General features: G+C 70.6%; 48 protein-coding genes and 3 tRNA genes (2 of these 51 cut by a window edge). 33 read left to right on the top strand and 18 right to left on the bottom strand.

Annotation, left to right across the window (positions count from 1 at the left end; all coding sequences use genetic code 11):
- Positions 1-940, bottom strand: the 5' portion of a protein-coding gene (locus tag ACWGKJ_RS05660; RefSeq protein ID WP_385024561.1) for an alpha/beta hydrolase. Its footprint begins 35 nt before the window's first position; the window shows 940 of its 975 coding nt (coding positions 1-940); its start codon is at positions 938-940; its stop codon lies beyond the left edge, outside the window.
- Between the two features lie 260 nt (positions 941-1,200).
- A complete protein-coding gene (locus tag ACWGKJ_RS05655) occupies positions 1,201-2,469 on the bottom strand; it encodes an NADH:flavin oxidoreductase/NADH oxidase family protein (RefSeq protein ID WP_385024563.1) in 1,269 nt (422 codons plus the stop codon).
- 131 nt (positions 2,470-2,600) lie between these two features.
- On the opposite strand from ACWGKJ_RS05655, the gene ACWGKJ_RS05650 reads away from it, so the two are divergent.
- Complete coding sequence (locus tag ACWGKJ_RS05650) at positions 2,601-3,233, top strand: TetR/AcrR family transcriptional regulator (protein ID WP_385024564.1); 633 nt, start codon at positions 2,601-2,603, stop codon at positions 3,231-3,233.
- Between the two features lie 305 nt (positions 3,234-3,538).
- Here ACWGKJ_RS05650 and ACWGKJ_RS05645 read toward each other — a convergent pair whose 3' ends face one another.
- From ACWGKJ_RS05645 to ACWGKJ_RS05635, 3 genes are all read right to left on the bottom strand, one after another.
- Positions 3,539-3,952 carry a hypothetical protein gene (locus ACWGKJ_RS05645; RefSeq protein WP_385024566.1) on the bottom strand — a complete coding sequence of 138 codons (414 nt, stop codon included), beginning with the start codon at positions 3,950-3,952 and terminating at the stop codon, positions 3,539-3,541.
- A gap of 23 nt (positions 3,953-3,975) precedes the next feature.
- Positions 3,976-4,812, bottom strand: coding sequence for a glycoside hydrolase domain-containing protein (locus tag ACWGKJ_RS05640; protein ID WP_385024568.1), 837 nt, complete (start codon positions 4,810-4,812; stop codon positions 3,976-3,978).
- 286 nt (positions 4,813-5,098) lie between these two features.
- Complete coding sequence (locus tag ACWGKJ_RS05635) at positions 5,099-5,518, bottom strand: MarR family winged helix-turn-helix transcriptional regulator (protein WP_385024570.1); 420 nt, start codon at positions 5,516-5,518, stop codon at positions 5,099-5,101.
- A 62-nt stretch (positions 5,519-5,580) separates the two neighbouring features.
- Between ACWGKJ_RS05635 and ACWGKJ_RS05630 the strand changes: the two genes are divergently transcribed.
- The 8 genes from ACWGKJ_RS05630 (at position 5,581) to ACWGKJ_RS05595 (ending at position 14,303) form a co-directional block, all read left to right on the top strand.
- A complete protein-coding gene (locus tag ACWGKJ_RS05630) occupies positions 5,581-6,381 on the top strand; it encodes an alpha/beta fold hydrolase (protein WP_385024572.1) in 801 nt (266 codons plus the stop codon).
- Positions 6,382-6,698: 317 nt separating this feature from the next.
- Positions 6,699-7,208: a MarR family winged helix-turn-helix transcriptional regulator gene (locus ACWGKJ_RS05625; protein WP_385024574.1), complete on the top strand. Its 510-nt coding sequence runs from the start codon at positions 6,699-6,701 to the stop codon at positions 7,206-7,208.
- A gap of 118 nt (positions 7,209-7,326) precedes the next feature.
- Positions 7,327-9,750 carry an MFS transporter gene (locus ACWGKJ_RS05620; protein WP_385024576.1) on the top strand — a complete coding sequence of 808 codons (2,424 nt, stop codon included), beginning with the start codon at positions 7,327-7,329 and terminating at the stop codon, positions 9,748-9,750.
- Between the two features lie 443 nt (positions 9,751-10,193).
- A complete protein-coding gene (locus tag ACWGKJ_RS05615) occupies positions 10,194-10,277 on the top strand; it encodes a putative leader peptide (RefSeq protein ID WP_351816447.1) in 84 nt (27 codons plus the stop codon).
- 189 nt (positions 10,278-10,466) lie between these two features.
- Positions 10,467-11,336: an ABC transporter permease gene (locus tag ACWGKJ_RS05610; protein WP_385024578.1), complete on the top strand. Its 870-nt coding sequence runs from the start codon at positions 10,467-10,469 to the stop codon at positions 11,334-11,336.
- Positions 11,309-12,046 (top strand): ABC transporter ATP-binding protein, encoded by a 738-nt coding sequence (locus ACWGKJ_RS05605; RefSeq protein WP_385024580.1) that lies wholly within the window; start codon positions 11,309-11,311, stop codon positions 12,044-12,046. The genes ACWGKJ_RS05610 and ACWGKJ_RS05605 overlap by 28 nt, the downstream gene beginning before the upstream one ends.
- A gap of 59 nt (positions 12,047-12,105) precedes the next feature.
- The gene (locus tag ACWGKJ_RS05600; protein WP_385024582.1) at positions 12,106-13,149 is read left to right on the top strand and encodes an ABC transporter substrate-binding protein; all 1,044 of its coding nucleotides are present in this window, start codon (positions 12,106-12,108) and stop codon (positions 13,147-13,149) included.
- On the top strand, positions 13,146-14,303 hold the full coding sequence (locus tag ACWGKJ_RS05595) for an LLM class flavin-dependent oxidoreductase (protein ID WP_385024584.1): 1,158 nt from the start codon (positions 13,146-13,148) through the stop codon (positions 14,301-14,303). Before ACWGKJ_RS05600 ends, ACWGKJ_RS05595 begins: the two co-directional genes overlap by 4 nt.
- A gap of 266 nt (positions 14,304-14,569) precedes the next feature.
- Here ACWGKJ_RS05595 and ACWGKJ_RS05590 read toward each other — a convergent pair.
- The 3 genes from ACWGKJ_RS05590 to ACWGKJ_RS05580 all read right to left on the bottom strand — a co-directional run bounded on the left by ACWGKJ_RS05590 (position 14,570) and on the right by ACWGKJ_RS05580 (position 14,976).
- Positions 14,570-14,646: transfer RNA gene (locus ACWGKJ_RS05590), tRNA-Ile, on the bottom strand.
- Between the two features lie 179 nt (positions 14,647-14,825).
- Positions 14,826-14,898: transfer RNA gene (locus ACWGKJ_RS05585), tRNA-Asn, on the bottom strand.
- 5 nt (positions 14,899-14,903) lie between these two features.
- A tRNA-Asn gene (locus ACWGKJ_RS05580) sits at positions 14,904-14,976 on the bottom strand.
- 168 nt (positions 14,977-15,144) lie between these two features.
- On the opposite strand from ACWGKJ_RS05580, the gene ACWGKJ_RS05575 reads away from it, so the two are divergent.
- The 4 genes from ACWGKJ_RS05575 (at position 15,145) to ACWGKJ_RS05560 (ending at position 21,093) form a co-directional block, all read left to right on the top strand.
- Complete coding sequence (locus ACWGKJ_RS05575; RefSeq protein WP_385024586.1) at positions 15,145-15,444, top strand: YtxH domain-containing protein; 300 nt, start codon at positions 15,145-15,147, stop codon at positions 15,442-15,444.
- A 164-nt stretch (positions 15,445-15,608) separates the two neighbouring features.
- A complete protein-coding gene (locus ACWGKJ_RS05570) occupies positions 15,609-17,111 on the top strand; it encodes an FGGY family carbohydrate kinase (protein WP_385024588.1) in 1,503 nt (500 codons plus the stop codon).
- A gap of 269 nt (positions 17,112-17,380) precedes the next feature.
- Complete coding sequence (locus tag ACWGKJ_RS05565) at positions 17,381-19,114, top strand: ABC transporter ATP-binding protein (RefSeq protein WP_385024590.1); 1,734 nt, start codon at positions 17,381-17,383, stop codon at positions 19,112-19,114.
- The gene (locus ACWGKJ_RS05560; protein WP_385024592.1) at positions 19,114-21,093 is read left to right on the top strand and encodes an ABC transporter ATP-binding protein; all 1,980 of its coding nucleotides are present in this window, start codon (positions 19,114-19,116) and stop codon (positions 21,091-21,093) included. Before ACWGKJ_RS05565 ends, ACWGKJ_RS05560 begins: the two co-directional genes overlap by 1 nt.
- A 148-nt stretch (positions 21,094-21,241) precedes the next feature.
- Here ACWGKJ_RS05560 and ACWGKJ_RS05555 read toward each other — a convergent pair whose 3' ends face one another.
- The 4 genes from ACWGKJ_RS05555 to ACWGKJ_RS05540 all read right to left on the bottom strand — a co-directional run bounded on the left by ACWGKJ_RS05555 (position 21,242) and on the right by ACWGKJ_RS05540 (position 27,607).
- Positions 21,242-22,492 (bottom strand): RNA polymerase sigma factor, encoded by a 1,251-nt coding sequence (locus ACWGKJ_RS05555; RefSeq protein WP_385024594.1) that lies wholly within the window; start codon positions 22,490-22,492, stop codon positions 21,242-21,244.
- Positions 22,493-22,685: 193 nt separating this feature from the next.
- On the bottom strand, positions 22,686-24,590 hold the full coding sequence (dnaG, locus tag ACWGKJ_RS05550; protein ID WP_385024596.1) for a DNA primase: 1,905 nt from the start codon (positions 24,588-24,590) through the stop codon (positions 22,686-22,688).
- A gap of 268 nt (positions 24,591-24,858) precedes the next feature.
- Positions 24,859-26,121, bottom strand: coding sequence for an NAD(P)/FAD-dependent oxidoreductase (locus tag ACWGKJ_RS05545; protein ID WP_385024598.1), 1,263 nt, complete (start codon positions 26,119-26,121; stop codon positions 24,859-24,861).
- Positions 26,122-26,296: 175 nt separating this feature from the next.
- Positions 26,297-27,607, bottom strand: a complete 1,311-nt coding sequence (locus ACWGKJ_RS05540; protein ID WP_385024600.1) for a deoxyguanosinetriphosphate triphosphohydrolase — start codon at positions 27,605-27,607, stop codon at positions 26,297-26,299.
- Positions 27,608-27,853: 246 nt separating this feature from the next.
- Here ACWGKJ_RS05540 and ACWGKJ_RS05535 point away from each other — a divergent pair, with 246 nt between their 5' ends.
- Together ACWGKJ_RS05535 and ACWGKJ_RS05530 are read left to right on the top strand one after the other, a co-directional pair.
- Complete coding sequence (locus tag ACWGKJ_RS05535) at positions 27,854-28,441, top strand: dihydrofolate reductase family protein (RefSeq protein ID WP_385024602.1); 588 nt, start codon at positions 27,854-27,856, stop codon at positions 28,439-28,441.
- Between the two features lie 255 nt (positions 28,442-28,696).
- Entirely contained in the window at positions 28,697-29,305 is a 609-nt protein-coding gene (locus tag ACWGKJ_RS05530) for a SanA/YdcF family protein (RefSeq protein ID WP_385024624.1), read from the top strand.
- 48 nt (positions 29,306-29,353) lie between these two features.
- Here the strand turns inward: ACWGKJ_RS05530 and ACWGKJ_RS05525 are convergent, their stop codons facing one another.
- Positions 29,354-29,944: an NADPH-dependent FMN reductase gene (locus tag ACWGKJ_RS05525; RefSeq protein WP_385024604.1), complete on the bottom strand. Its 591-nt coding sequence runs from the start codon at positions 29,942-29,944 to the stop codon at positions 29,354-29,356.
- 117 nt (positions 29,945-30,061) lie between these two features.
- On the opposite strand from ACWGKJ_RS05525, the gene ACWGKJ_RS05520 reads away from it, so the two are divergent.
- From ACWGKJ_RS05520 to ACWGKJ_RS05510, 3 genes are all read left to right on the top strand, one after another.
- Positions 30,062-30,832: an aminotransferase class IV gene (locus tag ACWGKJ_RS05520; RefSeq protein ID WP_385024606.1), complete on the top strand. Its 771-nt coding sequence runs from the start codon at positions 30,062-30,064 to the stop codon at positions 30,830-30,832.
- Between the two features lie 91 nt (positions 30,833-30,923).
- Positions 30,924-31,301 (top strand): transporter substrate-binding domain-containing protein, encoded by a 378-nt coding sequence (locus tag ACWGKJ_RS05515; RefSeq protein ID WP_385024608.1) that lies wholly within the window; start codon positions 30,924-30,926, stop codon positions 31,299-31,301.
- Positions 31,262-32,209, top strand: a complete 948-nt coding sequence (locus ACWGKJ_RS05510; RefSeq protein WP_385024610.1) for an oxidoreductase — start codon at positions 31,262-31,264, stop codon at positions 32,207-32,209. The genes ACWGKJ_RS05515 and ACWGKJ_RS05510 overlap by 40 nt, the downstream gene beginning before the upstream one ends.
- A 185-nt stretch (positions 32,210-32,394) precedes the next feature.
- Here ACWGKJ_RS05510 and ACWGKJ_RS05505 read toward each other — a convergent pair whose 3' ends face one another.
- A complete protein-coding gene (locus tag ACWGKJ_RS05505) occupies positions 32,395-32,799 on the bottom strand; it encodes a VOC family protein (RefSeq protein WP_385024612.1) in 405 nt (134 codons plus the stop codon).
- A gap of 253 nt (positions 32,800-33,052) precedes the next feature.
- Here ACWGKJ_RS05505 and ACWGKJ_RS05500 point away from each other — a divergent pair, with 253 nt between their 5' ends.
- The 4 genes from ACWGKJ_RS05500 to ACWGKJ_RS05485 all read left to right on the top strand — a co-directional run bounded on the left by ACWGKJ_RS05500 (position 33,053) and on the right by ACWGKJ_RS05485 (position 37,351).
- A complete protein-coding gene (locus tag ACWGKJ_RS05500; protein ID WP_385024614.1) occupies positions 33,053-34,324 on the top strand; it encodes an ABC transporter substrate-binding protein in 1,272 nt (423 codons plus the stop codon).
- 45 nt (positions 34,325-34,369) lie between these two features.
- Complete coding sequence (locus ACWGKJ_RS05495; RefSeq protein ID WP_385024616.1) at positions 34,370-35,263, top strand: carbohydrate ABC transporter permease; 894 nt, start codon at positions 34,370-34,372, stop codon at positions 35,261-35,263.
- Between the two features lies 1 nt (position 35,264).
- On the top strand, positions 35,265-36,254 hold the full coding sequence (locus ACWGKJ_RS05490; RefSeq protein WP_385024618.1) for a carbohydrate ABC transporter permease: 990 nt from the start codon (positions 35,265-35,267) through the stop codon (positions 36,252-36,254).
- 179 nt (positions 36,255-36,433) lie between these two features.
- Positions 36,434-37,351, top strand: coding sequence for an alpha/beta fold hydrolase (locus tag ACWGKJ_RS05485; RefSeq protein WP_385024620.1), 918 nt, complete (start codon positions 36,434-36,436; stop codon positions 37,349-37,351).
- 178 nt (positions 37,352-37,529) lie between these two features.
- Here ACWGKJ_RS05485 and ppdK read toward each other — a convergent pair whose 3' ends face one another.
- Both ppdK and dusB read right to left on the bottom strand, forming a co-directional pair.
- Positions 37,530-40,274, bottom strand: coding sequence for a pyruvate, phosphate dikinase (ppdK, locus tag ACWGKJ_RS05480; RefSeq protein ID WP_453315674.1), 2,745 nt, complete (start codon positions 40,272-40,274; stop codon positions 37,530-37,532).
- A gap of 592 nt (positions 40,275-40,866) precedes the next feature.
- Positions 40,867-41,997 (bottom strand): tRNA dihydrouridine synthase DusB, encoded by a 1,131-nt coding sequence (gene dusB / locus ACWGKJ_RS05475; protein ID WP_385022771.1) that lies wholly within the window; start codon positions 41,995-41,997, stop codon positions 40,867-40,869.
- A gap of 65 nt (positions 41,998-42,062) precedes the next feature.
- On the opposite strand from dusB, the gene ACWGKJ_RS05470 reads away from it, so the two are divergent.
- Positions 42,063-43,517 carry an MFS transporter gene (locus tag ACWGKJ_RS05470; RefSeq protein WP_385022774.1) on the top strand — a complete coding sequence of 485 codons (1,455 nt, stop codon included), beginning with the start codon at positions 42,063-42,065 and terminating at the stop codon, positions 43,515-43,517.
- On the opposite strand, the gene ACWGKJ_RS05465 is transcribed toward ACWGKJ_RS05470, so the two are convergent.
- The gene (locus tag ACWGKJ_RS05465; protein WP_385022777.1) at positions 43,490-44,344 is read right to left on the bottom strand and encodes a helix-turn-helix transcriptional regulator; all 855 of its coding nucleotides are present in this window, start codon (positions 44,342-44,344) and stop codon (positions 43,490-43,492) included. The two genes, ACWGKJ_RS05470 and ACWGKJ_RS05465, sit on opposite strands and share 28 nt — an antisense overlap.
- A gap of 191 nt (positions 44,345-44,535) precedes the next feature.
- On the opposite strand from ACWGKJ_RS05465, the gene ACWGKJ_RS05460 reads away from it, so the two are divergent.
- Positions 44,536-45,912: an MFS transporter gene (locus ACWGKJ_RS05460; RefSeq protein ID WP_385022923.1), complete on the top strand. Its 1,377-nt coding sequence runs from the start codon at positions 44,536-44,538 to the stop codon at positions 45,910-45,912.
- A gap of 110 nt (positions 45,913-46,022) precedes the next feature.
- Here the strand turns inward: ACWGKJ_RS05460 and ACWGKJ_RS05455 are convergent, their stop codons facing one another.
- The gene (locus ACWGKJ_RS05455; protein WP_385022780.1) at positions 46,023-46,250 is read right to left on the bottom strand and encodes a DUF6243 family protein; all 228 of its coding nucleotides are present in this window, start codon (positions 46,248-46,250) and stop codon (positions 46,023-46,025) included.
- A gap of 391 nt (positions 46,251-46,641) precedes the next feature.
- On the opposite strand from ACWGKJ_RS05455, the gene ACWGKJ_RS05450 reads away from it, so the two are divergent.
- From ACWGKJ_RS05450 to ACWGKJ_RS05410, 9 genes are all read left to right on the top strand, one after another.
- On the top strand, positions 46,642-48,069 hold the full coding sequence (locus tag ACWGKJ_RS05450; RefSeq protein ID WP_385022925.1) for an amino acid permease: 1,428 nt from the start codon (positions 46,642-46,644) through the stop codon (positions 48,067-48,069).
- Positions 48,070-48,102: 33 nt separating this feature from the next.
- Positions 48,103-48,558: an Lrp/AsnC family transcriptional regulator gene (locus tag ACWGKJ_RS05445; protein WP_385022783.1), complete on the top strand. Its 456-nt coding sequence runs from the start codon at positions 48,103-48,105 to the stop codon at positions 48,556-48,558.
- A gap of 96 nt (positions 48,559-48,654) precedes the next feature.
- Positions 48,655-49,674 (top strand): aldo/keto reductase, encoded by a 1,020-nt coding sequence (locus ACWGKJ_RS05440; protein WP_385022786.1) that lies wholly within the window; start codon positions 48,655-48,657, stop codon positions 49,672-49,674.
- Between the two features lie 119 nt (positions 49,675-49,793).
- Positions 49,794-50,387 (top strand): TetR family transcriptional regulator, encoded by a 594-nt coding sequence (locus ACWGKJ_RS05435; RefSeq protein WP_385022789.1) that lies wholly within the window; start codon positions 49,794-49,796, stop codon positions 50,385-50,387.
- An 83-nt stretch (positions 50,388-50,470) separates the two neighbouring features.
- Positions 50,471-51,052: an ArsR/SmtB family transcription factor gene (locus tag ACWGKJ_RS05430; protein ID WP_385022792.1), complete on the top strand. Its 582-nt coding sequence runs from the start codon at positions 50,471-50,473 to the stop codon at positions 51,050-51,052.
- A 162-nt stretch (positions 51,053-51,214) separates the two neighbouring features.
- Positions 51,215-52,528, top strand: a complete 1,314-nt coding sequence (locus ACWGKJ_RS05425; protein WP_385022795.1) for an MFS transporter — start codon at positions 51,215-51,217, stop codon at positions 52,526-52,528.
- Between the two features lie 115 nt (positions 52,529-52,643).
- Entirely contained in the window at positions 52,644-53,564 is a 921-nt protein-coding gene (locus ACWGKJ_RS05420) for an ABC transporter ATP-binding protein (protein ID WP_385022798.1), read from the top strand.
- Between the two features lie 8 nt (positions 53,565-53,572).
- Positions 53,573-54,634, top strand: a complete 1,062-nt coding sequence (locus tag ACWGKJ_RS05415; protein ID WP_385022801.1) for an iron-siderophore ABC transporter substrate-binding protein — start codon at positions 53,573-53,575, stop codon at positions 54,632-54,634.
- A gap of 2 nt (positions 54,635-54,636) precedes the next feature.
- A protein-coding gene (locus tag ACWGKJ_RS05410; protein ID WP_385022805.1) for an iron ABC transporter permease crosses the window boundary here: on the top strand, positions 54,637-56,233 show its 5' portion. 599 nt of this gene lie beyond the right edge of the window; the window shows 1,597 of its 2,196 coding nt (coding positions 1-1,597); the start codon lies at positions 54,637-54,639; its stop codon lies off the right edge, out of view.

The raw sequence follows: 56,233 nt of genomic DNA, 5'->3' as shown, positions 1-56,233 counted from the left end.
CGGCGAGCGTGCGGGCGACATTGGCGGCGCGGGTGTCGCGCAGGCTATCCAGGAGGAGGAAGTCGTGGACCATCCCGGCCACGCGCAGCGAGGTGACGTCCACGCCGGCTTCCCGCAGCCGGTTGGCGTACTGCTCGCCCTCGTCCCGCAGCACGTCGGCCTCATCCGTGATGACCAGCGTGGGAGGCAGTCCCCGCAGCTGTTCCAAGGGGGCCCTGAGCGGGGAGGCGTACATCTCGGCGCGCTGGGCGGGTTCGGTGATGTAGGCGTCCCAGAACCACTTCATGCCGTCGCGGGTGAGGTAGTACCCCTCGGCGAACTGCAGGTAGGAGGGGGTGTTGAAGTCGGCGTTGGTGACCGGGTAGAGCAGGACCTGGGCCTTGAGGTCGATCCCGCCGCGCTCCTTGTTCATCAGCGCGAACACTGCGGACATGCAGCCGCCCACCGATTCGCCCGTGACGGCTACACGTGAGGCGTCCAGGCCGTGCTCCGCGCCGTGCGCCAGGACCCACTGGCCCACGGCGTAGTTCTGTTCCACCTGGGTGGGGTACCTGGCCTCCGGGGCCCGGTCGTAGACGGGAAAGACGCCCGCGGCGCCCGCACCGACGACGAGTTCACGGAAGAGGCGGTCGTGGGTCCTGTCGTCACCGAAGACCCAGCCGGCGCCATGGATGAAGAAGACCACCGGCAGTGGCCCGCTCGCCCCCTTGGGCCGGATGACGCGGGTACGGACGGTGCCCCACTGCCCGGCATCCACGTCGACCCACTCCTCGTCGACATCCGGGCGGCCCACACTGGTGTCGCTCTGGAGGTCGAGGAGGATCTGGCGTCCCTGCTCCGGGGGGACCTCGTAGATCCGCGGATGCGGGTCGGTCGCCTCGGCCAGTTCCCGTGCGGCGGGTTCGAGGTAGGGGGTGATGGGCGGCGGCATCTCGGTCATGACTGCTCCCTGTCCCGGGTACGTACCCTGTCGCGCTCCACATACCATGCGGCGCCTGCCGGACAGGGTGGCGCATTCCGCCCCATCCAGCACATATCGCCCCATCCATCGTCGCCTTTCGCCCGCGATGCGCAAACTGTCGCGGACTCGCGCCGGTACGCTCCCGGGCCGAAGTGGGGACCGGCCCGGCGCTCCGGAGAGGCGGGTGCCGCTGTGCCCGGCCGAGCACAGCGGTCACACATCCCGGCCGGGCCGAGCAGTCACGCGGTCCGGCCCGCGCTCGCACCCGTGCGCTGCCGCGATGCGGCCAGCCAGGCGCGGTATCGGCGCAGGGCCAGTCGCTGGCGGCCCTGCTCACCGAGCAGGGCGCACGCCGGGTGGGTACCGGGCCTGGGGGGCCGGTTGTGAGCGATGCGCCGCATCTGGTGGCGGACCTGAGCCATGACGGCGGCCGAGGCGAGGGCCTTGTCGGACCAGGACACCGGCCGAAGTTGCCGGTCGGCCTCGCGGCCGTTCCGCCAGCGGTCGGGCAGGTCCGGGGCGACGGAAAGGGCGGTGCCCATGCCGACGAGCGCCACCCCGCTGTCGAGGACCTTCTCCGCGCTCTCCCGGCGGGTGATGCCGCCGGTGAGCATCAGGGGCAGCGGGCTCACCTCGACCAGGTCCTTCGCCAGATCGAGGAAGTAGGCTTCGCGGACCCGCGTACGCGCATCGGCGGGGCGGCCGGTCATCGCCGGGCTCTCATAGCTGCCGCCGGACAGCTCGACCAGATCGACGCCGAGCGGCGCAAGCATCTCGATCACTTGGCGCGCATCGTCGGTGTCGAATCCGCCGCGCTGGAAGTCGGCGGAGTTGAGCTTCACGCCGACCCCGAAGGACGGCCGGACGGCGGCGCGCACGCCCCGGACGATGTCCAGCAGCAGCCGGGCCCGGTTCTCCAGCGACCCGCCCCATGCGTCGGTCCGCTTGTTGACCAGCGGAGAGAGGAACTGCGACAGCAGATAGCCATGCGCGGCATGGATCTCCACGCCGTCGAAGCCCGCCTCCTCGGCGCGGCGGGCCGTCACCGCGAACCGGGTCACCGTGGCATCGATCTGCTCAGGAGTCATGGCGACGGGACGACCGAAGCGGCCGCTGTGCCGGCCCAGATCGACCCCGACCGCGGAAGAACCCCACACCACGCCGGGCATTCCGGCCTGCACCTGGCGGCCAGGGTGGTTGATCTGCATCCACATCGCCCCACCGCCCGACTTGCCCGCCTCGGCCCACTCGGCGAACGGCCGCAACGGCGCGGCCTCGTCGAGCACGACACCCGCGGGACCGGTCAGCGCCTCGGCGTGCACCATGACGTTGCCGGTAATCAGCAGCCCGGTACCGCCCGCGGCCCAGCGCCGGTACAGCGCGAGAAGGTGCCGGCCGGGCAATTGGCCCTCATCGGCCAGGTTCTCCTCCATGGCCGCTTTCACGATCCGGTTGCCCAGCACCTGTCCGGAGCGCAGGGACAACGGCGAGAACAGCTCGCTGGTCATCCGATTCCCTCTCTACTCTGCTCAGCCGATGGGAAGCTCGACCGACAGGAATGAAACGATCGCCTAGAATGTGGTCAGTGCTCACATTAACCAGAGAATGTAAGCACCGCACACACGAGAGGGAGTGACCTGTGCCACAGGCGACCGCTTACCACCACGGCGACCTGCGCGCCGCCTGTCTGCGCGCCGCGCGCGAGCTGCTGGAGGAGGACGGCAGCTCCGCACTGTCGATGCGGGCCGTCGCGCGGCGCGCAGGCGTGTCACCGACCGCCCCCTACCGGCACTTCCCGGAACGCGAAGCGCTCGTCTCCGCGGTCGCGGCCGAGGGCTACCGCGAACTCACCGAGCACCTGGCCGCCGCCCACTCCGCACCCACGACCCCCGAGGAACTCGCGGCGGTCGCAGTCGCGTACGTCCGCTTCGCAGTCGACCATCCGGCGCTGTTCCGTGCGATGTTCGCCGAGCCCTGCGACCCCGGCAACGAGGAGCGGGCCGCCGCGACCGCGACCCTCTCGGAATACGTCCGCGCCATCGTCCGCCGCACCTTCCCCGGCGTCGACCCGGAGGCGCTGTGGACCTCGGTGTGGGCACTCGTCCACGGCCTGGCCTTCCTGCACCTCGACGGCAAGTTCGACACCGCCACCCCCGACACGGTCGCCGAGCAGGTCCGCACCACGGTCCTTGCGCTGTTCACCGCCGCCCCGGCGCTCGCGCGGACAACCTCGCCGGCGAAGTCATCGTCGACCGGGCGGCCGGCCCACTGAACCGGACCGGCGTCACACGGCGGACAAGCCGGTACGCCGCACCGGAAGCACCGGAAGCGGAAGGCGCTTCGCCATATCCGCAGCCCGGAAGGGTCCGGAAGGCGCTTCGCCGTACCGGCGGCTGAAAGCCTCTGCCCGCGTCAGCGCCACCGGACAAGGAGAGGGCGGACGACAGGCGGACGGAGAAGGAAGTCCATGTACTGCCGACTGACAGCCCGAAGCACGCCCCCCACGACGGACTCCGCCCCACCGGGATTTCCGGCGGAGCGAAGCCCGTCACCTTGGGAGCACGCGGCAACAGCCGTTCAGGCGGCGGGCCGGAGCCGTGCGACGAGATCGCGGCCACCGGCCTTGAAAGCGGGCGGGAACACCAACTTCAGCCCCTCGGGCTCGCCTTGGACGGTGAGGACGGTCTTCAGTCCCAGCCCCAGCAGGGCCCCGCTCAACGGCGCTGCCGCAATGAGCTCGCGCTCCAGCGACATCAGCGGCTTCCCCGGCTTACCGCTCGTGGTGGCGCCGTCGAGGAATATCAGGCGCCGGTCCGTCAGAGCCAGATACATGGGCCGCGGCTGGACGGTGGCGATGACAGTGCCCGCACTGAGCACCCCGACCACCGCGCTGGTGAGCACCTGACGCTTCACCGACACGGTCCCGGTCTTCGCCAGCCCCGTGAATTCGATCTGCTCCCCCGCCCCGAGCAATGGCGTCGCGGCGTCCACGACCTGGCGCTTCCGACGGCCGTTCATGACGCCGTGACCGCGACCGGCGCGTCCCAGGCGTCGCGGTCGATGGTGAGCGTGCCCCCGGTGTGCGTCACCTTCTTGTTGACGGCGAACTGGTGGCCGCGGCGGTGCCCGGTGTAGAGCTTCGAGGCGTACGGGAAGCCCTTGGTGGTCGAGTAGACGTCGTCGTAACGGGCGTACCAGAGGATCTCCGGCAGGTCCGTACGGGACTTCGCGTTGGCGACGACCGCGGCGCTGGAGTTGCTGAAGCCGTAGAAGCCGGACCAGTAGCCCTTGGCCTTGACGGTCTTGTCGAAGGACCGGATGTAGGCGAGGACGGTGTTCACGCAGGACGTGTTCTTCGGGTCGAAGTACTCCATGTCGAGGTAGACCGGGCTGCCGGCCTTCATCCCGAGCCCCGCCTCCTTCGCCACCGCGTCGGACGCGTCGGACGCCCCCAGCGATGTGGCGTTCGACGCGGTCATCTTCTCGGGGTTCCTACTGGTCTGGCAGGGCGGCTGCGCACCGACGTACAGCGGGATCAGCTTCCAGCCGGTGGCGCTCACGGACTTGACCCAGGAGGCGGTGAGGTTCGGCTGGGCGCAGCCCCGGTTCTTCCCGCCGACGTACACGGCGGCGCCGCGGTAGACCGACGTGGCGTACCAGCCCCTCATGGCGGTCAGCGACGGAGCGGTGCAGGTGTCGAAGGCATGCCCGGTGAAGATCTTCGGCGCGGGCCGGGAGACCGTACTCGCGGTGGCGGCCTCAGCGGCGAACGCACCACCGGCCAGGACGGCCACACCCGCCAGAGATATCCCGGCATAACGTCTCTTTTTGGACAGGCGGTGACTGGACACGAAGGCTGACCTCAATGATTTCGAAGAGAAGGAAGGGGGCCGAGCCGCGCGGATCGACAGCGGGCTCAGCGGCAGATCACGATCTCACGCCGGACACCCGAAAGTTGTTCCGATGAGCGCATCGCGCGAAGAGATTGAGGAAGTTTGGTGAATCCGTTACCGAACAGCCGTTCGCCCGACGGCGATTGCGAGCGAAGTCGCCAAACCCGTCAGGGCCATCGCACCCGACGTGAACGTTCCGGCCACATCGTCGTACTCAACTGGCCATGGGGGCGCGACGGTCGGTCTATGCGGCTTCTGCCGCGCCGAGGCGCTGGAGCAGGTCGAGCAGGGTCGCGCGGTCCGCTGCGGGCAGGGGGGCGAAGCAGGCGGCGAGGACCTCGTCGGCGATCTTGTGGCCGGCCGTCAGGACCTGCTCGCCGACAGGGGTGAGGTGGTGCTCGATACGCCGGCCATGTCCCGGCCGGCGCTCGACCGTGCCCTGGGCGGTCAGCCGGCGGACCAGCGTCCCGAAGGCCTGCTCGGTCTGGAACGTCGCCACGGCCAGCTCCCGGGCCGATGCCCCGGGTGTGCGGCTGATCGCGCGCAGGGCATCCCACTGGGCCAGCGTGGTGCCGACGGCCGAGAGCGCACTGTCGAGCGCCCGGTGCTGCCGGTACTGGGCCTGCTTGACCGCTCTGCCAAGGTCTTGCAGCTCACCGTTCACAGACCGAAGCCTACGTCATGACCAAGCTAGCTTATATAAAGATGTTTAGTTACTCTGCAGCCATGCCCACGGATTCCACCACAGCCCTCTGCTCCGACCTGCACCTCACCCTGTCCGAGGCCGGAGCCGGCAGGCCGGTCCTCCTCCTGCACGGCGGCGGGGGACCGGCCACGGTCACCGGCCTCGCCCGGCACATCTCCCGTACCGCACACGCCATCACGCCCGTACATCCCGGCTGGGACGGCACTCACCGTCCCGAATGGCTTACCGGCATTGACGACCTCGCCCTCACCTACCTCCACCTCCTGCACGACCGCGGACTGCACGATGTCCTCGTCATCGGCTCCTCGCTCGGCGGCTGGATCGCCGCCGAGATGGCCGTACGCGACACCGCGGGAATCATCACCGGCCTCATCCTGATCGACGCCGTCGGCGTGAACGTCGAATCCGAACCGATCACCGACTTCTTCGCCCTCGACGCGCGCGGCGTGGCCGAACACTCCTGGCACGACCCGGACCGCTACTACGTCGACCCCGCCGGCACCCCATCCGACGAACTCGCCCGCCGCCAGGCCAACCTGGCCACCATGCGCACCCTCGCGGGCGGCCCCTCCATGCACGACCGCAAACTCCTGCGCCGGCTCGGTCGTGTGCAGGCGCCGGCCCTCCTGATCTGGGGAGAGAGCGACCGCGTCGTCACCCCCGCGTACGGTGCGGCATACGCCGGGGCCTTCGCCAACGGCACGCTCCGGGTCGTCCCCGAGGCGGGCCACCTTCCGCACATCGAACAGCCGGAAGCCACCACCGCCTTGATCGACGCCCACCTGCACGAGACGACCACCCGCGCTATCCATACGGAGTGACCGTTGGCGGCCGGTTGCCTTCCCAGCAGCCGGCCGTCCGTGGGAAACCACAACTGGCCACCGTCAGGGGCGCCGGGGGCTGCCGCGTCCTCATCGACGTCGAACCATGCGGTGGCGACGTCTCCGCGGAGCGCGTTCGTGATCAGTCGCGTCACCGCGCTGCCCGGCCCTCGTCCGGGCGCCCCCGGCCGGCCCTGGACAGCGGAGTAAGCCGGCCGCCCCACAGGTCGCAACCACCTTCGAGGAGTCCGAGGCCCGAACCGGGTGCGTGACCCCCGCCGTTACGATGGGGGCCGTTTGCCCGCAGGGAGTTGAAGATGCCGAGCCGCCGCCCGGAGGAGACCGCCTCCAACACGCCGTGGAACCAGACGTTCAACCACTCGATGTGGCGCGCGAACAACGCCGTGTCCCGTGCCCTGAACGAGCGGCTGCGCCCCCTCGACGTCACGATGACGCAACTCGGGATCGTGCTCACGCTCGACCAGAACGGGCCGCTGTCCGGGGCGGATCTGGCCCGGGGACAGAACATCACACCGCAGAGCGTGACCACCGCGCTCGCGCATCTGGAGCGGATCGGGTGGATCGAGCGGCGCCCGCACGCCGTACACAAACGGGTTCTGCTGGTCGAGCCGACCGAGGCAGGACTGCGCGGCATGGCCCAGGGGCGGCAGCTCGTCGAAACAGTCGTGGAACAGCTCTCCGACGTGGTCGGCGGGCCCGAGGAGCTGGCCCGTCTGACACTCGGCATGCGTCGTATCGCCATCGCCTTCGACGGGCCCGACTCCCCCGTGGCCCGTATGTGGCCCGATCCGCCCGGAACCGGCTGAGAGCACCACCGGCTGAGAGCACCGGACCACCTTCACCCACCCCGGTCTCAGCCATTTGGGACTTTGTCAGGCGCCTGATAACTTGGTCATCGCGTTCGATCAGGAGGGCCGTCTCACCATGTCCGCGATATCCACCCCCCATCACCGCGCCGTCGCCCGTCCGGCTCTGACCACGGTGCTGGCATGTCTCGGGATGTTCGCCGCGTATGTACCCATCGGCAGCGTCTCGGTGTCCCTGTCGCGCATCCAGCAGGGGCTCGGCGCCTCCACGTCCGACCTGCAATGGGTCTCCGACGCGTTCATCCTGCCGATGGCGGCGCTGATCCTCACCTTCGGCCTGATCGGTGACCTCTACGGCCGCAAGAAGGCCTACCTCGCGGGCATGCTCCTGTTCGCCGCCGGTTCCGTGACCTCCCTGACCGCCCACAGTGTCGAGCAGGTCTGGGTCGGCCAGGCCGTCGCCGGCGCGGGTGCCGCGGCTCTCGCCTCCTCCACGCTCGCCCTGATCAGCCACGCCTACCCCGACTTCCGGGCCAGGGCCAAGGCCATCGCCGCCTGGGCCGCGTCCCTGAGTATCGGCATGGCTCTCGGCCCGGTGATCAGCGGCGTCATCCTGGAGCACGCCACCTGGCGCTGGATCTTCCTGCCCGCCGCCGTCATCACCGCCGTCACCGGCCTGGTCGCCGTGCGGTTGCTTGAGGACTCGCGCTCCGCGCACGGCCGCGCCATCGACATCCCCGGGCAGATCGCCGCGGTCGTCTTCATCATCGGCCTGATCTACGGCGTGATCGAGGGCGGCGGCGCCGACGGCTGGGGCCGGACCAACGTCGTCGTGGCGTTCGTCGCCGCCGCACTCGGCCTGGTCGCCTTCATCGTCGCCGAGCTGCGGTCCGCCTCGCCGATGCTCTCCCTGAAGCTGTTCGCGGTACGCCCCTTCACCGGCGCCGGCATCGTCAACGCGGTCGTGATGTTCGGGATGATCGGGTCCGTCTTCGTCCTCAGTCTCTTCTTCGGCAGCGTCCAGCAGCTCTCCGTCCTCGATATCGCCTGGCGGATGCTGGTCTTCAACGGCGTCTCCGTCGTCGCCGGCCCACTCGTCGGCCGCCTGATGGGCAAGATCGCCCCGGGCATCCTCCTCTGCGCCGGCCTGCTCGGCGTCGGCGGCGCCATGCTGTGGCTGACCGGCCTGGAGCCCGGCTCGGGATTCGGCGCGATGGCCGGGCCGCTCGCCCTGTTCGGCCTCGGCATGGGCTTTGTGATGACGCCGATCAGCGCGGTCGCCGTCGGCAGCGTCCCGCACCACCTGGCGGGCATGGCGGGCGCGGGCAACAACACCCTGCGCCAGCTCGGCGGCGCCCTCGGCCCCGCGGTTCTCGGCGCCGTGCTCACCAGCCGGCTCACGTCGGCCCTGCCCGGGCACCTCGCGGACTCCGGTTTGCCCGTCGCCGACCAGCAGCGGGTGGGCACGGCGCTCGCTCAGGGCGGCGTGGGTGCCGCGGGCCACCTCGGGCTCTCCCCTGAGGCGACCCGCCCCGCGCTCGGTGCGATCGGGGCGAGTTTCACCGATGCCGTCCATGTCTGCATGACCGTGGGCGCGGCCGGAATCCTGGTGGCCCTGATCTTCACGGCCCTGCTGATCGGCTTCCGCCGCCCGCAGCCGGCCCACCCGGCCCCGGCCCCCACCGGGGAAGAGCTGCCGGCCCCCGCCCGGGACGAGCGACCGGCCCCCGTACCGGCGAAGGAGCAGGGCACGCGGTCGGAGCAGGCCCAGGGAGCCCCCGCCCAGACCGGTCCCGCCCTCTGCGGCCGTGTGCACAGCTCCACCGGCACCTCCCGCCCCACGGTCACCCTGATCTCCATGACGGGCCGTCAACTGGCCCGGACAGTCGTACGTTCCGACGGCGGGTACGAGCTCGCCGCACCCGGCGCCGGTACCTACGTACTGATCGCGGCGGCCGAGGGGCACCAGCCGCAGGCGGCCACCGCCGTCGTCGGCGACGAGCCTCTCGCGTACGACATCGTGCTTTCCGGCGCGCGGGACCTGCGCGGGGTGGTCAGCGGCGCGGACGGGCTGCCGATCGCCGCCACGGTGCTTGTGACCGATGTGCTCGGCGAAGTGCTCGGAGCCGAACAGACCGGCCCCGGCGGGGAGTTCACCTTCACCGGGCTGCCCGCCGGTGAGTTCACCGTCGCCGCCAACGCGGCGGGACACCGGCCCACCGCCGTGCCCGTCGTGGTCGGCGACGGCGCCCCCGGCCGGGTGGAGATCACCCTCACCGCGGGCGTCCGGCTCCGCGGGGCGGTGCGTTCCGGAGCCGGCCGGCGGCCACTGCCGGACGCCCGCGTCACGCTCGTCGACGCGACGGGCACGGTCGCCGCGACGGCCACGACCGACGCGTACGGCGCGTACGCCTTCGCCGACCTGGAGGCGGGCGAGTACTCCGTCATCGCCAGCGGCTACCCGCCCGTCGCCACCCCGCTGCGCGTCACGGGCTCCGGCACCGACGCCCTCGACATCGACCTGGCCCACCCGGGGACCTGAGCCGGTTCTCCGCCTCCGGTCGGCGCTCGGTGCGACGAGCCGCACCGTCCGACGGAGGGTTCCGCTGACGGGGCAACACCGGGCCGCACGGGGCGGCACCGGGCAACACGGGGTGGCATGGGGGCGGCACCGGGCACGGGGCGGCACCGGGCGGCACGGTGAAGCAAGGTTCGGCGCGGCACGGCGCGGCACGGCGAGGCGAGGCACGGTGAGGCGCGGCACGGCGAGGCGCGGCACGGCACGGCACGGCACGGCACGGCACGGCACGGCGAGGCACGGTGAGGCGCCCGCCCGGACCCCCCAGTGCTCTTCACCGTTCTTCCCCAAGGCCCCGGGAACCTCGCCGCCCCCGGATCTTCCCGGAGAGGCCCCCGTTCTCATCCGAGTCCGCGTGGCGAGACGGCCATTGACCGTACGGCCGGTTCGTCGCTACGTTCTGCGCCATGTTGCGTACAGCACTGCTCACCACGCGCGGTCATATCGACCTGCTGCGGGTGGCCTCGGCCGCGTGTCGTCGCGGCTGCTGACGCCCTTCCCACCTCTGCGCGAAACGCTGTAGCCCCTACGGCCCAGCGGACACCGCGCCCCCTCTCCATGCCCGGTGCGGACACGCCGCCCGCCGTGGCCTCCATGGCGTCTGCCTGATTCCCGTACCGGCCCGGCCCTGCGCCGAGGGCCGGGCGATGAGCTGCGCCTCCCCGTCCGAGGAGACCTCCATGACCGTCGACCACGCGCCGCCCGACACAGCGCCCACATCACCATCCGTCCCGTCCTTCGAGCTGGAGACCGTCACTCCCGTCAGCAGCCGCATCGGCGGACTGCGTTCCGTCCCCCGATGGGCGCGCCGCACCATCGGCCCCCTGCTGCTCCTCGTCCTGTGGCAGGTGCTCAGCGCCACAGGTGTCCTGCATCCCGACATCCTGGCCTCGCCCGGGACCATCGCCCGCGCGGGGCGGGATCTGGTCGACGACGGCACTCTGCCCTCCGCGATGGGCATCTCGCTGCAGCGCGTCGCACTGGGGCTGTTGCTCGGCGGGGTGGCGGGCACCGGGCTCGCGCTGATCTCCGGGCTCTCCCGGCTCGGTGAGGACCTGGTCGACGCGAGCGTGCAGATGCTGCGCACCGTTCCGTGGGTCGGGCTGATCCCCCTTTTCATCATCTGGCTGGGGATCGGCGAGGCGCCCAAGGTGGCGCTCATCGCCCTCGGTGTCGCGTTCCACCTCTATCTCAATGTGTACGCCGGGATCCGCGGCGTCGACGAACAGCTCATCGAGGCCGGTGAGTCGCTGGGGCTCGGCCGGTGGGGGCTGATCCGCCATGTGATCCTGCCGGGCGCGCTGCCCGGGGCGATGACCGGACTGCGCTACTCCCTGGCCACCGCCTGGCTGGCCCTGGTCTTCGGGGAGTCCATCAACGCGGACGCAGGCATCGGCTTCCTGATGAACCAGGCGCGCGAGTTCTTCCGTACCGATGTGATCGTCGTCTGCCTCGTCGTCTACGCCTTCCTCGGCCTCGCGGCCGACGCCATCGTCCGCACTCTGGAAAGGCTGCTGCTGCAATGGCGACCGACGTTCAAGGGCCAGTGACCACCGCAGCGGTACGGGTCGAGGGGCTGACCCGTACCTTCGACGGCCGACCGGTCATCGACCGGCTCGATCTCACCCTGCGCCCGGGAGAGTTCACCGCACTGCTCGGGCGCAGCGGATGCGGCAAGTCGACCCTGCTGCGCATCCTGGCCGGGCTCGACCGTGAGATCGAGGGGACCGCCCTGGTCCCGAAGAAACGGGCGGTGGCCTTCCAGGCCCCGCGGCTGATGCCATGGAAACGCGTCTGGCGCAACGTGCTGCTCGGCCTGGACGGGCGCCCCGAACGGGCCGTCGCGGAGCGCGCGTTGGAAGAGGTGGGCCTCGCGCACCGCTCGGGCGCCTGGCCGAAGACGCTCTCCGGCGGCGAGGCCCAGCGCGCCTCGCTCGCCCGAGCCCTGGTGCGTGAGCCCGATCTCCTGCTCCTCGACGAACCGTTCGGCGCTCTCGACGCACTGACCCGGATCAAGGCCCAGCAGCTGGTGGCGGAGTTGTGGCAACGGCGTGGCTGCGCCGTACTGCTGGTCACCCACGACGTGGACGAGGCGCTGCTCCTCGCGGACCGGGCGCTGGTCATGCGTGACGGAGTCATCGCCTACGAGACATCCGTCGCCCTGGACCGTCCTCGCTCCGCCGCAGGCCCCCGGTTCGCCGGGCTGCGTTCCCGCCTGCTCACGGAGCTGGGCGTCGACGAGCCCGCCCCCGCCGTCTGAACCGCCCGGGCCCCTCGTACCGCCGGGCCCGGCCCCATCCGGAAGAGAGACATACGTCCATGCGACGCCATTACCTGTCCGCGCTCCTGCTCCCGCTGTCCCTGTCACTGGCCGCGTGTGGCGGCGCGTCCTCCGCGAACGCCGGGGGCGCACCGGGCGACGGTACCGACGGATCGGGCAGCCTCACCCTCAATGTCGGGGACCAGAAGGGCGGCAGTGAGGCCGTGCTGCGGGCCGCCGGAGAGCTCGACCACCTCACGTACAAGATCAAGTGGTCCACCTTCACTTCCGGTCCCCCGCTGCTGGAAGCCGTCAACGCCAAGGCCGTCGACATCGGTGCCGTCGGCAACACCCCACCGGTCTTCGCCGCGGGTTCGCACTCGAAGATCACCGTCGTGGCCGCCGCCCACGGATCGTCGGAGGGTGAGGCGATCGTCGTGCCCGGGAACTCTCCGCTGAAGTCCGTCGCCGCGCTCAAGGGCAAGTCGGTCGCCGTGGCGCAGGGCAGCTCGGCCCACTTCCAACTGCTCGCCTCCCTCAAGCGGGCAGGGCTGAAGTTCAGTGATGTGAAGGCGAAGTATCTGCAGCCGGCCGACGCGCTGGCGGCGTTCAGCCGCGGCAAGGTCGACGCCTGGGCTGTCTGGGACCCCTACACCTCGCAGGTGCTCAAGAGCGCGCACGCGCGCATCCTCACCACCGGCCAGGGCGTCGTCAACGGCCTCTCCTTCCAAGTGGCCTCGCCGGCGGCGCTCAAGGACAAGCAGAAGGCCGCGGCGGTCTCCGACTACCTCAAGCGCCTCAACCGCGCACAGTCCTGGGTCTTCAAACACCCCGGCGCGTGGGCGAAGGTCTGGGCGAAGGAGACCGGCCTGCCGTACGACGTGGCGCTCGCCGCGGTGAAGCGCAGCAGCGGAACGCGGGTGCCCGTCGCCGTGGACGACGCGGCGATCGCGTCCGAGCAGAAGATCGCGGACAGTTTCGCCGGCCTGAAGCTGATCCCCCGCCGCTTCTCCTTCAAGGACTACACCGACAAGCGCTTCAACGGCACCCTGCCCTCCTCCACCACAGCGCCCCTCTCCTACCCGGAGGCTTCCTCCCGATGAGCATCCACCTGAACTGGTTCCTCCCCACCGGCGGCGACGGCCGCACCCTGGTCGACCGGCACGCCTACACCGACGGCGGCATCACACGTGACCGCATCACCCCGGCCGGCGGTGTGCGCGCACCCGACATCGAGTATCTGGCGCAGATCGCCAAGGCCGCCGAGCAACTGGGTTTCGAGGCCGTGCTCACCCCGACGGGCACCTGGTGCGAGGACGCCTGGCTGACGACCGTGGCACTCGCGCAGCACACCGAGCGGCTCAAGTTCCTGGTGGCTTTCCGCCCCGGCGTCATCTCCCCGGTACTGGCTGCCCAGATGGCGGCGACGTACCAGCGGATCACCCGGGGGCGACTGCTGCTCAACGTGGTGACAGGGGGCGACTCCACCGAGCAGAGGCGCTTCGGCGACCATCTGGACCACGACCGCCGCTACGAGCGGACCGCTGAATTCCTCTCGGTCGTACGCGGCACCTGGAGCGGGAAGCCGTACGACTTCGACGGCCGGCACTACCAGGTCGAGGGCGGCCTGACCGCGTTGCCGCCGGATCCGCTGCCGGAGATCTTCTTCGGCGGCTCGTCGGACGCCGCCGGCCCGGTCGCGGCCGAGCACGCGGACGTGTATCTCACCTGGGGCGAACCTCCGGCCCAGGTGAAGCAGAAGATCGACTGGATCCGCGCGCTGGCCGAGGAACGCGGCCGCACCGTCCGATTCGGCATCCGGCTGCACACCATCTCCCGGGACTCCGCACGCGAGGCATGGGCCACAGCCGACCGGCTGCTCGACGACCTCGGCCCCGAGACGGTCGCCGCTGCCCAGCAGGCCCTGGGCAGAAGCGAGTCGGTGGGTCAGCAGCGGATGCTCGCACTGCACGGCGGCTCACGCGACAACCTGGAGATCTCCCCCAACCTGTGGGCGGGAGTCGGGCTCGTCCGCGGCGGGGCCGGCACCGCACTGGTGGGAAGTCACGCCGATGTGGCGGACCGCATCGAGGAATACCACGCGCTCGGGGTCGAGCACTTCGTGTTCTCCGGCTACCCGCATCTGGAGGAGGCGTACTGGTTCGGAGAAGGCGTACGACCCGAACTGGCGTCCCGCGGCCTGCTCCCGGAACTGCCGTCCACCGGCGCTCCGCTCCGCTTCGCGGGCGGCCGCTGACCGGAAGGCCCGAAACCCCCGGGTGGCACGGCGTCGGCTGTGCCACCCGTTCGCGTCGGTGGCCCGGGGAGGGGGACGGGGTCAACGGGAGCCGGGAAAGCGTTGGATACGGACGAGGCTGGACCGAACGAGGGGCTGAGCGCCGCCACGTGGCTCGCCTCCGCGATTAATCCCTACGATCGTGAAATCGTGATCGCGACGATCCTGCTGAACGCACCCCGAACCGGCCAAGGTGCTGGCCAGAACGTTTTTTCGGCTAACGGTCCTGGTGGGGCGGGTGGGACTCGAACCCACGGCCGACGGATTATGAGTCCGCTGCTCTAACCGGCTGAGCTACCGCCCCATTACGGCGTGGCGCGTACATGTGTGCGCGCCGTCTGCCGCAGCATAGCCGCTCATACGATCTCCTGCCTCGGATGGTCGGCATCGCTCGATCATGAGGACCTCGCTGCGGACGGGACGGTTCCACCTCAGCGGAAAACGGCACGAAAAAGGGCCCCTGAGGGCCCTCTTCCGTCTGTGCTCCCCCGACTGGACTCGAACCAGTAACCCTCCGGTTAACAGCCGAATGCTCTGCCAATTGAGCTACAGGGGACCGCGCTCCCCCGACTGGACTCGAACCAGTAACCTGCCGGTTAACAGCCGGCTGCTCTGCCAATTGAGCTACAGGGGATTGCTGCTGTGCACCGAACGTACCCACCGGATCGCTCCCCGGGGGGCGTGTGCTCGCTGCGACACATACATTAGCGCAAGCAGGGGGGTGCTCCGCCAATCGGTTCCGCCCCGGGTGATCACGCGTTGGCCGGGTAGGCGGGCAGCACCGGCACAAGGGAAGGCAGCCATGCGGTACAAGCTGACGTTCGTCGCGGGACTCGCTCTCGGTTATGTGATCGGCACACGTGCCGGTCGGGAGCGTTACGAGCAGTTGAAGAAGTCCGCCCGCCAGGTCGCGGAGAATCCGGCCGTGCGCAACGCGGCGGAGGCCGCCGCGCAGAACGGGCGGGACGTCGCCGGCAAGGCGCTCCACACCGTGAGCGAGAAGATGGGTGACCGGATGCCCGACGCGATGGCCCACCGGGTCCGGTCGCTGCGGGACCGGAACGGAGCCGTCGAGGACGACTGGGGCACCACCAATACCTGATCCGATACCTGATCCCTGATCCGACAGCGCCACCGGGCCCCGTCCGTACCTGATCCGAACAGGACGGCCGGGGCCCTACCCGTACCTGCCCCCGACAGGACGACTGGGCCGCCATCCGCACCTCACGTCCCGGGTGCGGCGCGCGTGCGGCACAATCGGGCCGTATGGGGATAGTCGCCGGTCTTGACAGCTCAGCCGCCTTCACGCGCATCGTCGTGTGCGACACGGACACAGGTGCCGTGCTGCGCCAGGGGTATGCGCCCCATCCGCAGACGGGCGGGGCAGGCGGCGGAGGCGGGGCGGACCAGGCGGGCGGCCAGGGCGGTGAGGCCGGTAAGAAGTACGAGGTCGATCCGCAGAGCTGGCTGCTCTCGCTCGGTGAGGCGGCGTCCGGCGGGCTGCTGGAGGGTGTGCAGGCGATTGGCGTCTCCGCCCAGCAGCACGGTCTTGTGCCGCTGGACCGGCAGGGCAATCTCGTACGGCCCGCGCTGATCGGCAATGACAAGCGGGCGCAGGTGGCCGCAGCGGATCTGATCGATTCGCTCGGCGGCCGTTCCGCGTGGGCCGAGGCCGTCGGATCCGTACCGCAGGCCGCGCAGCCGGTGTCGAAGCTGCGCTGGCTGGTACGGCAGGAGCCGGAGGCGGCCGCGAAGGTCGCCGCGCTGCTCCAGCCGCACGACTGGCTCGTGTGGCAGCTGCTCGGCCGGCCCGCACGGCGGATCACCGACCGGGGCGCCGCGTCGGGCACCGGTTACTGGTCGGCCGCGACCGGCGCCTACCGTCCCGATCTGGTGGAGCTGGCCCTCGGGCACACGGCGGCGCTTCCGGAGGTGCTCGGCCCGTCCGAGTCGGCGGGGACCACGCCCGAGGGGCTGCTGATCTCGGCCGGTACCGGGGAGACCATGGCCGCCGCCTTCGGGCTCGGGGTCGCGGCCGGCGATGTGGTCGTGTCGCTGGGTGCCTCGGGTTCCGTGATGGCCGTGCACCACGAGGCGCTGTCCGACCCGTCCGGGATGATCACCTCGTTCGCCGACGCCACAGGGATGCATCTGCCGGTGGTGCACACGCTCAACGCCGTACGGGCGCTGCGCGGCACCGCCGAACTGCTGGGCGCCGAGGACCTGGAGGCGCTGTCCGCGCTCGCGCTGACCTCCACGCCCGGCGCGTCCGGGGTGGTGCTCCTGCCGTATCTGGAGGGTGAGCGCACCCCGCAGCTCCCGCACACCGCCGGCACCCTGTCCGGGCTGCGGCGCGAGTCGATGAAGCGCGAGCATGTGGCGCGCGCGGCCTTCGAGGGCATGCTCTGCTCGCTGGCCGACGCGATGGACGTACTGCGGGAACGCGGTGTCGAGGTGCGCCGGGTCTTCCTGCTGGGGGCCGCGGCGGAACTGCCCGCCGTCCAGGCCGCGGCCCCGGGTATCTTCGGGGCGCAGATCGTGGTCCCGCAGCCCGCCGACTACGCGGCGGTCGGTGCGGCCCGGCAGGCCGCCTGGGCGCTCGGGGTGTCCGAGGGCACGCTCGACCCGCAGACCCCGCCGGACTGGCAGGGCGCCACCGCCCAGGTATTCGAGCCGGGGGACGGTCTCGCGGTGGGGCAGGCGGTGCGCCAGCAGTACATGGCGACACGTGACCAGATCCACCCCGGAGCCTTCGGTACGCCGTCCTGATCCCGGAGCGCCACGCCACCCGGGCCGGCCGACGGAGTGGAACCGTACGGTCCGCCGTACGTGGAGGGCCGCTCCGTCGCACGAGGGAGACCGCTGCGTCGTACGGAGCGTGCCGCCCCGCCCTGGGGGCCGCGTTCTTGACCTCTGTTTGAGAAAAACGGTTCCTTTCGGCTTGGGCGGTACCGGAAACTGGGACGGCCGGACACCGTCCCTTGCCCCGCCCTGCCCTGCCGGAAGCCCCGCCGGACCGCCGAACCGAGAGACTGCACGTGCTCATATCACTGCTGCGGACCTATCTGCGTCCGTACAAGAAACCCATGGCCCTGCTGGCGCTGCTTCAGCTGCTCCAGACCTGCGCCTCCCTCTATCTGCCGACGCTCAACGCGGACATCATCGACAACGGTGTCGTGAAGGGTGATTCGGGTTACATCCTGAGCTTCGGCGGTCTCATGATCGCCATCAGCGTGGTCCAGGTGATCTGCAACATGGGCGCCGTCTACTTCGGTGCCCGGACCGCGTCCGCACTCGGCCGGGACATCCGGGCCGGTGTCTTCGACCGGGTGCAGTCCTTCTCCGCCCGCGAGGTCGGGCACTTCGGCGCCCCGTCGCTCATCACCCGTACGACCAATGACGTCCAGCAGATCCAGATGCTGGTCCTGATGTCGTTCACGCTCATGGCATCGGCGCCGATCATGTGCGTGGGCGCCATCGTGCTGGCGCTCGGCCAGGACGTGCCGCTCTCGCTCGTACTGATCGCGGTCGTCCCGGTCATGCTCGTACTGGTCTCCCTGATCGTCCGGCGGATGCGGCCGCTCTTCCGGAAGATGCAGGTCAGGCTCGACACCGTGAACCGGGTGCTGCGTGAGCAGATCACCGGCAACCGTGTCATCCGCGCGTTCGTGAAGGACGCGTACGAGAAGGAGCGCTTCCAGGGCGCCAACGCCGAGCTGACCGAGGTCTCCCTCGGCACCGCGCGGCTGATGGCCCTGATGTTCCCGACCGTGATGACCGTGGTGAACGTGTCGTCGATCGCGGTGGTCTGGTTCGGCGCACACCGGATCGACAGCGGCGCGATGCAGATCGGCGCGCTCACCGCGTTCCTCTCCTATCTGATGCAGATCGTGATGTCCGTGATGATGGCCACCTTCATGTTCATGATGGTGCCGCGTGCGGAGGTCTGCGCCGAGCGCATCCAGGAGGTGCTCGGCACCGACTCCAGCGTGGTGCCGCCACTGAAGCCCGTCACCGAGCTGACCAGCCGCGGCCATCTGCAGATCCTGGGGGCCGGGTTCAAGTACCCGGGCGCCGAGGCTTCGGTGCTGCGGGAGGTCGCCCTGGAGGCGCTGCCCGGTGAGACGACCGCGGTGATCGGGTCGACGGGCAGCGGGAAGTCGACGCTGCTCGGTCTGGTACCCCGGCTGTTCGACGCCACGGGCGGCGCGGTGCTGGTGGACGGTGTCGACGTACAGGAACTGGACCCGGTGCTGCTGGCGAAGACCGTGTCCCTGGTGCCGCAGAAGCCGTATCTGTTCTCCGGGACCGTCGCGACGAATCTGCGGTACGGGAACCCGGACGCCACCGACGAGGAGCTGTGGCACGCGCTGGAGGTGGCGCAGGCCAAGGAGTTCGTCGAGAAGCTCGAAGGCGGGCTCAACGCGCCGGTCGCGCAGGGCGGCACCAATGTGTCGGGTGGGCAGCGGCAGCGGCTGGCGATCGCCAGGACGCTGGTCCAGCGGCCGGAGATCTACCTCTTCGACGACTCGTTCTCGGCGCTGGACTACGCGACCGACGCGGCGCTGCGGACCGCGCTGCGGCGCGAGACCGCGGAGTCGACCGTGGTGATCGTGGCGCAGCGCGTGTCGACCATCCGTGACGCGGACCGGATCGTCGTGATGGACGAGGGCCGGGTCGTGGGGACGGGCAGGCACCACGAACTGATGGACGGCAATGAGACATACCGGGAGATCGTGCTCTCCCAGCTGACCGAGGCGGAGGCAGCCTGATGGCGGGTCCAGGTGGACGCATGATGGCGGGACCGACCCAGAAGTCCATGGACTTCAAGGGTTCGGGCAAGCGGCTGCTGCGGCTGCTCGCGCAGGACCGCCCCGCACTGTTCACGATGGTGCTCGCGGTGATCGGCAGTGTCGCCCTCTCGGTCGTCGGACCGAAGATCCTGGGCCGGGCGACCGACCTGATCTTCGGCGGGATCATCGGCCGGCGGCTGCCCGCGGGCACCACCAAGGCACAGGCGCTGAAGGGCCTGCGCGCCAGGGGCCAGGGCGCGATGGCCGACATGCTCTCCGGCGTCGACTTCACCCCGGGCAAGGGCATCGACTTCTCGCAGGTCGGCCAGATCCTGCTGCTGGCGCTGGCGGCCTTCGCCTGCGCGGGTCTGCTGATGCTCGTGACCACCCGGCTCGCGGCCCGGATCATCAACCAGGCCATGTACGGGGTGCGTGAGGAGATCCAGGCGAAGCTCTCCCGGCTGCCGCTGTCGTACTTCGACAAGGCCAAGCGCGGTGAGGTGCTCAGCCGTACCACCAACGACGTCGACAACATCGGCCAGACCATGCAGCAGACCATGGGCCAGCTCATGAACTCGCTGCTCACCATCATCGGCGTCCTGGCGATGATGTTCTGGATCTCGTGGATCCTGGCGCTGGTGGCGCTGGTGACCGTACCGCTCTCGGTGCTGGTGGCCACGCGCGTCGGCAAGCGGTCGCAGCCGCAGTTCGTGCAGCAGTGGAAGGTCACGGGCAGGCTCAACGCCCATATCGAGGAGATGTACACCGGGCACGCCCTGGTCAAGATCTTCGGACGGCAGGCGGAGTCGGCCGAGGGCTTCCGGGAGCAGAACGAGGCGCTGTACGAGGCGGGGTTCAGGGCCCAGTTCAACAGCGGCATCATGCAGCCGCTGATGATGTTCGTCTCGAACCTCAACTATGTGCTGGTGGCGGTCATCGGCGGGCTGCGAGTGGCTTCCGGCACGCTCTCCATCGGTGATGTGCAGGCGTTCATCCAGTACTCGCGGCAGTTCTCGCAGCCGCTGACCCAGGTCGCCTCGATGGCGAACCTGGTGCAGTCGGGTGTCGCGTCCGCCGAGCGGATCTTCGAGCTGCTCGACGCGGAGGAGCAGACGCCCGACGGGGCGGGCTCCGGTGCGGAGTTGGGGCCGGGTGCCGGGGGCGGTGCCGGTGTCCGCGCCGCTGCTGGTGCGCGGCCGGCCGCGGTGCGCGGGAGCATCTCGCTGGAGAAGGTCTCCTTCCGGTACGAGGCCGACAAGCCGCTCATCGACGATCTGTCGCTCTCGGTCGAGCCGGGGCACACCGTCGCGATCGTCGGACCGACCGGCGCGGGCAAGACGACGCTGGTCAATCTGCTCATGCGGTTCTACGAGGTGACCGGCGGGCGGATCACGCTCGACGGGACCGATATCGCTGCGATGACGCGTGAGGAGCTGCGCTCCGGGATAGGCATGGTGCTCCAGGACACCTGGCTCTTCGGCGGCACGATCGCGGAGAACATCGCGTACGGCTCCTCGCGTGCCGTCAGCCGTGAGGAGGTCGAGGAGGCGGCCCTCGCCGCCCACGCCGACCGGTTCATCCGCACCCTTCCCGAGGGGTACGACACGGTCATCGACGACGAGGGTACGGGGGTGAGTGCGGGCGAGAAGCAGTTGATCACGATCGCGCGGGCCTTCCTCTCCGACCCGGTGATCCTGGTGCTCGACGAGGCGACCAGCTCCGTCGACACCCGTACCGAGGTGCTGATCCAGCAGGCGATGGCCCGTCTGGCGCACGGCCGCACCAGCTTCGTCATCGCGCACCGGCTCTCCACGATCCGGGACGCCGATGTGATCCTGGTGATGGAGAACGGGTCGATCGTGGAGCAGGGGTCGCACGAGGAGTTGCTGGCCGCGGAGGGGGCGTATGCGCGGCTCTACGCGGCGCAGTTCGCGCAGGCGGTGGTGGAGGTGGATTAGGGGGTACGGGGTGGGGGGTGGCGGGGTGCGGGCGGTGCGGGCGGTGCGCGGTGCGCCTGCGGCGGGCCTGCTCCCCTGCCCTCCCCGCACCCGGCCTGCGGCCGGGCCCGGCTTCCCGTAGCCGGGTCGGCCCCCGGCCGGCGCACCCTCAGTCCAGGTAGCCCCTCAGCTGGTCCGCGCACGCGTGGTCCCGCAGCTTGTTCAGGGTCTTGGACTCGATCTGCCGGATCCGCTCCCGTGTCACCCCGAAGATCCGTCCGATCTCCTCCAGCGTGCGGGGTCTGCCGTCCGCGAGACCGTAACGGAGCTGGACGACCTTGCGTTCGCGTTCGCCCAGCGTGGAGAGCACCGCCTCCAGATGCTGCCGCAGCAGCAGGAACGCGGCCGACTCCACCGGGGACGCAGCGTCGCCGTCCTCGATCAGGTCGCCCAGTGCCACCTCGTCCTCCTCCCCCACCGGGGCGTGCAGGGAGACCGGTTCCTGGGCGAGCCGCAGTACCTCTCCCACGCGTTCCGGGGTGAGTTCGAGCTGGGCGGCGACTTCTTCGGGGGTCGGTTCGCAGCCGTGTTCCTGGAGCATCCGGCGCTGGACCCGGACCACCCTGTTGATCAGCTCGACCACATGGACCGGGACCCTTATCGTGCGGGCCTGGTCGGCCAGGGCACGGGACATCGCCTGCCGTATCCACCAGGTCGCGTACGTGGAGAACTTGAAGCCGCGGGCGTAGTCGAACTTCTCCACCGCCCTGATCAGGCCGAGGTTCCCCTCCTGGACCAGGTCCAGCATGGTCAGCCCGCGGCCCACATAGCGCTTGGCGACGGAGACCACGAGACGCAGGTTGGCCTCGATCAGCCGCCGTTTGGCCATCCGGCCGAGCACCACCAGTCGGTCCAGGTCCACGGCGAGACGGGAGTCGAGATCGGACGAACTCCGCAGCCGTTCCTCGGCGAAGAGGCCCGCCTCGACCCGGCGCGCGAGCTCCACCTCGTCGGCCGCCGTGAGCAGCGGGATGCGGCCGATCTCCCGTAAGTACTGGCGCAGGAGGTCCGACGAGGGGCCGCCGCTGTCGGCGGCGCGGGTGGGTGCGGGTGGCGGGGGCCCGTCCTGGGTCTCCCCCACGGTCCGGGCTGCCGCGGCCGGTCCCGGGTGGGGGACGGTCTCGGGGTGGCCGGCGGGCGGGCTCTGCCGGGGGACTGCCGGGGCCACATCGGTTTCGGTCAGGGTCCGGGTCTGCACGGGTGCGGCCTCCAGGATGACTGCCGGATCGGGGGCGTGCGGCAGCGGGACAGCGGTGGCCCGGCCGCCTTCAGTCCCGTACGCGATGAGCCGATACGCGGGCAGGGGCGGCCCGCTGCCGGTGGACCGGTCCGTTCGGACCGGCCGGTCGGTCCGAGGCACCGCAGTCCAGTGTGGGGCATGACACAGCACGGCCACGAGGGGTGTGCGGTGACTTTCTGAGTCCGGTTCGTGACCCGGCGGTTATGGGAATCCGGTGGGCCGGACGACCGTCGGGCGGCATCGACCGGGCGGCCTCGTCCGGTGGGACGGGGCAACCGGCGACGCGGGCGCCGTTCGGCGGGCGCCCCTGTGCTCAGAGCGCGTCGGCGCCGTGGTTGCGCAGGGACTGGCCGTACTGCTGGAGGGTCCACAACTCGTTCTGGACCGCCGCGTACTGCTCCGCGTCGCCCTGGGCGGAGGCTCGGGCCAGGGCGCCCTGGACGTCGGCGATCCGCCGGTCGACCGCGCGCAGCCGGACGTGGACCAGTTGTTCGCCCGCGTACAGCTCGTCGACCGTACGCCGCATGATCGGCTCCACGGCCAGCTCGGTGACCACGGCCCGGACGGTGTCGTCGGGCGCCGCGGAGCGGACCCGGGTGAGGTACTCGAACGAGTCGGTGATGCCCGCTTCGGCGCCGCCCGCCTCCATGATCGTTTCGCGTACGGCGGCGTACGGCGCGGCGGTGAACTCGTCGGCCCCATAGGCGTCGAAGGCCGGGGAGACCAGCTCGGGGCGCTGGAGTGCCAGCTTCAGCAGCTCGCGTTCGGTGCGGTGGGCGGGGCTGCGGAGGTGGAGGGCGGGGCCGCTCGACGGGGGGCGCGGTGCCTCGGCCTGCTGCTGCGGGGGGCGGCCGCCGCGTGAGGGCGCGGGTGCGTTGCCCCGGCCGCGTGCCCACTGGGCGAGCTGGCTGATGCGCTTGACCACGAACTGCGTGTCGAGGATGCCGACCATGCCGGCCAGCTGCACGGCGACCTCGTGCTGCGAGGCGCTGTTCTTGATCCGGGCCACCACGGGCGCCGCCTCGTCGAGCGCGGTCGCCCGGCCCGCCGGGGTCTCCAGGTCGTAGCGCGAGATGATCTGGCGGAGCGCGAACTCGAAGAGCGGGGTGCGGGGTTCGACCAGGGTGCGCACCGACTCGTCGCCCTGGGCGAGCCGCAGGTCGCAGGGGTCCATCCCGTCGGGCGCGATGGCGATATAGGTCTCGGCGGCGAACTTCTGGTCGTCCTCGAAGGCACGCAGGGCGGCTTTCTGGCCGGCCGCGTCGCCGTCGAAGGTGAAGATCACGCGGGCGCTGCCGTTGTCCATGAGCAGCCGGCGGAGGATCTTGATGTGGTCGGTGCCGAAGGCCGTGCCGCAGGTGGCGACGGCGGTGGTCACACCGGCCAGATGGCAGGCCATGACGTCGGTGTACCCCTCGACGACGACGGCTCTGCTGGACTTGGCGATCTCCTTCTTGGCCAGGTCGATTCCGTAGAGGACCTGGGATTTCTTGTAGATCGACGTCTCAGGGGTGTTGAGGTACTTCGGTCCGTTGTCGTCGTCGCGGAGCTTGCGGGCACCGAAGCCGACGACCTCACCGCTGATGTCGCGGATCGGCCACATCAGCCTGCCGCGGAAGCGGTCGATGGGCTTGCCGCCTCGGGACTCCTGGGAGAGCCCGGAGGTGATGAGCTCCTTGTCCGAGAAGCCCTTGCCGCGCAGGTAGCGGGTGAGATGGTCCCAGCCGGCCGGGCTGTAGCCGACACCGAAATGGGTGGCGGCGGCCTGGTCGAATCCGCGCTCGGCGAGGAACTTGCGGCCGATCTCGGCCTCGGCGCCGTCGAGCTGCTCGACGTAGAACCGGGCGGCCTCCTTGTGCGCCTCGACCAGCCGGATGCGCTCGCCGCGCTGGCTGTTGGGGGTGTAGCCGCCCTCCTCGTACCGGAGGGTGATGCCCGCTGTGCCCGCGAGGCGCTCGACCGCCTCGGTGAAGGAGAGGTGGTCGATCTTCATCACGAAGGCGAGGGTGTCCCCGCCCTCCTGGCAGCCGAAGCAGTGGAAGAGGCCCTTGGCCGGGCTCACCTGGAAGGAGGGGGACTTCTCGTCGTGGAAGGGGCAGAGGCCCTTGAGATTGCCGCCGCCCGCGTTCCGCAACTGGAGGTACTCGGAAACGACGGCGTCGATCGGGACCGCGTCCCGGACCGCCTTCACGTCGTCATCGTTGATCCTGCCTGCCACGGGTGAAGTCTACGGTCCGGCTCGGACACTCCGTACGGGCACTGCCCGGCGGGCCGGGGAGGGCGCCCGGGCAGCGAGGGGGACGTCCCCGGCCCGCCGGGACACGGCACGTGCGCCCGGCCGTGGCACTGTCCGAGCCGGACCGGCCGCCTTCCGGCCGGACGGGACACCGCCCCGCCCGGACCCGGCACCGCCCCGCCGGGACACACACCGTCCCGCCCCGCCCCGGTCCCGCCCGCCGGTACCGCCCGCCGGTACCGCCCGCCGCTCAGACGCCCAGCGTGGCCAGGTCGACCGACGGGTCAGCGAGCGCCTCGGGGTCCAGCGTCGCGCCGGAGCGGATCAGCCGCTGGAGCTGTTCGGTGACGTCCCACACATTGACGTTCATCCCGGCCAGCAGCCGGCCGTCCTTCATCCAGAAGGCGATGAACTGCCGCTTGCCCGCATCGCCCCGGATGAGCACCTGGTCGTACGAGCCGGGCGGCGCCCACCCCGAGTACTCCAGGCCCAGGTCGTACTGGTCGGAGAAGAAGTACGGGATCCGGTCGTACGCCACGCCCTGGCCGAGCATCGCGCGGGCCGCCGCCGGGCCGCCGTTGAGGGCGTTCGCCCAGTGCTCGACGCGCAGCCGGGCGGCGAGCAGCGGGTGCCGGGCGGCGGCGACATCGCCCGCCGCGTAGATGTCCGGGTCGGAGGTGCGCAGCGAGGAGTCGACGGCGATACCGCCGCCGTCCGCCCGGTCGACCAGCTCCAGGCCCGCGGCCTCGGCGAGCGAGACGCGGGGGGCGGCGCCGATCGCGGCGAGCACGTCGTGGGCCGGGTGCTCCTCGCCGTCGTCGGTCTGGACGGCCAGGACCATGCCGTCCTGCCCGGTGATCTCGGTGAGGCGGGTGCCGAAGTGGAAGCGGACGCCGTGTTCGGCGTGGAGGTCGGTGAAGATCTGGCCGAGCTCCGGTCCGATGGCCGAGTGCAGCGGGGTCCGGTGTGCTTCCACGACGGTCACCTCCGCCCCGTAACCGCGCGCCGCCGCCGCGACCTCCAGGCCGATCCAGCCCGCTCCCGCGATCACCAGATGGCCGTTGTCCCGGCCGAGTGAGGCCAGGACGTTCCGCAGACGGTCGGCGTGGGCGAGCCTGCGCAGATGGTGCACACCGGCCAGTTCGGTGCCGGGGATCTCCAGGCGGCGCGGCTCCGCACCGGTCGCGAGGAGCAGTTTGTCGTAGTGGATGGCGGTGTCGTCGCCGAGGCGTACGACCTTGACTTCGCGGTCGATGGAGACGACGGTCTGGCCCAGGTGGAGTTCGATGTCGGCCTGCGCGTACCAGGCGGTGTCGTGGACGTAGACGCTGTCGCGTTCGTCCTTGCCCGAGAGGAACCCCTTGGAGAGGGGCGGGCGTTCGTAGGGGTGGTCGCGTTCGTCGCCGATGAGAATCACGCGGCCCGCGAACCCTTCGGTGCGGAGGGTCTCGGCGGCCTTCGCCCCCGCGAGCCCGCCGCCGATGATGACGAACGTCAGATGTGCGTCGACCACTTGATGCCTCCTTGTAGTGCTGGCGCCACTTGCGAGCGTCCCGCACGGAGTGTGATGGGGGGAAGAGGTGTGAGGTGTTGAGGCTCACGCACGGTCAGGAATGGCCGGTCATGATGGCATGCCCCGCGGGAACGACGCCCCCGCGGCGGGCCGTCGTACCGCAAGGCGGTCGTCCTCAGCGGCGGGCGGTCAGCCGCGCGTGCAGCGAGCGGGCCGAGGTGTCCGTGAGCGAGGCGATCTGGTCGACGATCACGCGTTTGCGCTCGCGTTCGCCTGGTGCCGCTTCGAAGAGGGCCCGGAACTGCGGGTCGAGCCCTTCCGGTGCGCGGGCGGTGAGCGCGTCGGCGAGTCCCGCGAGTACGAGGCGCTGGTCGACTCTGAGCCGCTCCTGTTCCTCGCGCTGCATGACATAGCGGTCGGCGACGGCCTTGAGGACGGCGCACTCCAGCCGTGCCCGGCGTGGGACGACCAGTTCCGCCGCGTATCTGGTGAGCGGCCCCGGACCGTACGACGCCCTGGTCGCGCTCTCGGCCGCCAGGCAGAACCGGCCGATGAGCTGGCTGGTGGCGTCCTTCAGCCGGGCCTGCGCGACGGCGGTCCCGTCGTAGCCGTGCGGCCACCACTCCTGGGCGAGCAGCCCGTCGAGCGCGTCGGTCAGCTCGGCGGGATCGGTGTCACCGGGGACGTAACGGCCGACGGCCACCGCCATGACGGCGTCGCGTTCCGGTCCTGAGGTGAGACAGCCGGGGTCGATGTGCCCGGCGTGCAGCCCGTCCTCGACGTCGTGCACGGAGTAGGCCACATCGTCCGACCAGTCCATGACCTGGGCCTCGAAGCACTTGCGGTCGGCCGGTGCGCCGAGCCTGGCCCAGGCGAAGACGGGCAGGTCGTCCTCGTACACGCCGAACTTCACCGAGCCGGGCTCGGTGGGGTGGCCGCCGCGCGGCCAGGGGTACTTGGTGGCCGCGTCCAGGGCGGCCCTGGTGAGGTTGAGGCCGACGCTGACCGGCTCTCCGGTGGCCGACGCCTGGACGAACCGCTTGGGTTCGATACGGGTGAGCAGCCGCAGCGACTGGGCGTTGCCCTCGAAGCCGCCGCAGTCCCGGGCGAAGTCGTTCAGCGCCAGTTCGCCGTTGTGGCCGAACGGCGGGTGGCCGAGGTCGTGGGCGAGGCAGGCGGCCTCGACGAGGTCGGGGTCGCAGCCGAGCGCCGCGCCGAGTTCCCGTCCGACCTGGGCGCACTCCAGGGAGTGCGTGAGGCGGGTGCGCGGGCTGGCGTCCCAGCTCTGGGACTCCGCCGTGCCCGCCCCGCGCGCCTGCGGGAGCGAGCCCGGTGTGACCACCTGGGTCTTGCCCGCGAGCCGGCGCAGCGCGGCGGAGTGCAGCACGCGTGCGCGATCGCGCTGGAAGGCGGTACGCCCCGGCCGCTTGTCCGGCTCGGTGTCCCAGCGTTCGCAGTCGGTCGGGGTGTACGCGGTGCCTTCCATGCTCCGACAGTACTGAGTCCGGGGCCACGGACGCGGCCGGGCCCGCCAGGCGGCGGGTTCGGCCGGTGGCGGGCCCCGCGCTGCCGCACCTCCGGCCGCGGGCGGTGGCCGGGCGGCGGACCGGACTGCCGGGCCGCGCTGCCGGGCCGGGCGGCTGCGGGCGGTGCCTCCGGGTCGCCGGACCGTCCGCGCCGTAGGAATGTGGAACGTGGAACGGGAGACGGCTGAGCAGAGCGGAGAGGGCCGATGGCCAAGGTGACCGCCAACATGTCCATGTCGCTGGACGGATTCGTCTCCCACCCGTCCGACGGGATCGACCAGCTGTTCCAGTGGTACGACGGCGGGGACGTCACGGTGCGGACCGCCGACCCGGACATGACCTTCCATGTGTCGCAGGCCAGCGCCCAGCGGCTGAACCGCGCGCTGGAGGAGATCGGCGTGCTCGTCTACGGACGGCGTACGTTCGAGGACGCGGGCGGCTGGATCGGCGGGCATCCCCTGGGCCGGCCGGTGATCGTCGTCAGCCACAGCATCCCGGACGGCTGGCCCCGCGCCGACACCCCGCTGACCTTCGTCACCGACGGCGTCGAGAGCGCCATCGCGCAGGCCAGGGCGACGGCGGGCGGGAAGAAGGTCACTATCGGCAGCGCCGATCTCACCCAGCAGTGCATCAACGCCGGACTCCTCGACGAGCTGGAGATCGATCTGGTGCCCCTGCTGCTCGGCTCGGGTGTGCGCTTCCTGGACCGGCTGAGGGACACACCGCGCGCACTGGAGGGCCCCACGGTGATCGAGGGGGACGGCGTCACGCACCTGACGTACACACTGCGGTGACCCGGCTTCCGCGCCGGGCGGTGGCGCTACTGTGCGGTGGCTTCCCGGCGAACCGGATTCGCCCCTCCGCGCGTCCGAGCTTCCGACACGTCCGGCGTCGGAAGGGCCCTCATGCACAGACCCACGCTGCTCATGCCGCCCCGCGTACGACGGCTGCGGCAGCACCTGGCGAAGCTGCGGCCACGCGGGCCGCGGCTGCCCCGGCCGGCGCTGCCGAGGACGAGGCGCGGCCGGCGCCGGGCCGTGCAGGCCGTCATGCTCGGCTGTGTGCTGGCGCTCGCCCCGGCTGCCTGGATGTTCACCGCTGCGGGCGACCGGATACGGACGGCGGCCGACGTCCCTACGGCCGATGTCGCCGTGGTGTTCGGTGCGGGTCTCCGGCAGGGCCGGCCGTCCCCGTACCTCGCGCACCGGCTCGACGCAGCCGCCGGACTGTACCGGGCGGGCACCGTGAAGGTGGTGCTCGTCACCGGTGACAACAGCAGGACGGAGTACGACGAGCCGGACGCGATGCGGGCCTATCTCGTACGGCACGGGGTGCCGGGCGGGAAGGTGGTCAGCGATTACGCCGGCTTCGACACCTGGGATTCCTGTGTACGGGCCAGGAAGGTGTTCGGCGTCCACCGGGCCGTCCTGGTCAGCCAGGGTTTCCACATCCGCAGGGCTCTCGCGCTCTGCCGGTCGGCCGGTATCGATGCGTACGGCGTCGGTGTGTCCGACGCGCATGACGTGACCTGGTACTACGGCGGCGCGCGCGAGATCCTGGCGGCCGGGAAGGCAGCCCTGGACGCCGCGTTCAAGCCCGACCCGCACTTCCTCGGCCCCCGGGAGAACGGGGTCGCGCGGGCGCTGGACGGCCACTGACGCCCGCGCTTCCACACCGCCCCGGAGGCCCGCCCGGCCGGCTCCCTCTCAGCTCCCGTACGGGCGGGCCGCCTTCGCCTCCCGCAGCGCCAGGCCCCACCAGACGAGCTGGTCGAGCATGACCTTGGCCGCCGCGTCGGGGGCCTCGGGGTCCTTGTGGGCGCCGTCCTCGTCGAAGTGGCCGTGCGCGTTGTGGAAGCTCACCGTGTCCCGGACGGTGACCGCGTGCAGCTCGGCGAAGACCTGCCGCAGCTGCTCGACCGCGCGCAGCCCGCCGGAGATCCCGCCGTACGAGACGAACCCGACCGGCTTGGCCTGCCACTGGCCGTAGTGCCAGTCGATGAGGTTCTTGAGGGAGGCGGGGAAGGAGTGGTTGTACTCGGGGGTCAGGACCACGAAGGCATCGGCCGCGTCCAGCTGTGGGCTGACCCGGCCCAGCGCCTCGCGCACCACGGGCTGCGGGTCGTGGGAGAGCGAGGTGGGCAGGTCGACATCGGCGAGGTCGGTCACCCCGACCGCGAGATCCTCCCGGAGCCGGGCGCGGGAGAGGAACCAGTCGGCGATGGTGGGGCCGAAACGGCCGTTGCGGTTGCTGGCGACGATGACGTTCAGCTTCAGGGGGCTGGTGTTGATGTCCATGGCGAGAGCGTCATACATCAACCATGGTTGAGGTCAAGCGCCCGTGTATCCGGCCGCTCCGGGTGCCCGTACCCGTACCGCCCGTGCCCGTACCGCCCGTATCCGTACCGTTGGTCCATGCACATCGAGATGGACGGCCGGCCCGTCACCGATACCTCCCTCAGCACACCCGCCTTCCTCAACTACGGTCATTTCACGGCCATGCAGGTCAGCGACTGCCGGGTGCGCGGCCTCGCACTGCATCTCGCCAGGCTGGACTCGGCGACCCGTGAGCTGTTCGGCGCCGGGCTGGACGGCGGGCACGTCTGCCGGCTGCTCCGGCGGGCACTGGACGGCGCGGGCGTACGGGACGCGTCGGCGCGGGTGTACGTGCACTGGCCCGACGGGGACGGGGCCGCCACCGTGACGGTCGTCGTCCGGCCGCCCGCCGACCCGTCGAGTGCGCCGCAGAGCCTGATGTCCGTCCCGTACCAGCGGCCGGTCCCGCACATCAAGCACGTCGGCAGCTTCGCGCAGATCCACTACGGCAGGGCCGCGGCCCGCGCGGGCTTCGACAGTGCCCTGCTGACCGGTCCCGGCGGCGTGGTCTCGGAAGGCGCGGTCACCAACATCGCTTTCTGGGACGGCACTTCGGTGGTCTGGCCGGATGCGCCCGCACTGACCGGGACCACCATGGCGCTGATCGAACCGCGGCTGCCATCGGTGCGCCGCCGGGTGACCCTGGACGGACTGGGCGCCTACCGGGCGGCCTTCGTGACCAACTCGCGGGGCATCGATCCCGTGAACCGGATCGACACCACGGAGTACGCGGTGGACGGAGAGCTGATGCGGCGGGTGGCGGATGCTTACGAGTCCGCCCCCTGGGACGAGATCCCGGCGCGGCCGTAGGGCCCTTCGCCGGATGAGGCCCGGCCCGGCCGCAACCGGGTCCGCCGGGCGGCCGGCCCGGCGCCCCGCGAGGTGTCCTACACTCCGGCGCATGACCATCGCGACCGCTGCCATCGCCCGGGATCTGGCGCCCACCGGCGCGCTGCGTGCCGCCATCAATCTGGGCAATCCGGTCCTGGCCCAGGGCTCACCGAGCGCTCCGTCCGGGATCACGGTCGACATCGCGCGGGAGATCGCGACCCGGCTGGAGGTGCCGGTGGAGCTGCTGTGCTTTGACGCGGCACGCACGTCGTACGAGGCGATGGCGGCGGGCCGGTCCGACCTCTGTTTTCTCGCCGTGGAGCCCGCCCGGGAGGCCGAGGTCGCCTTCACCGCCCCGTACGCGGACGCGCGGCTGCCCGGCCGCCGCCACGGTCGTACGCTGGAGCCATGGCCAAAGGCTGGAACGCGGGCGACATCCCCGACCTGAGCGGGCGCACGGCGGTGGTCACCGGGGCCAACAGCGGCATCGGACTGGTGACCGCACGTGAGCTGGCCCGACAGGGCGCGCGGGTCATTCTGGCCTGCCGCAGCGAGCCGCGCGGCAGAGAGGCAGAGGCCACGATCCGGGCCGAAGTGCCGGACGCTCAGGCCGATTTCGTACAGCTCGATCTCGCGGACCTGACGTCCGTGCGGCAGTTCGCGTCGGCGGTCCAGGGCGAGCGCCTCGATCTGCTCATCAACAACGCGGGCGTCATGGCGCTGCCGTACGGGACGACAGCCGACGGGTTCGAGACACAGTTCGGCGTGAACCACCTCGGGCACTTCGCCCTCACCGGGCTGCTCGTCCCGAAGCTCCTGGCCACTCCGGGCGCCCGGGTGGTGAGCGTGTCCAGCGGGCTCCACATGCTCGCCAATATCGACATCAACGACCTCAACAGCGAGCGGGGTTACCGGCGTTGGATCGCCTATGGCCGCTCCAAGACGGCGAATCTGCTCTTCGTCCATGAGCTGACTCGGCGCCTCGCCACCGCCGGCTCCGGCCTCGTCGCCGCCGCTGCGCACCCTGGTTACGCGAGCACGAACCTCCAGACGGCGGGGGTGCGCATGGAGGGCCGCACCGGGGCCGAGCGGGTGGTGGAGCTGGGCAACCGCGTGTTCGCCCAGTCGGCCGAGGCAGGCGCGCTGCCCACGCTCTACGCGGCCACCGCACCCTGCGTACTGCCCGACTCCTTCACCGGGCCCAGGTTCCTGGGCTGGCGCGGGACCCCCGGGCCGTCCCGCCGGGCGAAGTGGGCGACGAATGATGTGGCGGGCGAGCGGCTCTGGACGGCGTCCGAGCAGCTCACCGGGGTGACGTACGAGGGCCTGGACACCGTGGACGCGCCCGGCCGCTGACCGGACGGGGTGACCGGGGGGGGACAGGCGCTCCCCTGCGGCGCCCGTCCCCCCGCGGCCTGCGTCACCCGCCCGTGTCATCCGCCCGTGTCACCCCGGACGGCGGCGGGCTCACGTCAGCCCCGCGCCCGTCAGCCCGGCATCGTAAACGGCACCGGCCCCACCCCGTATCGCGGCGGCCCCCGTCACCCCTGGACAGCGGCCGGGTCCATCCACATGACCTCCCAGATGTGGCCGTCCGGGTCCTGGAAGGAGCGGCCGTACATAGGCCCCTGATCCTGCGGCTCGTTCGCGGGCGAGCCGCCGGAGGCCAGCGCGGTGTCGGCCAGCCGGTCGACGTCCTCTCTGCTCTCCGCGCTGAGACAGACCAGCACCTCGGTGGTGCTGGTCGCGTCGGCGATCTCCTTCCGGGTGAACTGCTTGAAGAACGGCTCCGTGAGCAGCATCGCGCAGATCGAGTCGCTGATCACCACACAGGCCGCGTTCTCGTCGGTGAACTGCGGGTTGATCCTGTATCCGAGCGCGGTGAAGAAGGACTTGGAGACTTCGAGCTCCTTGACCGGCAGGTTGACGAAGATCATCTGGGGCATTGCGGGCTCTTCTCTCAGGTCGGACCGGTGGCCGCGGTGGCGTGCCCTTCGGAGAGGTAGACGACAGACCGCACCGAAACTCATCGGCGGCGGGAAAGGACGTCCGCCGAAAGTCCAGCGGTACGGAGAGACGCCCCCCGGGGGGGCAAGGACCGACATACCCCGGCAACACCCCTGTCGTAATCCCGCACCATGGTTGATCGTTAGGGGCGTGCAACGATGACCGACGCCGACGCAGCCAGGGGGACGCACCATGACCATCAGCCGCAGGCGACTGCTCACCAGCGGAGGCAGCCTCGCACTGACCGGGGCGCTCGCCGCCGCGTGCGGGTCCAACACCGGCCGGGACGACGGCGCTTCGGGCGGCAGCGGGCCCACGCTCCAGCAGTGGTACCACCAGTACGGTGAGGCCGGGACCGAGCAGGCCGTGCGGCGGTACGCGGACGCCTATCGCAAGGCGACCGTCAAGATCCAGTGGCGGCCGGGCAATTACGACCAGCAGACTGCCGCCGCCCTGCTCTCCTCGTCGGGCCCGGACGTCTTCGAGGTCAACGGGCCCACCCTGGACCAGATCCAGGGCGGCCAGGTCACCGATCTGACCGGCCTCTTCGACGGAGTGAAGGACGACTTCAACCAGGCGGTACTCGCGCCGAAGACCTACGGCGGCAAGATCTGGGGCATCCCGCAGACCATCGACACCCAGCTCCTCTACTACCGCAAGAGCCTCCTGAAGGACGCGAACGTCCAGCCGCCCCGGACACTCGACGAACTCGTGGACGCGGCAAAGGCGTTGACCGGCAAGAAGGTCAAGGGCCTCTTCCTCGGCAATGACGGAGGCGCGGGTGTGCTCGGCGGGACCCCGCTCTACTCGGCCGGGCTCAGCCTCGTCACCGAGGACGGGAAGACCGGCTTCGACGATCCGGCTGCGGCCCGCACGCTGGCCAGGTTCCACCGGCTGTACGCCGACAAGTCGCTACTGCTCGGCGCCCCGGCGGACTGGTCGGACCCTTCGGCGCTCGTCCAGGGACTCACCGCCATGCAGTGGTGCGGTCTGTGGGCGCTCCCGGCGGTCAAGAAGGCGCTGGGCGACGACTTCGGCGTCCTGCCCTTCCCCGAGGACGGCCCGGACGGGAAGCCCTCGGTCCCGGTCGGGGCGTACAGCTCGGCGGTCAGCGCGCGCAGCAAGCACCGCGCCGAGGCCAAGGCGTTCGCCAAGTGGCTCTGGATCGACCGGACGGCCTACCAGGAGGACTTCGCGCTCTCCTACGGGTTCCACATCCCGGCCCGGATCTCGCTGGCGAAGAAGGCGGCGAAGTTGCGGGAGGGCGCTGCGGCGGACGCGGTGCGGTACGCGACCGACAGCGGCTGGGCCCAGCCGCTGCTGTGGACACCCGCCTGCCAGGTCGCGTACCAGGACGCCCTCAACCGGATCATCAAGGACGGCGCGAATCCGGAGACCGAGGTCAGGGCGGTCGTCCGCAAGACCGACGCCGAGCTCCGGCGGGTACAGAAGAAGAAGTCATGAGGGAGCGGTGGGGAAGGTGGGGGCGGTGAGGGAGGTGAGGGAGCCGTGAGACACCGCACGCTCTGGTTCTGGGTCTTCGTCGGCCCCTTCGCGGCCGGCCTCGCGCTCTTCACGTACGTACCGCTGCTGTGGAGTCTCTACCTCAGCTTCTTCGACGCCCACAACACGGTCTCGCCGACGCACTTCGTGGGGCTCGGCAACTACACCTCGATGCTGAGCGACGGCGCGTTCACCTCCAGCCTGTGGACGTTCGCGGTCTTCTCGCTGTTCATCGTGCCTGCGACGTACGTGCTCTCGCTCGCGCTGGCCCTGATGGTGAACCGGATGCGGTTCGCGCAGTCCTTCTTCCGGTCGGTGTTCTTCCTCCCGGCGGCCTGCTCCTATGTGGTGGCCTCGATGATCTGGAAGCTCTCGGTCTTCAACGGGGTCAGGTTCGGGCTGGCGAACACCGTGCTCGGCTGGTTCGGCCAGGACCAGACGGCGTGGCTCTCGACGACCCATCCGCCCTGGTACTGGCTGGTCATCGTGACCCTGCGGCTCTGGCTCCAGGCAGGCTTCTACATGGTGCTGTTCCTCGCCGGACTCCAGCGGATCGCGCCCCAGCTGTACGAGGCGGCAGCCGTCGACGGGGCGCGGCCGGGCTGGCAGGTCTTCCGGCACATCACGTTCCCGCAGCTGCGGGCGACCTCGGTGGCGGTGGTGCTGCTGCTCGTGATCAACGCGTTCCAGGCGTTCGACGAGTTCTACAACCTGCTGAGCGACGCCCGGGGCTATCCGCCGTACGCGCGCCCACCGCTCGTGTACCTCTACTACACGGCGCTCGGGCAGGGGCAGAACCTCGGGCTCGGCAGTGCGGGTGCGGTCATCCTCGCGCTGATCATCGCGGTGGTGACGATCGTCCAGGCCCGCTGGTTCGGGCTCGGCAGGACGGAGGACTGACATGCCCGGCAGCTCCGGCACACTCCGCGACCCCGGCACGCCGCGCGGCTCCGGCACGCCTCGCGACTCCGGCACGTCCCGCCGCTCCGGCTCGCCTCGCAGCTCAGGACCGCCCCGCAGCTCCGGCACGCCGCGCGGCTCCGGGACGGCCCGACGTGACGACGCCCTGGTACGGGCGGGACGCGCGCTGCGGACCGTCCTGCTGATCGCGCTGGCTGCGCTCTTCCTCATCCCGTTCTATCTGCTGCTGCGCAACGGGCTCTCCACCGAGCAGGAGATCACCTCACCCGCGTGGACGTTCTTCCCTTCCCACCTCCAGTGGTCGAACCTCCGCGAACTGTTCGACGACCCGGCGGTCCCGATGGCCCGCTCGCTGCTGAACTCGGCGCTGATCGCGGTGGCGACGACCCTCGGCACGGTCCTGCTGGCCTCACTGGCCGGCTACGGCCTGGCCCGCATCCCGTACCGCCACGCGAACAAGGTCTTCTACGCGATCCTGGGCACCCTGATGGTCCCGGCGGCTGTGACCTTCGTACCGAGCTTCGTACTGGTCTCCACGCTGGGCTGGATCTCCACGCTGCGCGGCCTGATCATCCCGACCCTGTTCTCTGCGTTCGCCTGCTTCATCTTCCGCCAGTACTTCCTCGGCTTCCCCCAGGAACTGGAGGACGCGGCCAAGGTCGACGGCCTGGGCTACTGGCGTACGTACTGGCGCATCGTGGTCCCCAACTCGGCCCCGGTCTTCGCGGCGGTCGGCACGATCGTCTTCATCGGCGCGTGGAACGCCTTCCTCTGGCCGCTGGTGATCGGCCAGGACAAGAACGCGTGGACGGTACAGGTGGCGCTCTCGACCTTCACCACGGGCCAAGTGGTCAACCTCCACGAGCTGTTCATCGCGGCGGCGGTGTCGATCCTGCCGCTGCTGCTGGTCTTCCTGCTGCTGCAACGGCACATCGTGGCGGGGGTGGAGCGGTCGGGGATCGACGACTGAGGGGGCTGGCACCACCAACGATACGGAGTTCAGGTACACCCGCACTCACCCGGCAGCTCCATCGTCCCCCGCCCCCGGGCCGACAAGACTGAAGGCGTTCAAAGGCATCCACCGGAACCCGCCGAAAGCCGGCACCAAGCCGCTCGGCGACCGGTACTTCCCCCTTCAGGAGCCCGCTCATGAGTGCACGCGCCACCACACCACGTCGCCGTACCGCAGTCTTCGCGACGGTGGCTCTGGCCACGGTCGCGGCCGTGTCCCTCGCGGCGTACGGGAACTCCACCGCCTCCGCTGCGTCCGTACCGTCCCGGTCAGGCCGCCCGTCGGCCACCGCCACTGCTTCTTCGCTCCACATGATCGCGAACAACGGCCACAAGCTGGCCTTCCATGTCACACCGGGCCACCTCCCGGCCATCGTGCTGGACGCGGGCGGCGGCCTGGACTCGTCGCAGTGGAAGAGGATCGCGCCTGTCCTGGCCAGGAAAACCGGGTCCGAGATCATCACGTACGACCGTGCCGGAATCGGGAAGAGCGACGAGGTCGTCGGCGCCTGGAACGCGCAGAACGCCGCTTCCGACCTGGAGGCCGGCCTCACCGAGCTGGGCGCCACCCATGACGTGGTTCTCGTCTCGCACTCCCAGGCGGGCGAGGTCGCCACGTACTTCGCGAAGAAGCACCCGAAGTGGGTTTCCGGCGCCGTCCTGGTCGACGCCGGCCTGCCGAATTTCTACACGGACAGCGAGACGGCGAAAATCGAGGCCGCGAACCAGGCGCAGGTGGCACAACTCGACGGCACCCTCTCGACGAAGCCGATCCGCCAACTCCTCGCCACGGCGAGCAACTACGGCCCGACGCACCACGCCTACCACCGGATCTCCTGGCCGCAGAGTGTCCCGGCGACGGTGATCGCGTCGTCGAAGACGCCCTTCGACACCCCCGAGGACGCACAGCTATGGCGTAAAGCACAGACGCAGTTCGCCGACGCCGCACCCAACCGAAGCCTTGTCGTCGCGAAGGGGAGCTCACACGACATTCCGGCCGACCGCCCGGATGTGGTCGTCAAGTCGGTCGAGGCCATGGCGAAGGCCCACGGCTGACGCGCCGCTGCGCCCCGCCGGCCGGTCAGACACGGCCTCTGAAAACCCCATGCCAGGAGGGACGGCATCCCCGCACGGGTGCCGTCCCTCCGGTTTCTGCACCGGAGCCGCCGACGGGGTCGGTGAGGGTCGGGGTGAACCCGACGGCGGCTCCGGGGGTCTGGTCAGCGGGGTCGGGTCAGCGGCTGTCGCTGCCGTCCGACTCGGCTGCCGCCCGGCCGGCTTCGAGCCTGGCCACCGGGATGCGGAACGGTGAGCACGAGACGTAGTCCAGGCCCACCTGGTGGAAGAAGTGGACCGACTCCGGGTCGCCGCCGTGTTCGCCGCAGACGCCCAGTTTGAGGTCGGGGCGGGTCGCGCGACCCGCCTCGCAGGCGCTGCGGACCAGCGAGCCGACCCCGTCCCGGTCGATCGTCTCGAACGGGGAGACGCCGAAGATGCCCTTCTCCAGGTACGCGGTGAAGAAGGACGCCTCCACGTCGTCGCGGGAGAAGCCCCACACCGTCTGGGTCAGGTCGTTCGTGCCGAACGAGAAGAACTGCGCCGCCTCGGCGATCTGGCCCGCCGTCAGCGCGGCGCGGGGCAGTTCGATCATGGTGCCGATGGTCAGTATCAGCGAGGTGCCGGTGGCCGCCTCCACCTCGGCGATGACCCGGTCGGCCTCCTCGCGGACGATCTCCAGCTCCTGGACCGTGCCCACCAGCGGGATCATGATCTCCGCGCGCGGGTCGCCCTTGGCTGCCTTGCGCTCGGCCGCCGCCTCGGCGATGGCCCGTACCTGCATGGCGAACAGACCCGGGATGACCAGCCCGAGCCGCACCCCGCGCAGCCCCAGCATCGGGTTCTGCTCATGGAGCTTGTGCACCGCCTGGAGGAGGCGCAGATCGTTCTCGTTGGCGTCCTTGCGGGACTCGGCGAGTGCGACGCGGACCGAGAGTTCGGTGATGTCCGGAAGGAACTCGTGCAGCGGCGGGTCGAGGAGACGGACCGTGACGGGGAGCCCGTCCATCGCCTCGAACAGCTCGATGAAGTCCTTCTTCTGGAGCGGCAGCAGCGCGCCGAGCGCCTTCTCGCGCTCGTCGTCCGTGTCGGCCAGGATCAGCCGCTCGACCAGCTCGCGGCGCTCGCCGAGGAACATGTGCTCGGTACGGCAGAGGCCGATGCCCTGCGCGCCGAACCGCCGGGCGCGCAGGGCGTCCTCGGCGTTGTCCGCGTTGGCCCGCACCCGCAGCCTGCGGCGCCGGTCCGCGTACGCCATGATCCGGTGGACGGCCTCGACCAGTTCGTCCGCGTCGTCGGCGCCCGCGTGCATCCGGCCCTCGAAGTACTCGACGACCGGCGACGGGACGACCGGCACCTCCCCCGCGTACACCTTGCCCGACGAGCCGTCGATCGAGACGGTGTCGCCCTCCTCGATGACCGCACCGTTCGGCGCGGTCAGCCGCCGGCGCTTGGTGTCGACCTCGATGTCCTCGGCGCCGCAGACACAGGTCTTGCCCATGCCGCGTGCGACCACGGCCGCGTGCGAGGTCTTCCCGCCGCGTGAGGTGAGGATGCCCTCGGCGGCGATCATGCCGTCGAGGTCGTCGGGGTTGGTCTCGCGGCGGATCAGGATGACCTTCTCGCCGGAGCGCGACCACTTGATCGCGGTGTACGAGTCGAAGACCGCCTTGCCGACGGCGGCACCCGGCGAGGCGGCGATGCCGCGTCCGAGCAGGTCGGCCTTGGCCTGGCCGTCGAAGCGCGGGAACATCAGCTGGGCGAGCTGCGCCCCGTTGACCCGCTGGAGCGCCTCGGCCTCGTCGATGAGCCCCTGGTCGACCAGCTGGGTGGCGATACGGAACGCGGCGCCTGCGGTGCGCTTGCCGACGCGGGTCTGGAGCATCCACAACTGGCCGCGCTCGATGGTGAATTCGATGTCACAGAGATCCTTGTAGTGGGTCTCCAGGGTCTCCATGATCTGCATGAGCTGGTCGTACGACTTCTTGTCGATCTGCTCCAGATCGGCGAGCGCCACGGTGTTGCGGATCCCCGCGACGACATCCTCGCCCTGCGCGTTCTGCAGGTAGTCGCCGTAGACGCCCTGGTGGCCGCTGGCCGGGTCGCGGGTGAAGGCGACACCGGTACCGGAGTCCGGGCCGAGGTTGCCGAAGACCATCGAGCAGATGTTGACGGCGGTGCCGAGGTCGCCGGGGATGCGCTCCTGACGCCGGTAGAGCTTGGCGCGGTCGGTGTTCCACGAATCGAAGACGGCCCTTATGGCCAGGTCCATCTGTTCGCGCGGGTCCTGCGGGAAGTCCCGCCCGGCGGCCTGCTTGACGATCTTCTTGAAGCGGCCGACGAGCTTCTTGAGGTCGCCGGCTTCGAGATCGGTGTCGACGCTGACCTTCTTGGCCTTCTTCGCGGCCTCCAGGGCCTCCTCGAAGAGTTCGCCGTCGACGTCGAGCACGGTCTTGCCGAACATCTGGATGAGGCGGCGGTAGGAGTCCCACGCGAACCGCTCGTCGCCCGACTGCTTGGTGAGTCCGGCCACGGACTTGTCCGAGAGGCCGATGTTCAGGACGGTGTCCATCATGCCCGGCATGGAGAACTTGGCGCCCGAACGGACCGAGACGAGCAGCGGGTTGTCGGCCTGGCCGAGCCTCTTGCCCATCGTCTTCTCCAGGGCGGCGAGGTGCGCACTCACCTCGTCGCGGAGTTCGACGGGCTCGTCGCCGCTGTCGAGGTACGTCTTGCACGCCTCGGTGGTGATGGTGAAGCCCGGAGGGACGGGCAGACCGAGGTTGGTCATCTCGGCGAGGTTGGCACCCTTCCCGCCGAGCAGGTCCTTGAGGTTGCGGTTGCCTTCGGTGAAGTCATAAACGAACTTCTGCGGCGCTTGCGCCTGAGTTACGTGGGGTTCTGCGTTCTTCGATTCCGGCACGGGACTCGACTCCTCGCGGACTGGCTGCCCTGACGGCGAGGAACATACCCAGATCGAAGGCTCCTGGGTACGTCCACCTGGTCGCCGTACGGCCGTAACCACTCGTCTGCCAGCAGATCGAAAGTGATCGTGAGGGCGGGGTTCAGCACCCGTTGAATTCAACCCTTGAAGGCATCACTTCGGTCCGTAGCCAGGTGTGAGGCATGTGTGGGCAGTTTCGGCCACCCTTGGCGATATCGAGTTCACTGCGAGAACGATTGCCACCTGGCACCCAGTGCCAGGCTTTGAGAAGTACACTCCAGGTTTAATCGCTCATCTGAGCAACCACCCGATCAGAGGTGGCGAGAATCACGCCACCCGACTGGGTCTCAGGCCACTATTCGGACCTTCCTGGTTCGCCTGGCGGACAGGCATTCCCGCAGAGCGGTGCAGTGTGCACTCAGTGCCGTGCCGTACATCGGGCCGGGGGCAGCCGGAGCCGCGCTCTCCCCCGGGAAAAGCCCGAAGCCCCCCGTCCCGCTCGGATGAGCGGTGGCGACGGGCGAGGGGCGAGGATCGCTGGGGCGGGCACCCGGCGCGGGCACCCGGCCGGTCAGCCGCCCGACGTGTCCAGTTCGGCATCCGCGCTGATGCCCGAGCAGTCGTACGGATCCTTCAGCCAGCCGTCGGGCAGGACGACCCGGTTGTTCCCCGAAGTGCGCCCGCGCGGCCCGTCCGCGCCGTCCGGCCACGGCTGGTCCAGGTCCAGCTCCTGGAGCTGGCTGCCCAGCTCGTCCAGCGACGAGGTGACCGCGAGCCGCCTGCGCATCTCGGAGCCGACCGCGAACCCCTTCAGATACCAGGCCACATGCTTACGGAAGTCGATCACGCCACGGGTCTCGTCACCGATCCACTCGCCGAGCAGCGTCGCGTGCCGCAGCATGACCGCCGCGACCTCGCGCAGCGCGGGCGCCTGCCGGGCCCGCGTGCCCTCGAAGCCGCTCACCAGATCGGCGAAGAGCCAGGGCCGCCCCAGGCAGCCGCGCCCCACGACCACCCCGTCGCAGCCGGTCTCCCGCATCATCCGCAGCGCGTCGTCCGCGCACCAGATGTCGCCGTTGCCGAGCACCGGGATCTCCGGGACATGCTCCTTGAGCCGGGCGATCGCGTCCCAGTCGGCGGTCCCCCCGTAGTGCTGGGCCGCGGTCCTGCCGTGCAGCGCGACGGCGGTGACGCCTTCGTCGACCGCGATCCGGCCCGCGTCGAGATAGGTGAGGTGGTCGTCGTTGATGCCCTTGCGCATCTTGATCGTGACGGGCACGGCGCCGCCCGCGTTGGAGACCGCCTCATGCAGGATCGCCCGCAGCAGCGGCCGCTTGAAGGGGAGCGCCGAGCCGCCGCCCTTACGGGTGACCTTGGGTACCGGGCAGCCGAAGTTCAGGTCGATGTGGTCGGCCAGATCCTCGTCCACGATCATGCGGACCGCCTTGCCGACGGTGACCGGGTCGACTCCGTACAGCTGGATCGAGCGCGGTGTCTCGGTCTTGTCGAAGTGGATCAGCTGCATGGTCTTGGCGTTGCGCTCCACCAGCGCCCGCGTCGTGATCATCTCGCTGACGAACAGGCCCTTACCGCCGCTGAACTCGCGACAGAGCGTGCGGAAGGGGGCGTTGGTGATACCCGCCATGGGGGCGAGCACGACGGGCGGCTGCACGGAGTGCGGGCCGATGGAGAGCGTGGTCATGAATCCATTGTCGCGTACACCGTGCCACGTACACCGAACTCGTTAGTTAACCGTACTATTCATACATGCCCGAGCTCACCCACCGCCGGCGGATGCTGGTGCTCGCGATCTGCTGCATGAGCCTGCTGATCGTCAGCCTCGACAACACCGTCCTGAACGTCGCCCTCCCCTCGATGCAGAAGGAGCTGCACGCGTCGGTCTCCGGACTCCAGTGGACGATCGACGCGTACACGCTGGTCCTGGCCTCGCTGCTGATGCTCGCGGGTTCGACGGCCGACCGGATCGGGCGGCGCAGGGTCTTCATGGCGGGTCTGGTGATATTCACCCTCGGCTCGGCGCTCTGCTCGATCGCCCCCAATCTGGAGTCGCTGGTCGTCTTCCGGATGGTGCAGGCCGTCGGTGGCTCGATGCTCAACCCGGTCGCGATGTCGATCATCACCAACACCTTCACCGAGCCGCGCGAACGCGCCCGCGCCATCGGTGTCTGGGGTGGCGTCGTCGGGATCTCGATGGCGGCGGGCCCGATCGTCGGCGGCCTCCTGGTGGACTCGGTCGGCTGGCGTTCGATCTTCTGGATCAACCTTCCGGTGGGCCTGGCCGCGCTGGCCCTCACCTGGCGTTACGTACCGGAGTCGCGGGCCCCGAAGGGCCGCAGGCCGGACCCGGTGGGCCAGTTGCTGGTCATCGCGCTGCTGGGCTCGGTGACGTACGCGATCATCGAGGCCCCGTCGGCCGGCTGGACTTCCCCGCTGATCCTCTCCTTCACCGGGGTGGCCCTGCTGGCACTCGCGGGTCTGGTGCTGTACGAGCCGAGGCGCCCGGAACCCCTGATCGACCTGCGGTTCTTCCGGAGCGCGCCGTTCAGCGGCGCCACCGTCATCGCGGTGTGCGGCTTCGCCGCGCTCGGCGGGTTCCTCTTCCTCAACACGCTCTATCTGCAGGACGTCCGCGGCCTCTCCGCGCTGCACGCGGGTCTCTACATGCTGCCGATGGCGGCACTGACCTTCCTCTGCGCACCGTTCTCGGGACGGCTGGTGGGCAATCGCGGGCCGCGGATCCCGCTGCTGGCCGCGGGGGTGGCGATGGCGCTGAGCGGTCTGTGCTTCGCGGTGCTCGACGCCGAGAAGCACACCCCGCTGCTCTTCACCGGCTATGTGCTGTTCGGGATCGGCTTCGGCATGGTGAACGCGCCGATCACCAACACCGCCGTCTCCGGGATGCCCCGCGCGCAGGCCGGGGTCGCGGCAGCGGTCGCTTCGACCAGCCGGCAGATCGGATCGACGCTGGGGGTCGCCGTGATCGGGGCCGTGCTGGCATCGGGCGTGAGCGGGGCCGCGCACACGGCGGGCTTCGCCGGAGCCAGCCGTACCGCCTGGTGGATCATCACCGGGTGCGGTCTGGCGGTCCTGGTCTTCGGGCTGCTCACCAGCGGGAGGTGGGCACAGCGCTCGGCCCGGCGGACCGCGGAGCGGCTCGACGCCCCCGAGACGGCTCAGACGGTGGCGGACGCCAACGCGTAGAGCCGCTCCAGGCGTTCACGGGATTCGGCGTTGGCCGGTACGTAGGTCACCATGCGCGGGCCGGACGCCGGGCCGAGCCAGAGGTCGGTGTGGTCCACGAGCAGCGGCCCGACATACCGGTTGTGGAAGCGCTTCGTCCGGCTGCCGGGGCCGATGATCTCGTGCCGCGCCCAGACCTCACGGAACTCGGGCGACACCGCCTCCAGCCGCTTGAGCAGCGCCTTCCAGGCGGGCTCCGCCAGATGCCCGGCCATCGACGCACGGAACTTGGCGGCCATCACCCGGTGCATGGCGTCGAGGTCGACGGCCGAGGACTTCCAGTCCTCGTTGGTGTACGAGAGCAGCATGCAGTTGCGGTCCTCGGGGGCGACGGCGTCCAGGTCGCAGAGCAGCCGGCCGTAGGTGCGGTTGTACGCGAGGATGTCGTAACGGCTGTTCTGGATGCAGGCGGGGACCGGGTCCAGCTGCTCGATCAGGGACGAGAGCGCCGGTGTGATGGAGGGGCAGACCGCGCCGGGCGACGGGTCGACGGCGCCGGCCAGCGAGAAGAGGTGGGCGCGTTCGTGCAGGTCGAGCAGGAGCGCACGGGCGATGGCGTCCAGGACCTGCGGGGAGACCGTGATGTCACGGGCCTGCTCAAGCCAGGTGTACCAGGTGACGCCCACGGCGGAGAGCTGGGCGACCTCCTCGCGGCGCAGCCCCGGGGTCCGGCGCCGGGCGCCGCGCGGCAGCCCCGCCTGCTCGGGCGTGATGCGCTCGCGGCGGCTGCGCAGGAAGTCGGCCAGCTCGTGCCTGCGTACATCGGTCTCCGGCGCAACTGTCGTCATGGTCCCAGAGTGCAGGACGGGGCAGGCCATTGCCAGGTACTGCTTGTACCAGGATAAGAAGACTCTGGTACCAGTCTGAGCGCCGGAGCATTCTCGGTTCCGTGAGCAATACGACAGCTACGACACGCACGACAGTACGGACTCCATCCACCCTTCCCGGCACCGTCCGCCGGCACGACCACCCCACCCCGGTGCTCTCCACGCTGGGCCTGTTCACGGTGCTGCTCGGCGCTGCGCTGCCGCTGATCGACTTCTTCATCGTCAATGTCGCCCTGCCCACCATCGACCACGACCTGGCCGCGGGACCCGCGATGCTGGAGCTGGTCGTCGCGGGATACGGCGTCGCGTACGCGGTGCTGCTCGTACTCGGCGGGCGGCTCGGGGACATGATCGGGCGGCGCAGGCTCTTCCTGATCGGCATGGCCGCGTTCGGCCTGACCTCGCTGGCCTGCGGTCTCTCGCCCGACGCCTGGACGCTGGTCGGCGCACGGGTGGCGCAGGGCGCCTCTTCGGCCCTGATGCTCCCGCAGGTGCTCGCCACCATCCAGGCCACCACGGCGGGCCCGCGGCGGGCGAAGGCCATGGGGCTCTACGGGGCGACGGCCGGGCTCTCGATGGTCGCCGGGCAGATACTCGGCGGCGTCCTGGTCGCCGCGGACGTGGCGGGCACCGGCTGGCGGTCGATCTTCCTGGTCAATGTGCCGGTCGCGCTCCTCGGTCTGGTGCTGGCGGTCCGCTCCGTACCGGAGACCCGGTCGGAGAAGCCCGCACCCGTCGACATACCCGGCACCCTGCTGCTGGCCCTCTCGCTGGTGACGCTCCTCGCGCCGCTCACCGAGGGCAGGGCCGCCGGGTGGCCGCTGTGGACCTGGATCTCGCTGGGGGTCTTCCCGTTCGCGGCTGCGGCCTTCTACCGCACGGAGCGGGCGGCCGACCGCAGGGGCGAGGTGCCGCTGGTGCCGCCGAGCCTGCTGCGGCTCGACTCACTGCGGCGCGGGCTCACGCTGGTGGTGCCGTTCTCGATCGGTTTCGGCGGATTCATGTTCGTCATCGCGGTCGCGCTCCAGCAGGGGCTGCGGATGGGTCCGGTGGCGGCGGGGCTGGCGCTCGTACCGATGGCCGCGGCCTTCTTCACCGCTTCGCTGGCCGGTCCCCGGCTGGTCGGCCGGTATGCGAGCCGGGTGGTGACCGCGGGCGGGGTGATCCAGGCCGTAGGGGTCGCGGTGCTCGCGGCGACCGTGTGGTGGGGCTGGTCCGGTCTCGGTATCGCGACCCTCGCCCCCGGCACCGCACTGGCCGGGTTCGGGCAGGGGCTCCAGCTGCCGGTGCTCTTCCGGATCGTGCTCTCCGACGTACCGGCGGAGCGGGCCGGGGTCGGCGGCGGTGTGATGACCACGACACAGCAGGCGTCGCTGGCGCTGGGGGTGGCCACACTCGGCACGCTCTTCCTGTCGCTGACCACATCGCTGGGGATGCGGGAGGCGCTGGCGGTGACGCTGCTGCTGCAGCTGGCCGCGGTCGCCGTGACCGCGCTGCTCAGCCTGCGGCTGCCGCGCACGGTGCGGTAGGGCCTGCCGGAGCGGAGCCGTAACGACGGTGGGCCCGGATCGTGGAGACGATCCGGGCCCACCGTGCTGTGTACCGGGTTGAACTGTGGTGTGGCGTGGTGCCCGGCGTGTCAGCCCTCGGCGTGGGGCTTCGCGGTGCCGGTTGCCGCGCTGTCGGGCGTCGCGGTGGCGTCGGCCCCCGCGGCCCGCTCGCGCATCTTCTGGAGCAGTTCCTGCTTCTGGTCAGCGGCTGACCTGCGGTCCTCGGCGCCTGCGGCGGCCGAACTCTGCGCCCCCGCACGGGGCATCTTCTTGCGCTGTCCGCCCACGCCGAGAAGGTTGTTGCGACTCTTTGCCATGCCGGTCAGAGTACCGGGACCACCACCGGGGGACGCACCGTATTTTTCCGGGCCCGGCCCGGACGATGCGTACACGATCAACCGTTCCCCGTGGATGCGCGCAATGAATCGCCGCAGATGGACAAGGAACCTGCATTACGGGCCAGTACGCACGCCTCGTAGTGTTCTGCCCTGTACGTGGAGCGGTGGAGACCCCAGGCTCGGCGGTCCCCTCCTGCTGTGCGCCGGGACGCGCACCCGTGGACGGTGCCGTACGCGCGGGCCCCGCCGCCGGAGCAGGCAGCGATGAAGGAGCCTCACCGTGGCACGACCTGACGCAGCGCCGACCACCCGGGACCGGGCCGGTCCGGGCCCCGGCCCCAGGTCCGGCGGCGGCGGCTCCGGCTCCCCGCTGACGCGCCGCAAGCCCGTCGAGCGGCTGATCGCCGAGGGCGGGCAGGGCGAGGGCGGGCAGCTCAGGCGCTCGCTCGGCATGTGGCAGCTGACGATGATCAGCATCGGGGCCACCCTGGGCACCGGCATCTTCGTGGTACTCGGCGAAGCGGTCCCCAAGGCCGGCCCGGCCGTGGTGATCTCCTTCGTGATCGCCGGGCTCACCGCCCTCTTCTCGGCCCTCTCGTACGCGGAACTGGCGGGCACCATCCCGGTCTCCGGCTCCTCCTACTCGTACACCTACGCCACGATGGGCGAGTTCGTCGCCTGGCTCTGCGGCTGGTGTCTGATGCTGGAGTACGGCGTGTCCGTGGCGGCCGTCGCCGTCGGCTGGGGCCAGTACCTCAACGAGTTCCTGGACGGCACGATCGGCGTCACGATCCCCACCGCGCTCTCCGCGCCGCCCGGCGACGGCGGCATCGTCAACATCCCCGCGCTGCTCGTCGTCCTGCTGGCGATGGCCTTCCTGCTGGGCGGTGCCAGGGAGAGCGCCCGCGCCAACACGATCATGGTGGTCGTGAAGATCGCCTCGCTGGTCCTGTTCTGCGCGGTGGCCGCGTCGGGCATCAAGGCGGGCAACTACAAGCCCTTCATGCCGCTCGGCATGACCGGCGTCAGCGCGGCAGGCGCCAGCCTCTTCTTCTCGTACATCGGCTTCGACGCGGCCTCCACCGCAGGCGAGGAGGCCCGCGACCCCAAGCGCGACATGCCGCGCGCGATCATGCTCTCGCTGCTGATCGTCACCGCCCTCTACTGCCTGGTGGCTCTCGTCGCCGTCGGTGCCATGCCGTGGCAGGACTTCCACAACGCGGACGCGGCCCTCGCGCAGATCATGCGGGACGTCACCGGGCAGAGCTTCTGGGCCGTGCTGCTCGCCGCGGGTGCGGTCATCGCCATCGCGAGCGTGGTCCTGACCGTGCTCTACGGGCAGACCCGCATCCTGTTCTCGATGGCCCGCGACGGACTGGTCCCCAAGGTGTTCGCCAAGGTCGGCCCGCGGACCGGCGCCCCGGTCGCCAACACGCTGATCGTCTCGCTCCTCTGCGGCGTCCTCGCGGCGGTCGTCCCGCTGGGCGAGCTGGCCAACGCCACCAGCATCGGCACGCTCTTCGCGTTCGCGCTGGTCAACGCGGCGGTCATCGTGCTCCGCCGGACCCGGCCCGATATGCCGAGGAACTTCCGGGTGGCGTTCTCACCGGTCACCCCGGCCATCGGCTTCGCGCTCTGCCTCTGGATGATGACCAGTCTCGGCGCGAGTACCTGGGTGTGGTTCGGTATCTGGATGGCCGCCGGGCTCGTGCTGTACTTCGGCTACGGGATGCGCCGCTCCCAGCTCGCCCGCGAAGGCGCTTTGGCCCGCGAAGGCATGACCGCCCGAGAAGACTGACCGCCCGCCGAGAAGAAGTGTGATCCACCCGCCTTGCGACTGAACGATCTCGACGAACGCATCGTCCACGCCCTCGCCGAGGACGCCCGCCGCTCCTACGCCGACATCGGCACCCGGGTCGGGCTCTCCGCCCCCGCCGTCAAACGCCGGGTCGACCGGCTCCTCGCGTCCGGCGCCATCACCGGCTTCACGGTACGGGTGGATCCCGCGGCGCTCGGCTGGGAGACGGAGGCGTTCGTCGAGATCCACTGCCGTCACAACACCTCCCCCGAGGACATCCGCCGCGGTATGGCGCGCTATCCGGAGGTGGTTTCCGCCTCGACCGTCACCGGTGAGGCGGACGCGGTCGTGCAGATCTACGCCGAGGACGTACGCCACTTCGAACGGGTCCTGGAGCGCATCGCGGGCGAACCGTTCGTCGAGCGCACCAAGTCCGTGCTCGTGCTCTCGCCCCTCGTACGGCGGTTCAGCTCGGGGTCGCCCGCGTAGCGCCACGAAGTGACAGATATTGAAATCTGTTACCCGTCATGCCATAGTCGCCATGTACCGACCCCTGTCAGCTTCTGTTCCGGCGAAGGAGCCCGCATGGCCACCACTCCCGTACCCACCCGCACCCTGGGCACCGCAGGACCGCTGGTCTCCGCCATCGGCCTCGGCTGCATGGGGATGTCCGCGCTGTACGGCACCGCCGACCGCGCCGAGTCGATCGCGACCATCCACGCCGCACTCGACGCCGGGGTCACCCTGCTCGACACCGGCGACTTCTACGGCATGGGCCACAACGAGCTGCTGATCGGCGAAGCCCTGCGCACCGCCCCGGCCGCCCGCCGCGAACAGGCCCTCACCAGCGTCAAGTTCGGCGCACTGCGGACCGTCGAAGGCGGCTTCACCGGCTACGACGGCCGTCCGAACGCCGTCAAGAACTTCGCCGCGTACTCCCTCCAGCGGCTCGGCACCGACCACATCGACATCTACCGGATCGCCCGTGTCGACCCGGACGTACCGATCGAGGAGACGGTCGGCGCCATCGCCGAACTGATCGAAGCGGGCCACGTACGGCATGTGGGCCTCTCCGAGGTGGGCGCCGAGACCATCCGCAGGGCCGCCGCCACCACGACGATCGCCGACCTCCAGATCGAGTACTCGCTGATCTCCCGGGGCATCGAGGCCGAGATCCTGCCCACCACCCGCGAGCTGGGCATCGGCATCACCGCGTACGGGGTGCTCTCCCGCGGTCTGATCAGCGGCCACTTCACCCGCGACCGCGAGCTGGGCCCCGGCGACTTCCGGAGCATGAGCCCCCGCTTCCAGGGCGAGAACCTCCAGCACAACCTCGATCTGGTCGACGCGCTGCGCAAGGTCGCCGACCGGAAGGGCGCTTCCGTCGCCCAGACCGCCATCGCCTGGGTCTCGGCACGCGGCGAGGACATCGTCCCGCTGATCGGCGCCAGGACCCGTGAGCGGCTGGCCGAGGCCCTCGGCTCCCTCGGTGTCACGCTCGACGCCGACGACCTCGCCGCCATCGAGGAGGCCGTCCCGGCCGGATCCGCCGCGGGCGACCGCTACCCGGCCGCCCAGATGGCCCACCTGGACAGCGAGCACTGAGGCCCCGGGTACCGTCGCAGCGAGCGCAGGGGTCCCGGTACCGTCGGTAGCGCTCCACTCCCCCGCACGGCAGCGCATCCCCCGAAGGCAGCGCCGCACCGAAAGGCAGCGCAGACGCGATGACGCCCGAAGCCCTGACACCCGACCGCATTCTTGAGGCGACCGAGGATGTGCTGCGCCGCTACGGCCCGGCCAAGGCCACGGTGGTCGACGTGGCACGGGTGCTCGGGGTCAGCCACGGCAGCGTCTACCGTCACTTCCGTACCAAGGCGGCGCTGCGCGAGGCCGTCACGGAGCGCTGGCTGCACCGGTCGGAGGAGGAACTGGCCCGGTTCGCCGACGACCGGGAGGGCCCGGCGACCGCCCGGCTGCAGGACTGGCTGACGGCCCTCTTCGCGGCGAAGCGCCGCAAGGCGGGCGACGACCCGGAGCTGTTCGCCACCTTCGGGGTGCTGACCGGGGAGAACAGCGGAGTGGTGGAGCGCCATATCGGGGCGCTGGTCGGCCAGCTCGCCCGGATCATCGAGGACGGCTGCGCCCAGGGTGCATTCGCCCCCGTAGATGCGGAGTTCACCACGACGGCCCGCGCGGTCTTCGACGCGACCGGGCGCTTCCACGACCCGGTGTACGCCGCGGAGTGGAGCCGCGCCGGTATCGACGACGACTTCACCGCCGTACGGGATCTGCTGCTGCGGGGGGTCAGGGTCCGCTGAGGGGCGGGGGGCGGCCGTCGCGGCGGCCCCGGGGACCGGTGGGGCCCGCCGGACGTCCGCGTCGTCCCGGTTACGCTGCCGTCATGGCCAGCCACAAGCCCGTACGGACCATCGACGCCCGAAGTCTGCGCGCCCTCGCGCACCCGCTGCGCGTGCGCATCATGGAGTCGCTGCGCCGCGAGGGGCCCGCGACGTCCACCACGCTGGCCCAGGAGTTCGGCGAGAGCACCGGCACGGTGAGCTGGCATCTGCGGCAGCTGGCCGAGCACCACTTCATCGAGGAGGACACGGAGCGGGGCACCAGGCGGGAGCGCTGGTGGCGGGCGGTGGAGGACCGACAGGTGCTGCACACCGCGCAGTTGAGCAAGGAGGATCCTTCGGCGCGGGTCGCCGTGGACGCCTATGTGCAGGAGCTGATCCAGCTGTACTTCCAGCGGGCGTCCGCGTATGCGGAGCAGCAGTGGCCCGCGGAATGGGAGAGCGCGGGCACCATCGCCAACTGGGACGATCTGCGGCTGACCCCGGCACGGCTGCGGGAGCTGAACGACGAGCTGATGGCCGTGGTCGACAAGTACTACCCGGGGGAGGGTGAGTCGCCGGCGCCCGGATCGCTGCCGATCAGCGTTCAGCTCCAGTCGTTCGCACGCCACGAGGGTCGGAGTTGAGGAGCCACCACCCGTACCGCGAGGGCAGAGGCTGAGGCGCCACCCGCGCCACGAGCCAGAGCCAGAGGCTGAACAACCGCCCGGAAACAGTGCGGAGAATATTGCAGAGAACTCTCTGCAAACCACTTTGCAGAGAGTTCTCTGCAAGCTACCTTCATACGCATGCCGACTCCGGGTACACCAGCGCGCTCCACCTCCCGCAGCCTCCTGCTGCGCAACCGCGACTTCCGTCTCCTCTGGACGGGCTCGACCACCGGGAAGTACGGGGCGTCCGTGACCTCGGTCGCCCTGCCTCTGGTCGCGGTCACACTGCTGCACGCCTCCACCCTCCAGGTGGGCCTGCTCACGGCCGCGACCTGGCTGCCCTGGCTGCTCATCGGCTTGCCCGCGGGTGCCTGGGTGGACCGGCTGCCGCGCCGCCCGGTCATGCTCACCGCCGACGCCGCCGCACTGCTGCTCTTCGCCGGGGTCCCGGTCGCCGCCTGGCAGCACCTGCTCTCGATCGGCTATCTGCTGGCCACGGCGGTACTGGCCGGGACGGCCACCGTCTTCTTCCAGACCGCGTACACCGCACTGCTCCCCCACCTCGTCGCCCCCGAGGACCAGGCGGAGGGCAACTCCAAGCTGCACGGCAGCGAGTCGGCGGCGCAGCTCGCCGGAAACGGCTCGGGCGGCTTCCTGGTGGAGGCGGTCGGCGCCGCGAACGGGCTGTTCGTGAACGCGGCGACGTTCGCGGTGTCGTTCCTCTGCGTCCTGCGCATCAGGCACCGCGAGCCGCGCGGCCCGGTGACCGTGCGGGCGCGCGGAGCGCTCGGCCGGGAGATCCGCAAGGGGCTGCGGCTGACCTTCGGCGACCCGTATCTGCGCGCCATGGCCATCTCGGGCGGCGCCTCCAATCTGGCACTGATGGCATATCAGTCGATCCTGGTCGTCTTCCTGGTGCGCGAGGTCCACCTCTCGTCGGGGACCATCGGGGCACTGATGACCGGAGGCGGTATCGGCGGCATCATCGGCGCCTTCGCCGCCCGCCGGGTCGCCGCCCGGATCGGCAGCGCCCGCGCCCTGATCCTCTTCGAGCTGGCGGTCCCCTCGCTCGCCCTGCTGATCCCGCTGACCACCGCCGGAGCCGGCCTGGTGCTCTTCGTGATCGGCTACACCTCGGTGTCCTTCGGGGTGATCGCGGGGAACATCCTCTCCTCGACCTTCCGTCAGCAGTACTGCCCCAAGGACATGCTCGGCCGGATCTCCGCATCGGCCGCGTTCCTCAACTACGGCACCATCCCCCTCGGAGCGGTCCTCGGTGGCGCGCTCGGCGAGGCGCTGGGGACCCGTACCGCACTGTGGATCACCATCGCCGGGCTCCCCTTCGCCGCGTCCCTCCTCTACTTCTCCCCGATCCGCCGCAACCGCGACCTGCCGACGGAGCCTCCGGCCGCCGACCCGGCCCCCCGTTCCGAGCCGGCACCCGCACTCTGAGCCGAGGCGGCGGGCGGCGGGCGACGGGCGGCCCGCCATAGGTGCGTTTCCGGCCACCAACCCAGGATCGGGGCCGATTGTCGACCACTACTTAGGTTAGGCTAACCTCTGCCGTGTGATCGTGACTGCACCCGAACGAGAAGACACCCCACGGCCCCGCCGCACCACGGCAGATGGTCCCGGCGCGTCCGCCGGTGGCGCCGGAGCCACCGGTGTTTCGTACGGGCTGGCCGCCACTGGCATCACGGTCGCCTATGACGGCGTCGATGTCGTACACGGGGCTGACCTGCGCCTCCCGAGAGGGCGGGTCACCGCACTCATCGGCCCCAACGGCAGCGGAAAGTCAACCCTGTTGAGGTCGGTAGCCCGGCTGCATCGGGCCCGCTCAGGACAGGTGACCGTGGGCGGCGAGGGCGAGGACTCCGTCGACGCCCTCGCCCTCTCCCGTACGGAGTTCGCCCGGCGCATCACGCTGCTCGCCCAGAGCCGTACGACCCCGGCCGGTCTCAGCGTCCGCGAGGTGGTCGGCTTCGGGCGCCACCCGTACCGCGGCCGGCTGCGCGGCAGCGACCCGGACGGCGCGCGGCTCGTCGACCACGCCCTGGCCGTCACCAACGTCACGGCACTCGCCGACCGCGGTGTCGAGAGTCTCTCCGGCGGCCAGCTCCAACGCGTCTGGTTCGCCTGCTGCCTGGCGCAGGACACCGAAGTGCTGCTGCTCGACGAGCCGACGACCTACCTCGACCTGCGCTACCAGGTGGAGATCCTGGACCTCGTCCGCGAGCTGGCCGACACACACGGGGTGACCATCGGCGTCGTCCTGCACGACCTGGACCAGGCCGCCGCCGTGGCGGACCAGGTGGTCCTGCTCTCATCGGGGCGCGTCGCCGCCGCCGGGACCCCGGCCGAGGTGTACGACCCGCAACTGCTGACCGACACCTATGGCATCCGTATCGAGGTCGCACCCGACCCCGCTACGGGCATCCCCCGCACCCGCGCGGTGGGAAGACACCACCTTCGGCTCGAAAGGCCCTGAAACATCCCATGACGACGACCAAGCCCGTGACGACCAAGCTCATGACGAGCGAGCTGACGACTGCCAAGCACCTGGCCGCCACGTACACGGCCAAGCACCCGGCCAAGCGGTGGGCATGGCCCCTGATCGTCGGAACCGCCGCGATCGCCCTCGTCGGCTGCGGCACATCCGAGGCCCCCAAGAAGGAGTCCTCCTCGGCCGCCAAGCTGACGCTCACCGACTCACGCGGCAAGAAGGTGACACTCGACGGACCGGCCAAGCGCGTCGTCGGCACCGAGTGGAACGTCGTCGAATCGCTCGTCTCACTGGGCGTCAAACCGGTCGGCGCCGCCGACGTCAAGGGATACAAGGCGTACGACACCGCCGCGCCGCTGCCCAGCGGCGTCAAGGACATAGGCACCCGCGGCGAGCCCAGCGTGGACACCGTCGCCGCCCTCAAGCCCGACCTGATCGTCGCGACCAACGACCTGTCGGACTCGGCCGTCAAGCAGCTCTCCAAGGTGGCACCCCTCATCGTGGTGCGGGCGGCGGACGCGAGCCGCCAGATCGACCAGATGACGGACAACGTCAACCTCATCGCCAGGGCCACCGGGACCGAGGACCGGGCCAGGACCGAACTCGCCGCCTTCCGCAAGAAGATCGCCGCCGGTCGCAAGGAACTCTCCGACGCCGGGCTCGAAGGCAAGAAGGTCGCCTTCGCCGACGGGTGGAAAGAAGGCAGCCAGGTATCGGTGCGCCCCTATGTGAAGGGCTCGCTGATCACCGACGTCAACACCGAACTCGGCCTGGTCAGCCCCTGGTCCATGAAGGGCGACAAGGGGTACGGCCTGGCGGCGACCGATGTTGAGGGCCTGACGAAGATCGGCGATGCCCAGTTCCTCTACATCACCAACACCACGGACGGCGGGGACCCGTTCGCCGACGGGCTCAAGGACAACGCGGTGTGGAAGTCGCTGCCCTTCGTCAAGAAGGGGCATGTCCACCGGCTCCCGGACGGCATCTGGATGTTCGGTGGTACGGCGTCGATGACGCAGTACGTCGACGCCGTCGTGCACGCGCTGACCAAGTGACCGTGCACACCCAACCGGCCGAGCCCGCACCCGCGCACTCCGCTGACCCGGCCCAGCCCGCACCCGCGCACTCCGCTGCCCCGGCCCAGCCCGTACCCACGCAGTCCGCCGCCCCGGCCGAGGAGTCACCCCCGGCCGGGCCCGGCCGCCCGGCACCGCGCGGGGCTCTCCCCCTCCTCGCGCTCGGGACGCTCCTCGCGCTGCTCGCCCTCGCCGTCGTCCACATCGGCCAGGGCACGGCGGCCGTGGGACCGCAGGCACTCTGGCGCGCCGTCACCACCCTGTGGACCGGCCACGACGGGGCGAACCAGGCGGACGCCGTGCTCGTCGCCTCCCGGCTGCCACGGCTCGCCGCCGGGCTGGTCGTCGGGTGCACGCTGGGCGCCGCCGGGGCCGTACTGCAGTCGGTGTCGCGCAACGTCCTGGCCTCGCCCGACACCCTCGCCGTGAACGCCGGCGCGTATCTGGCGGTCGTCGCCGTCGCCGCGTTCGGCATCTCCCTGCCCGCCTTCCCGGCAGGCGGCACGGCGCTGGTCGGCGGACTGCTCGCGGCCGGTGTCGTACTGGGGCTCGCCCGTGCCGGGTCGGGCTCCACCCGGCTCGTCCTGGCGGGCTCGGCCCTCACGCTCGGGTTCAGCGGTCTGAGCCAGATGCTCCTCCTGCTGCGCACCCAGCAGACCACCGGCCTCTACGCCTGGGGCAACGGCTCGCTCGCCCAGATCGGCATGCAGACCATCGACCGGCTCGCCCCGGTCGCACTCGTGGCGCTCGCCGGTCTGGTCGCGCTGGGCAGGCGGCTCGACATCCTGGGGCTCGGTGACGACGAGGCGCAGGTGGTCGGGGTCAACCCCCGCCTCACCCGCAGCGTCGCGGTCGTACTCGCCGTGGTCCTCTCCGCGGTCTCGGTCACCGTCGCCGGGCCCATCGGCTTCGTCGGACTGTGCGCGCCCGCGGCCGTCCGGCTGGTCGGCGGACGCATACCGGCGCTCCTGCGCCACCGGGTGTTCATCCCCGCATCGGCGCTCGCCGGTGTCCTCGTGGTGCTCGGCGCCGATGTCCTCCTGCGGGCACTTTTCGGGGCGCAGGCGGGCGCGGCCGTACCGACCGGCATCGTGACCAGCTTCTTCGGCGCCGTGGTGCTCGTCTTCCTGGCCTACCGGTCACGGGACGGGGGTTCCACCACCCCCGACGCGGCCTTCGCCAGGCTGCGCAGCCGCCGCGCCTTCGTCGTCACCCTCGTGGTGGTGTCCGCCGCTCTCCTCGCCTCGGCCGTCGCGGCGGTCCTGCTCGGTGACACCACCCTGCTCATCGGTGACGTGGGGAACTGGCTCACCGGCAGGTCGGGCCGGCTCGTCACCTTCGTACTCGACACCCGGGTGCCGCGGATCGCCGCCGCGCTGCTCGCCGGGGCCGCGCTCGCCACGGCGGGCACGGTGGTCCAGGCCGTCTCGCGCAACCCGCTCGCCGAGCCCGGCATCCTCGGAGTGGTCGGCGGCGCGGGGGTCGGCGCGGTCGCCACCCTGACGGCTGTCCCCCTCGCGAGCTTCTGGCTGATCGGCGGATCGGCGCTGGCCGGAGCCGCGGCCGCCACCGCGCTGG

This window comes from Streptomyces sp. NPDC054757 (assembly GCF_053612185.1).
This window is presented reverse-complemented; position numbering and strand designations above follow the sequence as displayed.

Bases quoted from the DNA above. Each gene is read 5' to 3' on its own strand.
- ACWGKJ_RS05490 (WP_385024618.1), top strand. From the start codon at position 35,265: ATGCCCGGCAGCTCCGGCACACTCCGCGACCCCGGCACGCCGCGCGGC.
- ACWGKJ_RS05615 (WP_351816447.1), top strand. From the start codon at position 10,194: ATGTTGCGTACAGCACTGCTCACCACGCGCGGTCATATCGACCTGCTG.
- ACWGKJ_RS05560 (WP_385024592.1), top strand. From the start codon at position 19,114: ATGGCGGGTCCAGGTGGACGCATGATGGCGGGACCGACCCAGAAGTCC.
- ACWGKJ_RS05570 (WP_385024588.1), top strand. From the start codon at position 15,609: ATGGGGATAGTCGCCGGTCTTGACAGCTCAGCCGCCTTCACGCGCATC.
- ACWGKJ_RS05540 (WP_385024600.1), bottom strand. From the start codon at position 27,607: ATGGAAGGCACCGCGTACACCCCGACCGACTGCGAACGCTGGGACACC.
- ACWGKJ_RS05425 (WP_385022795.1), top strand. From the start codon at position 51,215: ATGCCGACTCCGGGTACACCAGCGCGCTCCACCTCCCGCAGCCTCCTG.
- ACWGKJ_RS05525 (WP_385024604.1), bottom strand. From the start codon at position 29,944: ATGGACATCAACACCAGCCCCCTGAAGCTGAACGTCATCGTCGCCAGC.
- ACWGKJ_RS05505 (WP_385024612.1), bottom strand. From the start codon at position 32,799: ATGCCCCAGATGATCTTCGTCAACCTGCCGGTCAAGGAGCTCGAAGTC.
- ACWGKJ_RS05655 (WP_385024563.1), bottom strand. From the start codon at position 2,469: ATGACCAGCGAGCTGTTCTCGCCGTTGTCCCTGCGCTCCGGACAGGTG.
- ACWGKJ_RS05575 (WP_385024586.1), top strand. From the start codon at position 15,145: ATGCGGTACAAGCTGACGTTCGTCGCGGGACTCGCTCTCGGTTATGTG.
- ACWGKJ_RS05530 (WP_385024624.1), top strand. From the start codon at position 28,697: ATGCTCGGCTGTGTGCTGGCGCTCGCCCCGGCTGCCTGGATGTTCACC.
- ACWGKJ_RS05465 (WP_385022777.1), bottom strand. From the start codon at position 44,344: ATGACGACAGTTGCGCCGGAGACCGATGTACGCAGGCACGAGCTGGCC.
- ACWGKJ_RS05510 (WP_385024610.1), top strand. From the start codon at position 31,262: ATGGCCAAAGGCTGGAACGCGGGCGACATCCCCGACCTGAGCGGGCGC.
- ACWGKJ_RS05630 (WP_385024572.1), top strand. From the start codon at position 5,581: ATGCCCACGGATTCCACCACAGCCCTCTGCTCCGACCTGCACCTCACC.
- ACWGKJ_RS05470 (WP_385022774.1), top strand. From the start codon at position 42,063: ATGCCCGAGCTCACCCACCGCCGGCGGATGCTGGTGCTCGCGATCTGC.
- ACWGKJ_RS05485 (WP_385024620.1), top strand. From the start codon at position 36,434: ATGAGTGCACGCGCCACCACACCACGTCGCCGTACCGCAGTCTTCGCG.
- ACWGKJ_RS05535 (WP_385024602.1), top strand. From the start codon at position 27,854: ATGGCCAAGGTGACCGCCAACATGTCCATGTCGCTGGACGGATTCGTC.
- ACWGKJ_RS05620 (WP_385024576.1), top strand. From the start codon at position 7,327: ATGTCCGCGATATCCACCCCCCATCACCGCGCCGTCGCCCGTCCGGCT.
- ACWGKJ_RS05600 (WP_385024582.1), top strand. From the start codon at position 12,106: ATGCGACGCCATTACCTGTCCGCGCTCCTGCTCCCGCTGTCCCTGTCA.
- ACWGKJ_RS05500 (WP_385024614.1), top strand. From the start codon at position 33,053: ATGACCATCAGCCGCAGGCGACTGCTCACCAGCGGAGGCAGCCTCGCA.
- ACWGKJ_RS05435 (WP_385022789.1), top strand. From the start codon at position 49,794: ATGACGCCCGAAGCCCTGACACCCGACCGCATTCTTGAGGCGACCGAG.
- ACWGKJ_RS05520 (WP_385024606.1), top strand. From the start codon at position 30,062: ATGCACATCGAGATGGACGGCCGGCCCGTCACCGATACCTCCCTCAGC.
- ACWGKJ_RS05515 (WP_385024608.1), top strand. From the start codon at position 30,924: ATGACCATCGCGACCGCTGCCATCGCCCGGGATCTGGCGCCCACCGGC.
- ACWGKJ_RS05430 (WP_385022792.1), top strand. From the start codon at position 50,471: ATGGCCAGCCACAAGCCCGTACGGACCATCGACGCCCGAAGTCTGCGC.
- ACWGKJ_RS05415 (WP_385022801.1), top strand. From the start codon at position 53,573: ATGACGACGACCAAGCCCGTGACGACCAAGCTCATGACGAGCGAGCTG.
- ACWGKJ_RS05440 (WP_385022786.1), top strand. From the start codon at position 48,655: ATGGCCACCACTCCCGTACCCACCCGCACCCTGGGCACCGCAGGACCG.
- dusB (WP_385022771.1), bottom strand. From the start codon at position 41,997: ATGACCACGCTCTCCATCGGCCCGCACTCCGTGCAGCCGCCCGTCGTG.
- ACWGKJ_RS05455 (WP_385022780.1), bottom strand. From the start codon at position 46,250: ATGGCAAAGAGTCGCAACAACCTTCTCGGCGTGGGCGGACAGCGCAAG.
- ACWGKJ_RS05595 (WP_385024584.1), top strand. From the start codon at position 13,146: ATGAGCATCCACCTGAACTGGTTCCTCCCCACCGGCGGCGACGGCCGC.
- ACWGKJ_RS05605 (WP_385024580.1), top strand. From the start codon at position 11,309: ATGGCGACCGACGTTCAAGGGCCAGTGACCACCGCAGCGGTACGGGTC.
- ACWGKJ_RS05625 (WP_385024574.1), top strand. From the start codon at position 6,699: ATGCCGAGCCGCCGCCCGGAGGAGACCGCCTCCAACACGCCGTGGAAC.
- ACWGKJ_RS05610 (WP_385024578.1), top strand. From the start codon at position 10,467: ATGACCGTCGACCACGCGCCGCCCGACACAGCGCCCACATCACCATCC.